The following is a 56,074-nucleotide window of genomic DNA, read 5'->3' on the forward strand; positions in this document are numbered from 1 at the left end:
AAACCGTTGCCTTACCGCTTGGCTACGCCCCAATCCTGAAGGCCGGATACACGTTGTAAATTGCCATGTCGTCAACGCAGACGCACGGCCCGGACCGGCCGCCCGACCTTATAGGGTGCCGGCAACGCCGACGCAATATGCTTCGATCATGTGCGAACGCACCTCGCGGCTGCAGATTGCCGCCTGAGCATTCTTCTTCTGCCGTCCGCCTTGAGATGTCCTTTCCAATGTCGTCTTTTGGTCCGAGAAGCGCCTAAACGGGATGGCATTTGCCCCGACAAATCAATATCACGTCTGGCGCAAGAGATATCGGGAGGCCGTAAATGGCGAAATGGGTCTTTGCATTTGGTGGAGGATCGGCGGAGGGCGGCGCAGGCGACCGCAACCTGCTTGGCGGCAAGGGCGCCAACCTGGCCGAGATGTGCAGTCTCGGGCTCCCGGTGCCCCCCGGTTTTACCATCACCACCGAGCTGTGCACCCATTACTACGCCAACGATCGGACCTATCCCGAAGAACTCGAGGCCGAGGTCGACCGGGCGCTGGCAAAGGTCGGCGAGGTCACCGGCCGGCGCTTCGGCGATCCGGACAATTTGCTCCTCGTGTCCGTGCGCTCCGGCGCCCGCGCCTCCATGCCGGGCATGATGGATACCGTCCTCAATCTCGGCCTGAACGACGAGACGGTCGAGGCGCTGGCGCGCGATTCGGGCGACAGGCGCTTCGCCTATGACAGCTATCGCCGCTTCATTCAGATGTATTGCGACGTCGTGATGGGGCTCGATCACGAGAATTTCGAGGAGATCCTGGAAGACGGAAAGGCAGGGCTGGGCTACGAGTTCGACACCGATCTGAGCGCAGAGGACTGGTCGCGCATCGTCGATCTGTACAAGGCGAAAGTGCTCGAGGAGCTCGACACGCCGTTTCCGCAGGATCCGCGCGAACAGCTCTGGGGGGCCATCGGCGCGGTCTTTTCCTCCTGGATGAACCATCGCGCCATCACCTATCGCCGGCTGCACAACATCCCGGAAAGCTGGGGCACTGCGGTCAATGTGCAGGCGATGGTGTTCGGCAATATGGGCGATGATTCGGCGACCGGCGTCGCCTTCACGCGCAATCCGTCCACCGGCGAAAAGAAGCTGTACGGCGAATTCCTGGTCAACGCCCAGGGCGAGGATGTGGTGGCCGGCATCCGCACGCCGCAAAGCCTGACCGAGGAGGCGCGTGTCGCGGCCGGTTCGGACAAGCCGTCCCTGCAGAAGGTCCTTCCCGACGCTTTTGCCGATTTCGTGCGCATCGCCGATACGTTGGAGGGCCATTATCGCGACATGCAGGACCTCGAATTCACCATCGAGCGGGGCAAGTTGTGGATGCTGCAGACGCGCGCCGGCAAGCGCACCGCCAAGGCGGCGCTGAAGATTGCCGTCGAAATGGCCGAGGAAGGGCTGATCACGCGTGAGGAGGCGGTGGCGCGCATCGACCCCGCCTCGCTGGACCAGCTTCTGCATCCGACGATCGACCCGGAGGCTTCGCGCGACGTCATCGGCATCGGCCTGCCGGCCTCGCCGGGGGCGGCGACCGGCGAGATCGTCTTTTCCTCCGACGAGGCCGAGGAACTCAAGGCCCATGGCCGCAAGGTCATTCTCGTGCGCGTGGAGACGAGCCCGGAGGATATTCACGGCATGCACGCGGCCGAAGGCATCCTGACCACGCGCGGCGGCATGACCAGCCACGCAGCCGTTGTCGCCCGTGGCATGGGCAAGCCCTGCGTCTCGGGCACGGGATCGCTGCGCGTCGATTACAAGAAACAGACGATGCAGGCGCTCGGTCGCACCTTCAACAAGGGCGACGTCATCACCATCGACGGCGCCAACGGCCAGGTGCTTGCCGGGGCCGTCGCCATGCTGCAGCCGGAACTTTCGGGCGATTTCGCCTCGATCATGGAATGGGCGGACGCAATCCGGCAGATGAAGGTGCGCACCAATGCCGAGACGCCGGCGGATGCGCGCATGGCGCGCTCCTTCGGGGCCGAGGGCATCGGTCTATGCCGCACCGAGCACATGTTCTTCGATGACGACCGCATTGTTGCGGTGCGCGAGATGATCCTGGCCGACACCGAGGAGGGGCGCCGCGCCGCGCTGGCCAAGCTCCTGCCGATGCAGCGCTCGGATTTCGTCGAACTGTTCGAGATCATGGCGGGCATGCCCGTAACGATCCGGCTGCTCGATCCGCCGCTGCACGAATTCCTGCCCAAGGGCGAGGAGGAAATCGCCGAGGTGGCCGCTGCAATGGGCGTGCCCGCCGATACGCTGCGCCAACGCACCGAATCGCTCCACGAGCTCAATCCGATGCTCGGCCATCGCGGCTGCCGGCTGGCCATTTCCTATCCCGAGATCGCCGAAATGCAGGCGCGTGCGATCTTCGAGGCGGCGGTGGAGGCCGGCCAGCGCACCGGACGCCCCGCGGAGCCGGAGATCATGGTGCCGCTGGTCGGCGTGATCGAGGAGTTCGAGTTCGTCAAGGCGCGCATCGACCAGGTGGCCAAGGCCGTGATGGAAGAAAGCGGTGTGGAGATCGCCTATCTGTGCGGCACGATGATCGAGTTGCCGCGCGCCGCCCTCAGGGCAGGCGACATTGCCGCATCGGCCGCCTTTTTCTCCTTTGGCACCAACGACCTGACCCAGACGGCCTTCGGCATTTCGCGCGATGACGCGGCTCTTTTCCTGGAGGCCTATCGGCAAAAGGGCATCATCGAGCAGGATCCCTTCGTCACGCTGGATATCGACGGCGTCGGCGAACTGGTGCGCATTGGTGTGGAGCGCGGGCGCCAGGCGCGCCCCGACATCAAGCTCGGCATATGCGGCGAGCATGGCGGCGATCCGGCCTCGATCGGCTTTTGCGCCGAACTGGGGCTGGACTACGTGTCCTGCTCACCCTTCCGCGTGCCGATCGCCCGGCTGGCCGCCGCCCAGGCCGCTGTCGCCAAGGGCTGAGTGACGCCGGGCGTCACCCATGGGCATGGTCGTGCGCCGGGGCGCAGCAGTCGCAGGCATCCGGCGCCGCCTGTTCGGGAGCTGTTTGCAGCGACGCTCCGGCGCGGTATTCGCCGATCCCCTGGCGCAGGATCTGGAACGCCGAAGACAGGAACAGCACGGCCATGAAGGCGGCGACCGCGATGTCGGGCCAGCCCGTCGCAGTGCCCCACACGCCGAGAGCGGCGGCCATGACCAGCACATTGCCGATCGCGTCGTTGCGCGAGCACAGCCAGACCGAGCGCACATTGGCGTCGCCGTCCTTGTAGCGCACGAGCAAAAGCACGCTCAAAAGGTTTGCCGCCAGGGCCAGGAAGCCGATGGCGCCCATGATTTCGGCCTGCGGCACCCCGAGCACGAAAACGCGGTAGACGGTCGAGCCGAAAACCCATGACCCCATGAGCGCCAGGCTGATCCCCTTGGCCAGCGCCGCCGTCGCGCGCGTCTTGAGCGAGGCGCCGATGACGGCGAGCGAGATCGCGTAGGTCAGCGCATCGGCAAAGAAATCGAGCGCGTCGGCCTTCAGGGCCTGGCTCCCGGCCAGTTGGCCGGCGCTCATCCGGTGCTCCTTGATCGTGACGTGATGCGACCCTACAATCTATAGCGACTAGAGCTTCAAGAGGTTTTTCGCCCCATGTATTCGATCGGAGAAATGGCGCGGCGCTCGGGCGTGAAAGTGCCGACGATCCGCTATTACGAGCAGATGGGACTGCTCGCTGCGCCCGGCCGCACCGACGGAAACCAGCGCCGCTACGGCGAGGACGAGCTCGAGCGGCTGGTCTTCGTTCGGCACGCACGCGATCTCGGCATTGCGATCGACGCGATCCGCGAATTGCTGGAGTTGAGCGGCCATCCCGACCGCCCTTGCCGCGATGCCGACCGCATCGCCGCCGAGCATCTGCAGGCCGTGCGCGAAAAGATCGCCCGGCTGCAGCGGCTGGAGGCCGAATTGGACCGCATCGCCACGCATTGCGAAGGCGACACGGTGAAGGACTGCTACGTGATCCAGGCGCTCGGCCGGCACGATCTGTGTGAAAACGAGCATTGAGCCTGACGCGACGAACTTCGTCGGCTTACCCCACAAAATCAATTCGCGTGGGGTAAATCAGCCCGGCACCGTCTCCACCGTCACGCGGTCGGGGTAGAACGCCGCGTGGTCCTTGATCGCCAGCATTTCGTCGAACGGCGCCTCATAGGCCCACATGGCATTTTCGCCCGTCTCGCCAATCGCGAGCACAGTCCAATAGGAGGCGTCGCCCTTGTAGGGGCAGTGCGTGGAGTGGGCGGTCCTTTCCAGGTGCTCAAACAGGACGTCGTCGAAGGGAATGTAGAGAACCGGCGGATAGGGCGGTTCACTCAGCTTCATGGCGCGGGTGCTGCGGGCGATCACCGTGCCGCCAGCGCGCACCGTCACCGTGCCGGTCACCGGTTCGAGCGTAATGACCTTGCCGGGATTGCGGGCATAGCCGGGAGAGGGGTTGGCGGTGGCAGTCATGCACATGCCTCCATCGTGACGCGATCCGGATCTTTGTAACACAATAGAGGGCCCGCCCGCGGCTTCAAGCTGCGCAAACCGCCAGGGCGCCGGAACCGGCCTCGCCACGCAGAGCCGCAATTCACCTCTCTCTAGTGGAACGAATTTGACATTCGATACTCACTCGATGTCGCCCCAGAAATCGAATGTCAAATTCGAAAGTTCCACTAGAATCATAGGCTTGCTAGTGGTTCTTTTGTTTCCAACATTTGCCCACAGGGCCGATGCAAATGGGATGCAAATGTTGGAAACGAACCACTAGATGCTTCAGTGCGTCGTCGCCTCGCTGCCGCCGGCGAGGCGTTCGAGAACGTTGCGATACGACATCGCGACATTCGCATAGGGCTTGAGCGCCGATTCTTCGGCCGTTTCGATGTGGAAGGAATCGCCGTCACTATGCAGCAAAACGAGGAGAAGCTGGCTTTCGGCCCCTTTGCCAGCCAGGATCGCCGCTATGCGCTGGCAATGCGGGATATCGGAGACGGGCATGAGGAAGAGCAGCGAGCCGCTCGACCGGGTCAAGGCGCGCCGCACGGATGCCTCGAAGCCGGATTGACGAATGTTTTCGGCATTGAGCGCGAGCTCGAACTCGATTGCCTCAAGCGGAACGGATCGCTTCTCCGATTCCGTAGTCTGGTGCGCGTGCATGACGACTCCTCGCCGCTAACGCCCCGCCCGAATAACACTTTCCTTACAGCATGGCAGGATTTAGGCAAGTCATCCCTTTGATGGAAACGGTAAATTTGCGTTCGAAGCGCATGCCGGTACTGGACATCGGGCGTCCGGCGGACACAATGTGTCAGCCGATAAACGGGAGGAACGACATGCTCGGACTGATGCAGCAATGGCCGCTGCTTTGTCACAAGATCCTGGACCACGCCGCGCGCCAGCACGGCGGTCGCGAGATCGTCTCGCGATCGGTGGAGGGGCCGATCGTCAGAACCACTTATGCACAGCTTCGCCACCGTGCACTGCGCGTCGCGCAACGTCTTGCACGCGACGGGTTCGAACGGGGCGACCGCATCGCCACGCTCGGCTGGAACACCGCGCGCCATATGGAGGCCTGGTACGGGGCAATGGGCATGGGCGGTGTCTACCATACGCTCAATCCGAGGCTTTTCCCCGATCAGATCGGCTGGATCATGAACCACGCCGAGGACAAATGTCTCTTCGTCGATCTCACCTTCATGCCGATCGTCGAGAAGATCGCGCCCAACGTGGCGTCGCTGCAAAAGATCATCGTCATGAGCGATGCGGCCCACATGCCGGACACGGCTCTGCCGAATGTCGTTGCCTACGAGGAATGGCTGGCCGAGGCGGACGGTGACTTCGAATGGTGCGCGCTCGAAGAAAACGAGGCGGCGGGCATGTGCTACACGTCGGGAACCACGGGGGAACCGAAAGGCGTCGTCTACAGCCATCGTTCCAACGTGCTCCACGCCATGATGGCCTGCATGCCCGATGCCATGGGACTGTCGTCGCGCGACGTCGTGCTGCCGGTCGTGCCCATGTTCCACGCCAATGCCTGGGGGCTTGCCCAGAGCGCCCCGATGGCCGGCGCCAAGCTGGTCATGCCCGGCGGCAAGATGGACGGCGCGTCGATCTACGAATTGCTGAACACGGAAAAGGTCAGCTTTACCGCCGCGGTGCCGACCGTGTGGCTCATGCTGCTGCAGCATCTGGAGGAGACCGGCAAGGCGCTGCCCTATCTGCAGCGCGTGGTGATCGGCGGCTCGGCCTGCCCGCGCGCCATGGCCGAGACGTTCGAGAAGAATTATGGCGTCGAGGTCATCCATGCCTGGGGCATGACGGAAATGTCGCCGCTCGGCTCGCTTGCCAGCTTCAAGCCGGACTATGCCGACCTGGAAGGCGAGGCGCGGTTCGACATCAAGCAAAAGCAGGGACATGCGCCGTTCGGCGTCGAGATGAAGGTCACCGACGACGAGAACCGCGAACTGCCCTGGGACGGCAAGACGTTCGGCCGGCTCAAGGTGCGCGGTCCGGCCGTGGCCGCAAGCTATTACGGCGGTGCCGGTGCAGAGCAGTTCGATGACGAAGGCTGGTTCGACACTGGCGACGTGGCGCATATCGATCCGCACGGCTACATGCAGATCACCGATCGCGCCAAGGACGTGATCAAGTCGGGCGGCGAGTGGATCTCGACCATCGACCTGGAAAATCTCGCCGTTGGCCATCCCGACATCGCCGAGGCGGCGGTCATCGGTGTTGCGCACCCGAAATGGGACGAACGGCCGCTTCTCGTTGTGGTCGCAAAGCCGGGCAAAGAGCCTCGCAAGGAGGAAATCCTGGAATACATGTCAGGCAAATGCGCCAAATGGTGGCTGCCCGACGATGTGGCCTTCGTCGAGGAGATTCCCCACACGGCCACCGGCAAGATCCAGAAGACGGCGCTGCGGGATCAGTTTCGCGACTACCGCTTGCCAATGGGGTGAGCGGGCTCGGAATGATGTGAGATTGGCCGGAAAGCAGGGTGGATGGCTTCGATCGTGGCGGCTCGGTTCATCAGGGGCACATCGCGCGCGGCGGTCTGGTCGGTGCGAACGGGCGCGTTCGCGCTGGTGCTGTTCGTTATCAGTGCCGCCGGGCATCGCTTCGGCCTGATCGAGACTCGGCCCTTCCTGGTGGTGCTGAGCATTGTCTGCCTGCTCGGCCTGGCGGCATTCTGCCTCGCGGCTGCCGGCTTCGTCCGCTTGTGGGAGACCGGCGACAGGGCAGGGCGCAACGCACTTGCCGGCGCTGTCATGGCAGCGCTCGTCCTGGCCCCTTTCGGCTACGGAGCCTGGCGCGTCGTGACCTTGCCGCGTATCAGCGATATCAGCACCGACAGCGTCGACCCGCCGGCGCTCGCCGGTCGGCCGGCATCGCCGGATCCGCGCCAGGCGCTGCTCGTCGCCGAGCATTATCCGCAGATCAACGGGCGGCGCTATTCCTTATCGTCCGACGCGGTTGCGCAGGCCGCCTTGCAGCTCATCGCCGAGAGGGGATGGGCGGTTGTTTCGCCCGATGGACCGCAGCCCTCGCGCGGCATTGTCCTCATCACCGTCGAGGCGCGCTCCGCTATCTTCGGCTTCCCGTCGGACGTGGCCCTGCGCATCTCCGACGAGGGCGAGACAAGCTATGTCGATATGCGCTCCGCCTCGCGCTACGGCGCCCACGATCTGGGTGAGAATGCCGCCCGGATCTCACGCTTTCTTGCCGACCTCGACGAGCGCGCAACGCAAATCCCGGTGCAGTGATGCCGGCTGGAGTTCAGGCCAGCGCGTAGCGGGCGTCGAGCGAAACCTCGCCTTCGGTCTTGACGACGCCACGCCCGACGAGATCCTCCAGATGCGCCAGCAGCGACAGGGCCGCCGCGCCGTGCAGGCGCGGGTCCGTGTCGCGATAGATCGCCGCCACCATTTCCGAGATCAGGCTGTCACCGCCCTTCAGACGCTCGATGACGGCACGTTCGCGCATCTTGCGATGCGTCTTCAGTCCGCGCACGAAAGCCTTCGGTTTGACGACCGGGCCGCCATGGCCGGGCAGGTAAAGGCGGTCGTCGCGTTCGAGCAGGCGTTCGAGCGATGTCATGTAGTCCGACATCGCCCCATCGGGCGGGGCGACGATGGACGTTGCCCAGGACATGACATGATCGGCCGAAAACAGGATGCCGGTTCCCTCGAGCGCGAATGCGGCATGGTTCGCCGTATGGCCGGGCGTGTGGACGGCGCGCAGCGACCAGTCATCGCCGTCGACCAGGTCGCCGTCGCCAAGCGCAATGTCGGGCACGAAATCGACATCGGCGCTGGCGTCGAGCGGGTTGGTTTCGCCGATCCGCAAGGGCCGTGCCGGACGGTGCGGGCCTTCGGCGCAGACGAGCGCGCCCGTCGCCGCCTTCAACCGCTGCGCCAGGGGGGAGTGGTCGCGATGGGTATGGCTGACCAGGATGTGGCTGACCGGGCGATCGCCGATCGCGGCCATGAGCGCGGCGAAATGCGCCTCATCCTCGGGCCCGGGGTCGATGACGGCAAGCGTGTCCCGGCCGACGATATAGGAATTGGTGCCGTGGAAGGTGAAGGCGCTCGGATTGTTGACCGTGATGCGCACCACCTTGTCGGCGGCGGGGACCGGCTCGCCATAGGCCGGCTCAAACCGCGTGTCGAACTCCAATGCCATGGGCACAATCCGATCCTTGGCTGTTGATGGCTGAAAACGAGTTGCCGCTTAGCACGGAAGCCAATATACGGGAACCCGATCCGGCGGTCGGCCGGAATGGCATCAGGAGGGTATTACATGGCTTCAGCAACGACGACGATGCGGCCGCTCGTTTCGCTCACTCTGCCGGAAAAGGGCGTTGCCCGCCTTGCCGTTCAGGGCGGGATGGTGGTCGCCGGCACGCTGCTCTTGACCCTGTCGGCAAAGACCAAGGTCGTGCTCGGCCCGGTCGATCTGTCGCTGCAGACATTGGCGATCTTTCTCATCGCGGCAGCCTTCGGCATGCGCATGGCCGTTGCCACGCTGCTTCTCTACATGGCGCAGGGCGCAGCCGGGCTGCCCGTTTTCCAGGGCACGCCGGAAAAGGGCCTCGGCCTGGTCTACATGGCCGGACCGACCGGCGGTTACCTGGCCGGTTTCGTCGTCGCCGCCGCGATCGCCGGATGGGCGGCCGACCGCGGCTGGGACCGCAACCCGTTCAAGTTCTTTGCCGCACTGCTGGTGGCCAGCGCGGCCATTCTCGGCTTCGGATTTGCCTGGCTGGCCGGTCTGATCGGTCCGGAAAAGGCCTGGCAGTTCGGCGTCGCGCCCTTCATCGTTTCGGACCTGATCAAGACGGCGCTCGCCGCCTCGCTGGTGCCGGCGATCTGGGGCTTGATCGGCGCCTGGAGAAAGAAGGACGCCTGAGGCCTAGTCCTCATGTATTGAATAAACCGATACGGCCGGCGGGCTCAGCCCGTCCGGCCGCATTGCCGTTTTTCAGGCCGATTGCCATGCGAGGAACTGCAACATGACGGTTTTGGTGACAGGCGGTGCCGGCTATATCGGCAGTCATATGGTGTGGATGCTGCACGATCACGGCGAGGACGTCGTCGTCATCGACCGGCTGAGCACTGGCTTCGACTGGGCCATACCGGGCGACGTCGAACTGGTGGTCGGCGATATCGGCGATCAGGCGCTGGTCGAGGAGACCATGAGGCGCCGCGGCGTCGACACCGTGATCCATTTCGCGGGATCGATCGTTGTGCCCGAATCGGTCGCCGATCCGCTCGGCTACTATTTCAACAACACCGTCAAATCGCGCGCCCTGATCGAAAGCGCCGTCCGCTGCGGCGTCGGGCAATTCATTTTCTCCTCCACCGCGGCGGTCTATGGCACCCCCGAGCAGACGCCGGTGGTCGAAAATGCGCGCCTGGCGCCTGAATCGCCCTATGGCCGCTCCAAGCTGATGACGGAAGAAATGCTGCGCGACGTGGCGGCCGCCAACGATGCTTTCCGTTACATGGCGCTGCGCTACTTCAACGTGGCCGGCGCCGACCCGCAAAGGCGCACCGGCCAGTCGACCAAGGGCGCGACCCATCTCATCAAGGTCGCCAGCGAGGTGGCGACGGGCAAGCGCCCCTATATGGAAATCTACGGCGACGACTATCCGACGCCCGACGGCACCTGCATCCGCGACTACATCCATGTCACCGATCTCGCGGATGCCCATTTCCAGGCACTGAAATGGCTGCGCGACGGCGGCGAGAGCCTCGTTCTCAACTGCGGCTACGGCAACGGCTTTTCGGTGCGCGAGGTGATCGACGCCGTGGAAGAGGTGGCCGGGACGAAGCTCGACGCCCGCATCGCTCCGCGCCGTCCGGGCGATCCGGTCGCCATTGTCGCCGACGCCGCGCAGGCACGCGAGCGCCTCGGTTGGGCGCCGCAGTACGACGATTTGCGCGAGATCGTTTCCCATGCGCTTGAATGGGAAAACGTCCTCGGCCGCCGCAACAACTGAGGCGATCGTCTCGTCTGCTGTCCTTACGGGGCAGCCGAAGACAGGCCGTTACTTGACGCCGGTCCGCGCCTGGCGCTCGCGCGTTGCCCCGCGCATGACGACGATGAGAAGCGCCGTTGCCCCCAGGCCGGCCGCCACCGCGATGAGATTGACGATAGGATTGCCTCTTGCCAGCGCGATGGCGGCGAGCGCGCCGAGGCAGAGCGATAGTAGCGCAACGCGGCTCGTGACCCAGTATACGCTCCGGCCGCTGCGCCGCGCCAACTGGTAGGCGTGGGCGGAATGCGCCTGCAGCACGTTTTCGCGGCGCGCCAGGCGCAACAGCAGGACCGACGTGCTGTCGGCCAGGAAGAACAGGAAGGGCAGCAGCGCGGCGAGCGGGTTGGCGCAGGCGAGCAGGATGACGACGATGCCTGTCAGATAGCCGGCGCCGAGACTGCCGCTGTCGCCGAGAAAGGTCCCGGCCGGCGGGCGATTTCGCGGCGCAAAGCCGATGACGGCGCCGGCAAGGGCGGCGGCAATGGCGGCGGTCGTCGTGTCGATCAGGCTCAGCATGCCGAGGATGGCGAGTACTGCGTGCGGCACGCCGATGCCGGCCACGACCATGAGGTCGAGCCCGTCCATGAAGTTCGTCAGGTTGATGAACCAGACGAGGACGAATGCCGCGATCGCGCGCTCGACAACGAGGGGCAGTACCCCTGGAAAAATGCGCGCCTCGGGTCCCAGCATGACGACGAACAGGATGGCTGCCGCGACTTGGCAAAGCAGGCGTGGGCCGACGGAGAGGTGCCAGCGGTCGTCGGCGTAGCCGACGGCGAGGAGCAACGCCGTGCCCGCCATTGCAGCCATGATCGGTCCCGGTTCCGTCACCCAGACGAGGCTGAGCGCCATGGCCGCCAGTGCGGCAGGCATCACCGCCAGCCCGCCGATCTGCCGCGCCGGCTGGGTGTGGTTGGACCGGCTGTTGATGCCCGCGGCCAGGAAGTCGGGCGGAAGAATTCTGGCCAGCAGGGCGAGCAGGGCCGCGCTTGCCGCCATGGCAATGACGAGGATGAGCAGGATGGCGATCGCTGACATGGAGACGTTCCTTCAGCCCTTCGCCGGCGGGGCCACCAGGAACCTGGCGATGGAGCGATGCGCTTTGGTCGTGGGAAGGCGTGAGGTCAAGTTCATGCGGGACGCTGCGTTTGAAATATCCGGCTGCCTATCATCGCGGTGGTGCCCCGGCAATCGCGCTTTGCGGCTCATCCCTGCGCCGCCGCGTTGCGCGCGATGCGCTCCAGTCCCGGACGGCTGTCTTCCACAGGGAGCCATCCGGTGGCGGTAAGCGCCGAGGGATCGGCAACGAGCGAGCCGGACAGCCGGCTCCAGATCGCGCCAAGCCCGGCCGTCTTCAATCCGGCCGCCAGCAGCGGGGCGGGCAGGGCGAACAAGCCGGGAGAACGGCCGAGCCCGCGCCTGAAGGCCGTCACGATATCGGCCGTCGACATCGGGGCGGCGTCGCTGACGACATAGGTCGCGCCGTCGGTCTGCGATGCGTCGAGGCTGTGTTCGATCGCGCGCGCGCAGGCATCGATGTCGAGCAGCGATCGCTTTGCCTTCAGTCCGCCGAGCGGCAGCGGCAGGGGCAGGCGCGCCAGCGCGAGGAGTGAGGCGAGGTTCCCCCTGGCACCCTCACCATAGACGAGGGTCGGCCGGAGAATCGTGTAGCGCCTTTCCTCACCATAGATCGCCGCGATGGCGTGCTCGGCGTCGAGCTTGGCGCGGCCGTACTCGTCGATCGGCCGGGGTGAAGTCTCGTTGCCGATGATGTGATCGCTCACGGGTCCGGTGACGGCGCGGATCGACGAAAGGAAGACGAGCTTTCCTTGCACGTTGGTCGCGCAGGCTTGCGCCAGGGCAGTCGTCAGATCGACGATGGCGCTCCGGTAGGCCTCCTTCGCCACGCCGCCCGTATGGGCGATGCCGGCGCAATGGACCACATGCTGCACCCCGGCAAGCAGCGGCTCCCAGCCTTGCGGGCCGTCTTCCGGCGCCGGCGTGGCCACCACATCGCCATAGTCTGCGGGCAGAGCCGAGGGATCGCGAGTCGTCAGCCGCAGGGTATGGCCGCTGCGATGAAAGTGGCGGGTGAGGCTGGTGCCGATGAAGCCGCTGGCGCCGGTAATGAGGATCATGCTGAAGAAGAGGTCCCGTCAATGCGTTGCGCAACACTAGATCGATATCGCCGGCAGGCAAGCCATACCAGGCGAAGAGAAGATTTCCACGGTGGCGTTGCTGCTTGGCAAAACCATCCTTCAGCAGCCTTGACGGCGACAAATTCGATGTTGGCGGTCCAATCGATAGCCGTTAGAACTGCGGCGCTCGTTGCCCTTGCGGGCCCGACGGTCGCGATCCCCAAATGCGGAACCACGAAAGAGCCGTAATGAACGCACCTTTGACGCATCTGCAGCGGCTGGAAGCCGAATCCATCCACATATTCCGCGAAGTTGCCGCGAGCTTCGAGAAGCCGGTGATGCTCTATTCGATCGGCAAGGACTCCTCCGTCATGCTGCACCTGGCGATGAAGGCGTTCTATCCGGCCAAGCCGCCTTTCCCGTTTCTGCATGTCGACACGACGTGGAAGTTCCGCGAGATGATCGCATTTCGCGACCGCATGGCGCGTGAGCTGGGTTTCGATCTGCTCGTTCATATCAACGAGGACGGGGTGCGCGAGGGCGTGGGACCGTTCAGCCACGGCTCCAACACGCATACCCATATCATGAAAACCGTGGCGCTCAGGCAGGCGCTGGACAAGTACGGCTTCGATGCGGCTTTCGGCGGTGCGCGGCGCGACGAGGAGAAATCGCGCGCCAAGGAGCGCGTGTTTTCCTTCCGCAATTCCCAGCACGGCTGGGACCCCAAGAACCAGCGCCCGGAGATGTGGAAGATCTACAACACCCGGGTCTCAAAGGGTGAATCGATCCGCGTCTTCCCACTGTCCAATTGGACCGAGCTCGACATCTGGCAGTACATTCTGCTCGAGAACATCCCGATCGTTCCGCTCTATTTCGCCGAGCGTCGGCCGGTCGTCGACCGCGACGGCATGCTGATCATGGTCGATGACGACAGGATGGAGTTGCGGCCGGACGAGACGGTCGAGGAGAAGTTGGTCCGTTTCCGCACCCTTGGTTGCTATCCGCTGACCGGTGCCATCGAATCGGAAGCCAATACGCTCGAGGGGATCGTGCAGGAAATGCTGATCGCCCGCACCTCGGAGCGCCAGGGCCGCTTGATCGACCGTGACGAAGCGGGTTCCATGGAAAAGAAGAAGCGCGAAGGGTATTTCTGATGCACCAGCCCGTAGCCAAGGAACAGGAAGCGCCCAGCGAACTGGCCGCATTCCTTGCCGAGCAGGAACAGAAGTCGCTCTTGCGTTTCTTGACCTGCGGCTCAGTGGACGACGGCAAGTCCACCCTGATCGGCCGTCTGCTCTACGATACGAAGCTGATTTTCGAAGACCAGCTTGCCACACTGGAATCGGATTCGCGCAAGCACGGCACGACCGGCGAAGACATCGACTTTGCCTTGCTTGTCGACGGATTGGAGGCGGAGCGCGAGCAGGGCATCACCATCGACGTCGCCTATCGCTTCTTCGCGACCTCGAATCGCAAGTTCATCGTTGCCGACACGCCCGGCCACGAGCAGTACACGCGCAACATGGCGACCGGCGCCTCGACGGCTGATCTGGCCGTCGTGCTGGTCGACGCGCGCCAGGGCGTGCTTCGCCAGACGCGGCGCCACACCTTCATCGCCTCGCTGCTCGGCATTCGCCACATCGTTCTTGCCGTCAACAAGATCGATCTGGTGGACCACAGCCAGGAGGTGTTCGAGCGCATCGTTGCCGACTACACCGCCTTCGCCAAAGACCTGGGCTTTGCGACCCTGGTGCCGATCCCGATGTCGGCACGTTACGGCGACAACGTCACGATGCGTTCGGACAACCTGCCCTGGTACAGGGGCGCGACGCTGCTCGAACATCTGGAGACCGTGGAACTCGACGCCGAAATGGGCGAAAAGCCCTTCCGCTTCCCGGTGCAATATGTCAGCCGGCCCAATCTGAACTTCCGCGGCTTCGCCGGCACTGTCGCCTCCGGTTCGATCGCCGCCGGCGACGAAATCGTGGTTGCCAAATCCGGCAAGGCCTCGCGGGTCAAGCGCATCGTCACGGGCGACGGTGATCTGACGCGGGCCGCTGCCGGCCAGGCGGTGACGATCGTGCTGGAAGACGAGGTTGATGTCTCGCGCGGCAACATGCTGGTGACGCCTGACGCACGGCCGCATGTCGCCGACCAGTTTATGGCCAATATCGTCTGGTTCGACGAAAACGCGATGATCCCCGGGCGGTCCTATATCCTGCGTACCGAGACGGATCAGGCCAATGCGACCGTGACCGAACTCAAGCACCGGGTCGACGTCAATACCTTCTCGCAGGAGGCTGCCAAGCATCTCGAACTGAACGAGGTGGGCCTGTGCAATCTGTCGACGCAGTCGCCGATCGCGTTTGACAATTACGGCGAGAACCGCGTCACCGGCGCCTTCGTCCTCATCGACCGGCTGACGAACAGCACCGTCGGCGCCGGCATGATCGTGCATCCGCTGCGCCGCGCCTCGAACGTGCATTGGCAGGCGCTCGACGTCGACAAGAAGGTGCGCGCCGATCTGAAGCACCAGAAGCCGGCCGTCCTCTGGTTCACCGGACTTTCCGGGTCGGGCAAGTCGACGATTGCCAATCTTCTGGAAAAGAAGCTGCATGCGGAAGGCCGCCACACCTATATCCTGGACGGCGACAATGTGCGCCACGGCCTCAACCGCGATCTCGGCTTCACCGACGACGACCGGGTGGAAAACATCCGCCGCGTCGGCGAGGTCGCCAAGCTGATGGTCGATGCCGGCCTCATCGTGCTGGTTTCCTTCATCTCGCCCTTCCGGGCCGAGCGGCGCATGGCGCGCGAACTGATGGAGGAGGGCGAGTTCATCGAGGTCTTCGTCGACACGCCTTTCGAGGAGTGCGCCAAGCGCGATCCCAAGGGGCTCTACGCCAAGGCGCTGAAGGGCGAGATCAAGAACTTCACCGGCGTCGACTCGCCCTACGAAGTGCCCGAGCGGGCCGACATTCATCTCGAGACGGGAGGCAGGAGCGCCGAGGAAATGGCCGACACGCTTGCCGCCTGGCTGCGCGAACGCGGCTATTGCTGAGCATGACGGCGCAACAGGGAGCCGGCGTCGACCATGGCGCCATGCTGGCAGAGTTCGAGCGGCTGGCGCTGGCCGCCGGCCGTGAAATCCTGGCCGTGCGCCAGGCAGGTTTTACGGCCGACACCAAGGCCGACAGTTCCCCGGTGACGGAGGCCGACAGGCGGGCCGAGACGATCATTCTTGACGGCCTGCGCGCGCGCTATCCGCAGATCGCCTGCGTGGCCGAAGAAGAGATGAGCGAGGGGCGCGTGCCGGCCGAGATCGGCGATGCGTTCTTTCTCGTCGATCCGCTCGACGGCACGAAGGAATTCGTCGGCGGCAAGTCCGATTTCACCGTCAACATCGCCTATGTCGTCGACGGAACGCCGGTCGTGGGTGCGGTCTATGCGCCGGCCAGGGGCGCGCTCTATGCCGGACGGCCGGGACATGCCGAGCAGGTTGCCGTGTCGGCCGCGGGCGATCCCGGCGGCAGGCACGCAATGTCGGTGTCGCCCTGCAATGACCCCGTACGCGTCGTTGCCAGCCGTTCGCATCGTACGCCCGAGACCGATTCCTTCATCGCCGAGTGCGGCGAGGCGGAGATCGTGTCGGTCGGCTCGTCGCTCAAATTCTGCCTTCTGGCGGCCGGCGAGGCCGACCTCTATCCGCGCTTCGGCCGCACCATGGAATGGGACACGGCGGCGGGCGATGCCGTGCTGAGGGCGGCCGGCGGGCGCACCTTGCTGCTCGACGGCGCGCCGTTTCGCTACGGCAAGCGCAACCAGGCCGACGATGTCGACTTCGCCAATCCCTACTTCATCGCGCTGGGCGGACTGAAGGACCTGCCGGCACGCCGGTAGATTGCGACGCGCCGTCATCGCCGAAGCAAGCGAGGAAGCGTGCAATGCCGTGGAAACTCGATGAGACGGTCGAAACGTCCGCCGGCGCCGTGGCGGCCGGCCGCGCCGGTGCCGGACCGGCGCTCGTGCTGGCCCATGGCTGGCCGTGGTCGTCCTTTTCCTGGCACCGCATCATCCCCGGCCTCGAGCAGCGGTATCGCGTCCACTGGTACGATATGCCCGGCTATGGCCGCTCGGCCAAGGATGCCGCGCAACGCACCGCGCTCGAGATACAGGGACAGGTGTTCGCCGAGATGCTGGCGCATTGGGGCCTCGAACGGCCGATCGTCGTGGCGCACGATTTCGGCGGCGCGACGACCTTGCGGGCGCATTTGCTGCATGGGTGCGATTACGCGCGCTATGTGTTGATGAACGTGGTGGCGATGCGCCCGTGGGGGTCGGACTTCTTCGATCATGTAGGCCGCCACGTGGACGCCTTTTCCGGCCTGCCGCCGCATATCCACAAGGCGGTGGTGGAAGCCTACATCCAGGGCGCGCTCGTCAACACGATTGCGCCTGACGATTTCAACAAGCTTGTCGAGCCCTGGCTGACGGCGGAGGGAAAGGACAGCTTCTACCGTCAATTCGCCCAGGCCGACGAGAAATACACCGCCGAGGTCGAGCCGCACTATGCCAGCGTGCGCTGCCCGACCCGGATATTGTGGGGTGAGGACGATCCCTGGATACCGCTCGAGCGGGGCCGGGCGCTCCATGCGGCGATGCCGCAGGCCTCGTTCGAGACGATGCCGGGCCTTGGCCACCTGCCGCAGTTGGAAGGTCCCGATGTTGTTCTGGACCGCCTTGACGCATTCCTTTCGCCCGCCGGCTGAAACGGGGTTGCCTGACGACGACGGCCGTGGCGCGGCCGCCCGGCCTACTCCAGTTCCCCCCGCCAGGGCGGGTTGGCGCCGGCGCGCGACACGGTGACGCCGGCCACCTTGGCGCCGAAGGCGAGGGCGGTCGACAAGTGCTTGGCATCGATTCTCGCCAGGGCTGACTTGTCGAGAAGGTTCTGCTCTTTGAGTGCCGCGAGAATGCCGGCGTTGAACGTGTCGCCGGCCCCAACCGTATCGACAAGCTTGACGATTTCGGCGGGGACCGAGACTTCGATGTCGCGCGTCATGGCAATTGCGCCTTGCGCCCCGCGTGTCACCAGGACGATGCGCGCCCCGTCGGCGAGATATTCGCGCGCGGCCGCCTCGATGTCGTCGCCGCCCTTGAGCCAGCGCAAGTCCTCGTCGGAAAACTTCACGATGTCCGACATGGCCGCCATGCGGCGGATGCGTGCCTTGTGGGCTTGCGCATCGGCGATGAAGCCGGGGCGGATATTGGGGTCGAGCATGATGATGCGATTTTCGTGCTCGCGCGCCATCAGTGTTTCGTAGGTCGAGCCGCAGGGCTCGGAAATCAGGCTGATGGCGCCGAAATGCAGCGCCTCGACGGTATCATCGAGTGCCGGCAGATCGCGTTCCTCGAGCATCCGCCCGGCGGTGTTCTCGTCGTAGAAGACGTAGCTCGCCTGGCCTTCCACGAGCCGCACGAAGGCGAGCGTGGTCGGCCTGTCGGCAAAGTGGACATGCGCCAGGCCGACACCACTGGCCTTGAGGGCATTGCGCAATATCTCGCCGAAATGGTCGTTCGACAGGCCGGAGAAAAAGCCGGTCTCGATGCCCAGGCGACCGAGCGCGATGGCCGTGTTGAAGACGGCGCCGCCGACATGGGGCAGGTAACATGTCTCGTCGTCTTCGCCATGATGTGGCAGCATGTCGATGAGCGCTTCCCCGCAGCACAGGATCATCGCGATTTCCTCTCTATGTCCGCTCCAGCGGCAAGCGTGCCGTAAAACCGCCGCACCTGGCGGCAAACTGCGCGTCACCTACAATGCGAATTGTGAGTTCGCACTTCATCGTTTCCGAGGGGCTCGGCGGGGCAGTGGCCCACTGTCACGCCGATTACCGATTTTTCGGGTTAAATTCCATTGGTCATTTTGCCGTGGCGGTCAGACGTTGAAGGCGATGACGGGCGGCAAGGCAAACCAGAAGCGCGCAGCGAGCAGGAGATCCATGATCAAGGAAATCACCACCCGTCCCTTTGACGATCAGAAGCCGGGCACGTCGGGCCTACGCAAGAAGGTGCCCGTCTTCCAGCAGCCGAGCTATGTCGAGAATTTCATCCAGTCGATCTTCGACAGCATCGAGGGGCGGGCAGGCCAGACCCTGATCATCGGCGGCGACGGGCGCTTCTTCAATCGCGAGGTGGTTCAAACGGCGATCAAGATGGCGACGGCGAACGGGTTCGGCCGGCTGCTTGTCGGACGCGGTGGTCTGCTTTCCACCCCCGCAGCCTCGAACCTCATTCGCAAGAGCGGCGCTATCGGCGGGCTCATCCTGTCGGCGAGCCACAATCCGGGCGGACCGAAGGAGGATTTCGGCATCAAGTTCAATGCCGCCAATGGCGGGCCGGCGCCCGAGCGTATCACCGACGCGATCTTCCGGCGCTCGCGCGAAATCAGCGCCTATCGCATTTGCGAGACCGACGACGTCGATCTCGAGACGACGGGGCATTTGACTCTCGGCGAAACGGCCATCGAGATCGTCGATCCGGTCGCCGACTATGCCGAACTGATGGAAAGCCTGTTCGATTTCGATGCCATCCGCGCGATGGTCGAGGGCGGCTTCCGCATGGTTTTCGACGCCATGCACGCCGTCACCGGGCCCTATGCGCGGGAGATCTTCGAAAACCGCCTGGGCGCGCCAGCCGGCACGGTGCTCAATGGCGAGCCGCTGGCCGATTTCGGCGGCCATCATCCCGATCCGAACCTCGTCCATGCCCGCGATCTTTATGAGTTGATGATGGGTCCGGACGCGCCGGATTTCGGCGCCGCCTCGGATGGCGACGGCGACCGCAATCTCATCATCGGCAAGGGCATCTATGTCGCGCCGTCGGATTCGCTGGCCGTGCTGGCGGCGAATGCGCATCTGGCGCCGGCCTATCGCGGCGGGCTGAAGGGCATAGCGCGCTCCATGCCGACGAGCGCGGCCGCCGACAGGGTGGCCGAACGGCTCGCCATCCCGTCGTTCGAAACGCCGACGGGCTGGAAATATTTCGGCAATCTGCTCGATGCCGACATGGCCACGATCTGCGGCGAGGAAAGCGCGGGGACGGGCTCCAATCACGTGCGCGAGAAGGACGGCATCTGGGCCGTTCTCCTGTGGCTCAACATCCTTGCCGCGCGGCGTGAGAGCGTGCGTGCGGTCGTCGAGGGCCATTGGGCCGAATATGGCCGCAACTACTATGCGCGCCACGATTACGAGGGGTTGGAGACGGCGGTGGCCGAACGTCTTGTCGGTGGCTTGCGCGAACGTCTTTCATCCCTGCCGGGCACGCGCGTCGGACCCTATGCGGTCACGGCGGCGGATGATTTCGCCTACAAGGATCCCGTCGACGGCTCGCTGAGCGAGCATCAGGGCATCCGCATCCTCTTCGAGGGCGGCTCGCGCATCGTCTTTCGCCTGTCGGGCACCGGCACGACCGGGGCGACCCTGCGGGTCTATCTGGAGCGCTATGAGGCCGATCGCGCACGCATCGGCCTGGAAACCGGCGACGCCCTGTCAGAACTGGTCGCTGCGGCCGACGAACTGGCCGCGATCAAGGCGCTGACCGGGCGCGACCGGCCGAGCGTCGTCACCTGACGCACTGACGCTTCGCCGGCGCGTCCGGCAGGTTACGGCGCCCGTCTGCTGGCGGGCGCCATCTATTCAGCGATGGTGGACCCGTTGCGGGAAGTCCAGGACGTTCCCTTTCGATTCGCTGTGCTCGGCCGTCGTTACGGCGTCGATCAGAAGATGAAGAGCCTCCCGGATACGCTGGCTCGTCTTATCGCTGCCTGACAACTGGTAATGCGCGCATTCCAGGAGTTCACGGGTCGCTGCGAAGTTGCTTTTCATGTGCGCCGATCCTGATACCGGCCCCCACGGTCTGATCCTGGCTCCAGAACTCTGACAAATCGCAAAAATTGTCGGTGCAATTTGAATCGAATCCCGTCGGCCCGCCTCGGCTGGACCTGCGGCTTGGATCGTCCTGCCCGGGCCTATGCCGTTTGTCGGACATGCACCGCCGAACGGCGGACCGGCACGGACCAAATCGACGATTGCGCGGCCGGGACGTTGGTTTAGAGTTTTCGAGGAAGGGGTTGCGGTGTCCTTGGCGTGGCAAGGATTCATGTGGCCGGAAGGCCCTCGGACGTGCAGTGGGGGAAAGAAATGCGGAAAGGGCGGAATGCCGAACCGAGATCAATTCTGGTCGGAGTGGCAGGATTTGAACCTGCGACCCCCTCGTCCCGAACGAGGTGCGCTACCAGGCTGCGCTACACTCCGCAATACCAGTCCGGCGGTCTATAGCGTTGCTGTTTCGATCCTGCAAGCGGTCAAATCCGCTCATGGCGAAACTTTCGCAAATTTCCCGTGTCCGGGACTTCCGTTTGCATTTCGACCGCAAGCCGCATCATAAGGATCATGCCGATGGACGTCCCCACCCAATGCCGGCCGGGACCGGACGCCTCGGGCATGAGGAAGCCTGATGAGCGGAAGGACCGCACAGTGACCAGAAAGCCCCGCGCCGAGATTGCGCCGAACAGCTTCGAATTCGAGACCGAGCCGCTGATAAAGCCGACCGGATTTCGCGAATATGATGCGCGCTGGTGGTTCGGCTATCCCGGCTCCGACAAGCAGCCGGAACTCAACCTGATCGGCGTCCAGGCGCTCGGCATGGGCCTTGGAACGCTGATCCGGCGGATGGGCGTCGGCCCCGATATCGTCACCGGACATGATTTCCGCTCCTATTCTCTGTCGATCAAGCTGGCGCTGGTCTCGGGCCTGATGGCGGTGGGCGCCCGGGTCAAGGATATCGGCCTGGCTCTCTCGCCCATGGCCTATTTCGCCCAATTCGCGCTCGACGTGCCCTCGGTCGCAATGGTGACGGCCTCGCACAACGAGAACGGCTGGACCGGCATCAAGATGGGCGCGGCGCGCCCGCTCACCTTCGGCCCTGACGAGATGAGCGCCTTGAAGCAAATCGTGCTCGAAGGAGACTTCGATCTCGGCGGCGGCGGCAACTATCAGTTCGTCGAGGATTTCCGTGCCCGCTATCTCGACGATCTCACCGCCGGTGTCGGGCTGAAGCGCAAGATCAAGGTGGTCGCGGCCTGCGGCAACGGCACGGCCGGCGCATTCGCGCCCGAAATGCTGGAGCGCATCGGCTGCGAGGTCGTGCCGCTCGACGCTGGGCTCGATCACAGCTTCCCGCGCTACAATCCCAATCCCGAAGACATGGCGATGCTGCACGCGATCCGCGACAAGGTGCTGGAGACGGGCGCCGATATCGGGCTCGGCTTCGACGGCGACGGCGACCGGTGTGGCGTGGTCGACAATGAGGGCCGCGAGATCTTCGCCGACAAGGTGGGCGTGATGCTGGCGCGCGACATGTCGGCCGAGCATCCCGGCGCCCGCTTCGTCGTCGACGTGAAGTCGACCGGCCTTTTCCTCACCGATCCGGTGCTGCAAGCCAATGGCGCCGAGACGGATTACTGGAAGACCGGCCACTCCTATCTCAAGCGGCGCGTCCAGGAACTGGATGCCCTGGCGGGTTTCGAGAAATCCGGCCATTTCTTCCTCAATCCGCCCTATGGCCGTGGCTATGACGACGGCCTTGTGACGGCGATCGCGGTTTGCCGCATGCTCGAGCGCAACCCGGAAAAGAGCATGGCCGATCTCTATCGCGACCTGCCGCTGACATACGGTTCGCCGACCATGTCGCCGCATTGCGACGACGAGGCGAAATACCGGGTCGTCGAGGAGATCGTGCGCACATTCGAAGCCATGGCGGGGCAGGGGGCACCGTTTGCCGGCCAGAAGATCATCGATCTGGTGACGGTCAACGGCGTGCGGGTGACAGTCGACGACGGCACATGGGGGCTGATCCGTGCGTCCTCGAACAAGCCGGAACTGGTCGTCGTGGTCGAGAGCCCGGTCTCCGAAGAACGCAAGCGCGCAATGTTCGACGCGCTCAACGCCGTGCTGGCCGGGCATGGGGAAGTCGGCGAATACAATCAGACCATATAGCGGCACACACTTTCGGGGCGGAACGCGTTTAGGATTTGAGACGGATGGATGCAATTCCTGATATTGTCGAGCCGAAGGATCGGAACGGAGCGGGAAGGGTCATGACACAGCGCATCGTCAGCTTCGTCATGAGCGGCGGCGTCGGATCGCGGCTGTGGCCGCTGTCGCGTGAAGACAACCCGAAGCAGTTCCACGACCTCGCCGGCGACGGTTCGATGCTGGTCAAGACGCTGCGCCGGCTGAAGGCCGGCGGCGAAGGGCAGTGGCCGGTCTATCTGATTGCCTCGGAGCGTCATTCCGAACGCGTGCGCGCCGATATCGGGCCGATCGATCTGGCCGGCGGGGTGCCGATCTTCGAGCCGGTCGGGCGCAACACGGCCGCCGCCGTCGCCGTCGCGGCACTGGAAACGCTCAAGAACCATGGCGACGAGCTGGTGCTGGTCGTGCCGTCCGACCATGAAATCTCGACCGACCGCGATTTCTGGCGCAGCGTCGAGGCCGGCGCGGACGCGGCTTCTGCCGGGCGCATCGTCGTTTTCGGCATCAAGCCGACGCATCCCGAAACCGGCTATGGCTATATCGAGGCCGAAACAGGCGCGGATGGCGAGGATGTGCGTCCCGTGCGGCGCTTCGTCGAAAAACCCGACCTGGCGACGGCCGAAGCGTATCTCAAGTCCGGCGACTTCTTCTGGAACACCGGCATTTTCCTCTTCCGCGCCGGCGCGATGCGCGAGGCTTTTCTCAAGCACCAGCCCGACATCTGGAAGAAGGCCGAAGCCGCCATCGAAGTCGCCACGCGCGATCTTTCGGGCACATACCTGCCGCCGGAACACTATCAGGACATCCAGTCGACCTCGGTCGACTATGCCATCATGGAGCATGTCGCCGACATCGCCATGGTGCCGGCCGGCTTTCGCTGGAACGATCTGGGATCGTGGCAGTCGCTGCTCGATGTGTCGGCGTCCGACGAGAACGGCAATGTCGTCGTCGGCGATGTGGTCGCCATCGATACCGAACATTCATACCTGAGAAGCCAGGGCCGGCTTCTTTCTGTCATCGGCATGAAGGATGTGGCGATCGTTGCGACGGCGGATGCCACCTTCGTCGCTCCGGTGGCCGAGAGCCAGAACGTCAAGAAGATCGTCGAGCAGCTCGAAAAGAGCGGGCGCCTGGAAACCAGGTTCACGCCGTCGCACGACCGCGTGCTGGCGACCGGCGCGCATCGCAGGCGGGTCGAGCACTGGCTGTTCGACGAGACGCTGCCGCTGTGGTCGAAGGCCGGTGTCGACGAGATGCATGGCGGCTTTTACGAGGCGCTGAGTTTTGATGCTCAGCCGCTGATGAAGCCGAAGCGCATGCGCACCATGGCGCGCCAGGTCTACGCTTTCGCCGTCGCCAAATCGCGCGGATGGAACGGCACGGCGGACCGGCTGATCGCTCACGGTATCGACTTCATGGCGCGCCACGGACGCACCGAGCGTGGCGGCTGGGTGCGCACCATGACCGTCGACGGCACGGTGCTCGATCCGGTCGAGGACGCCTATGACCACGCCTGCGTGCTGTTGGCGCTGGCCCATGCCCACAAGGCCGGCAATGGTGACGCGATGCGCCTGGGAGAAGAGACGTTCGCCTTTCTCGACGAGCATCTGGAGGACGAAAGGCTGACGGGCTTCCTGGAGACCTCCGAAGGCTCCGGCCTCAGGCGCTCCAATCCGCATATGCACCTGCTGGAGGCGTTTCTCGCCTGGCACGATGTGACCGGGGAGCGGGCCCATCTGAGGCGCGCCTCGCGCATCATCGACCTCTTCCGCAACTGCTTCTTCGATGCCGACAGCTGGACGCTCGGTGAATATTTCAACGACGACTGGACGCCCGCTAAGGGCGACCAGGGGGTGTGGACCGAGCCCGGACACCATTTCGAATGGGCCTCGCTGCTGGTCGATTTCGCTGCGAGAAGCGGCCAGAGCGACCTGATCCGCTTCGCCCGCAAGCTCTACGCCTCGGCTGTCGCCAACGGCCTCAACCGTGCGACCGAGCTTGCCTATGGCGCGGTGTCGCGCCAGGGCGTGCCGCTCGATCTCATTTCGCGCTCATGGCCCCAATGCGAGGTGATCAAGGCGGCGATCGCACTTGACGGCCAGGACGGGCCGGACCTGAAACCGGAGATCGAGGCGCGCGTCGGCCGGCTCTTCCGCTGGCATATCGACCCGGCGCCGACCGGCCTGTGGATCGACCGCATCGACGACAAGGGCCGCTCGGTGGCCGCCGACGTGCCGGCCAGCATCTTCTACCACATGGTCTGTGCGCTCATGCAGTATCTCGACGCGACGGAAGGGGCGGATCAATAGGGGCTGTCGACGTCGCCCGTCTCGACATAGACCGTCTTGAGCTGCGAGTAGTGGTCGAGCGCGGCGAGCGCGTTTTCCCGTCCCATGCCCGACTGCTTGACGCCGCCGAAGGGGACTTCGACCGGCGTCAGGTTATAGGCATTGATCCAGCAGGTGCCAGCCTGCAGCTCGGCGATCACGCGGTGCGCGCGCGGCAGGTCACGGGTGAACACGCCGGCCGCAAGCCCGAATTCGGTGTCGTTGGCGCGCGCGATCACCTCGTCCTCCCCGGAAAAGGGCAGAACGCTCATCACCGGGCCGAAAATCTCCTCGCGGGCGATACGCATGTCGTCCTTGACGTCGCTGAAGACGGTCGGCTCGACATAGTAGCCGCTTTCCATCCCTTGCAGGCGGGGAACGCCGCCGCCGTAGAGCAGCGTGGCGCCTTCCTGCTTGCCGATCTCGATATAGTCGAGCACCTTTTCGTGCTGTGCATTGTTGATCAGCGGGCCCATCTGGGTCTCCGGATCGAGCGGGTCGCCGATGCGGATCGTCTTGGTGCGCTCGACCAGCCGGTCGAGGAATCGTTGGCGAATGCCGTCCTGCACGAAGACGCGGGTGCCGTTGGAGCAGATCTGGCCGGTCGAATAGAAATTGGCCAGCATGGCGCCGCCGACGGCGTTCTCGATGTCGGCATCGTCGAAGACGATCAGCGGCGACTTGCCGCCCAACTCCATCGTGGCATGTTTCATCTGAGATCCGGCGAGCGCCAGGACCTTCTTGCCGGTCGGCACGGAGCCGGTCAGCGAAACCTTGGCGACGACCGGATGGCCGGTGAGCGCGGCACCGACATCGCCATATCCCTGGACGACGTTGAACAGCCCGTCGGGCAGGCCCGCCTCGGTGTAGATTTCGGCCAGCGCCAGCGCCGATAGCGGCGTGTTCTCCGACGCCTTGAAGACCATGGCGTTGCCCATCGCGAGGGCCGGGGCCGACTTCCAGCCGGCGATCTGGATCGGGTAGTTCCAGGCGCCGATGCCGACGCACACGCCAAGCGGCTCGCGCCGCGTATAGGCGAAGGGGCCGCCGAGATCGACATAATCGCCATGCACGGTCGCCACCGCGCCGCCGAAATATTCGAGTGCCTCGGCCGCCGAGGCCGGGTCGGCGACCAGCGTCTCCTGGATCGCCTTGCCCGTGTCGAGCGTCTCGAGCCGCGCCAGCTCATCATTGCGCTCGCGCAACAGGTCGGAAGCGCGCCTGAGAATGCGGCCGCGCTCCACCGGTCTCAGCCGCGCCCATGTGCCTTGCGCGGCGCGGGCGGCTTCGACGGCCAGTTCGACGATGTTTGGCGTGGCGGCATGCAGCCTGGCAATGACCTCGCCGGTCGCCGGATAGACGACCTCGAGCGGCGCACCGCCTTCGTCCTCGACGAAGCGACCGTTGATGTAGTGGGAGGCTTTGGGTTGGTCTTTCATAGATGCAGTCCTTAATCGCCGGAGGCTTGGAACGCCCCCTCCACCATGCTTCGCATGGTCCCCCTCCCCCGTAAACGGGGGAGGATCAAGCGGCGCACCTGGTTCCTCCCCTGCGAAGCGGGAGAGGGGAACCGCCGAAGGCGGTGGAGGGGGCGGATGGCAGGTTCACCGGTCGCTTTCGCGCCAGCGCGGATTGATCCACGGCTCCTGGTTCGACGGCGCGAGCGGCGTCTTTCCCAGTATGTGATCGGCCGCCTTCTCGCCGGTCATGATCGAGGGGCCGTTGAGATTGCCGTTGGTGATACGCGGGAAGATCGAGGAGTCGGCGACGCGCAGGCCCTCGATGCCGATCACGCGGCATTCGGGATCGACGACGCTCATCGGATCGCTTGCCTCGCCCATGCGGCATGTGCCGCAGGGATGATAGGCGCTTTCGGCATGATCGCGGATGAAGGCGTCGAGCGCCTCGTCACTCTCGACATCGCCGCCCGGCGACAGTTCCTTGCCGCGATAGTCGTCGAAAGCGGCCTGGCCGAAGATCTCGCGGGTCAGCCGGATGCAATGGCGGAAATCGGCCCAGTCGTCGGGATGCGACATGTAGTTGAAGCGGATGACGGGCTTTTCGGACGGGTCGGACGAGCGCAGTGTCACCGCGCCGCGCGATTTCGAGCGCATCGGCCCGACATGGGCCTGGAAGCCATGCGAGTTGGCCGCCGACTTGCCGTCATAGCGGATCGCGGCCGGCAGGAAATGATATTGTATGTCGGGATATTCGACGCCTGCCTTCGAGCGCACGAAGGCGGCTGCCTCGAAATGGTTTGTGGCGCCGAGCCCGGTCTTGAAGAGAAGCCATTCGAGGCCGATCAGGGCCTTGGAAATCGGGTTGAGCACCGAATAGAGCGTGATCGGCTTGGTGGCCTCCTGCTGGATGTAGAGTTCGAGATGATCCTGCAGGTTCTGGCCGACGCCCGGCCGGTCGGCGACGACCTCGATGCCGTGCTCGCGCAGATGCGCCGCCGGTCCGATCCCCGACAGCATCAGGAGTTTAGGCGAGTTGATCGAGGAGGCGGCCACGATCACCTCGCGGTGCGCCTTGACGACCTCGGCCGTCCCGCGCTTTTCGATCTCGACGCCGACGGCGCGCCCATTGTCGATCACGATCTTTCGGGCAAGACCGTTGACGAGCGTCACGTTCTTGCGCTTGAGCGCCGGGCGCAGATAGGCATTGGCCGTCGACCAACGCCGTCCGTTGTGAATGGTCTGCTCCATGGGCCCGAAGCCTTCCTGCTTGGAGCCGTTATAGTCCTGGGTGACTTCGAAGCCGGCCTCGCGGCCTGCCTCGGCGAAAGCCTTGTAGAGCGGGTTCTTCAGCGAGCCGCGCTGCACGTGCAGCGGGCCGTCCGTGCCGCGCCAGCCGGCCTCGCCGCCATGCGCGTGCTCCATGCGCTTGAAATAGGGCAGCACGTCGGCATAGCTCCAGCCGGACGCGCCGGATTCGGCCCAGTGGTCGAAGTCGCGCGCATGGCCGCGCACATAGACCATGCCGTTGATCGAGGAGGAGCCGCCCAGAACCTTGCCGCGCGGGGTGGCCAGCACGCGCCCGCCGAGATGCGGTTCGGGTTCGCTGGCGTAGCCCCAGTCGTAGCGGCTCATATTCATCGGAAAGGAGAGCGCCGACGGCATCTGGATGAAGGGGCCGATATCGGTACCGCCATATTCGATGACGATCACGCTGTGCTTTCCATCCTCGGAAAGCCGGTAGGCGAGGGCGGAGCCGGCGGAACCGGATCCGACGATGACATAATCGGCTTCAAGCATTTGTGACATGCCTCATAAATCGGCGCGCGGATTCATGCCGCGCACTCCGGTGTTATTCCCCGCGCGGGAAGCGCTTGTTTTCTTCCAGCACTTTCAGGTCCATGTGGTTGCGCATGTAGCGTTCCGAAGCCTGTTGCAGCGGCTGGAAATCCCAAGGGTAGTAGGCGCCGTTCCTGAGCGCCGGATAGACCACCCAACGCCGCGCCTGGCTTTCGCGCACCGCCGCGTCGAAGGCGCCCATGTCCCAGCGCCCGCGCATCATGGCGGTGAAGCGGGCGAGCGTGTCGGCATGGGCCGGGTCGGCGGCCAGATTTGTCAACTCGTTGGGATCGGAATCGAGATCGAAGAGCTGCGGCGGGTCGATCTCGCAATGGACGAACTTGTAGCGACCGTCGCGGATGGCGACGAGCGGTGCGTAGGATCCTTCTGCGGCATATTCCATCAGCACCGGCGCCGTTCGTGTTTCACCGTTCATCTGCGGCACGAGCGACTGCCCGTCCGTCCACGGCATGATGGCTGAAAGATCGATACCTGCGAGGTCGCACAGCGTCGGCAGGATATCGAGATTGGAGACGGGCGTATCGACGAGGCCGGACGCGATGCCCTTGCCGGCAACCATCAGCGGCACGCGCGCCGAACCTTCCAGGAAGCTCATCTTGAACCACAGGCCGCGCTCGCCGAGCATGTCGCCATGATCGGAGCAGAACAGGATGATCGTGTCGTCGAGCATGCGCGTGCGCTCGAGCGTGTCGATCAGCTCGCCCACCTTGTCGTCGAGATAGGAGATATTGGCGAAGTAGCCGCGCCGCGCCCGGCGGACATTCTCCGGCTTGATGTCGAAGGCGGTGTAGTCGTTTGCGAGATAGAGACGCTTTGAGTGCGGGTCCTGGTCTTCGAAGGCGACGGCCGGGATTTCGGGCTCCAGCGCCGGGCAATCCTCGTAGAGGTCCCAATATTTGCGCCGTGCAACATAGGGATCGTGCGGGTGGGTGAAGGATACGGTCAGACACCAGGGCCGGCTCTCGGCATCGTCAGACGCGCGCGCATGGTCATAGAGCTTCTGGACGGCGTGGAAGCAGACTTCGTCGTCATACTCCATCTGATTGGAAATCTCGGCCACGCCGGCGCCGGTGACCGAGCCGAGATTGTGATACCACCAGTCGATGCGCTCGCCGGGCTTGCGGTAGTCCGGGGTCCAGCCGAAATCGGCCGGATAGACGTCCGTGGTCAGGCGCTCCTCGAATCCGTGCAACTGGTCAGGGCCGACGAAATGCATCTTGCCCGACAGGCAGGTCGCGTAGCCGGCGGCGCGCAGATGATGGGCATAGGTTGGGATTGACGAGGCGAACTCGGCCGCGTTGTCGTAGACGTCGGTGCGCGAGGGCAATTGCCCGCTCATGAAGGAGGCGCGGCCCGGCGCGCAGAGCGGCGAGGCGGTATAGTTGTTGGCGAAACGGACCGATCGCGCGGCCAGCGCCTTCAGGTGCGGGGTGTGCAGAAAATCGGCCGGCCCGTCGGGAAACAGCGTGCCGTTGAGCTGGTCGACCATGATGATGAGGATGTTGGGACGTCTCGTCATTGCTGCTCCCCCGATTGCTTGAGTTTGGTTTCCAGATAATCCTCGACCAGTGCCACGGCGCTCGCGGGGTTGGGTGGGCCTTCCTTCAGCGCGCGGCGGATATAGAGCCCGTCGATGAGGGCGGCGATGCCCTCGGCCGTGCGCACGGCCTCGCCGCGCGGCATAAGCTGCGTCAGCGCGCTCAAGAGGTTGGAGTGCAGCCGGTGCGCGTAGATGCGCAGAAGGCGCCGAAGCGCCGCCGATCGCTGCGCCTCGACATAGAAGGCGAGCCAGGCGGCAATGATCTCGGCGCGAAACTGCGCATCGGAAAAACTGACCGCGATGACGGCTGAAACGCGTGCCCTGGACGAGCCTGCCGCGGCCAGAGCCTTGCGGCAATCCGCACCGAGTTCGGTCAGGATATGGCGCATCGTGGCGTGCAGGAGATCGTCCTTGGCGCCGAAATAATGATGAGCCAGCGCCGAGGACACGCCCGCCAGGCGCGCGATCTCCGACATTGTGACGTCGAGCGAGCCGCGTTCGCCGATGGCGGCGATCGCGGCGTTGATGAGCGCCTTGCGGCGCAATGGCTCCATTCCGACCTTGGGCATGCTCTCGATATAATGTTGATTGATGCATCAATCAATAAAAATCGAAATCCCCACGCGGCCGATTTTTATGTGCCCGCGACCGGGCTGCCGGCATTTGCTGCGGCATCTTGCATTCCAATGGCCTTTAGATATGTTCATTCTTGAACAATATGTTGCCGCGGCCGGACTTTCCGCTAAAGTGGCTGGCTGCAGAACCCACGGAGGAAAATCATGTCCGCATCGATCGTCGGCTGGGCCCATTCGCCTTTCGGCAAGCTGGAAGAGGAGACGCTGGAAGGGCTGATCACGCGCGTGGCCGGCGACGCACTGGACCATGCAGGCATCGGCCCCGACGATGTCGACGAGATCGTGCTCGGGCATTTCAACGCCGGCTTCTCGCCGCAGGATTTCACCGCCAGCCTGGTGCTCCAGGCCGACGACCGGCTGCGCTTCAAGCCGGCAACGCGGGTGGAAAACGCCTGCGCCACCGGTTCGGCCGCCGTGCGCCAGGGTTTGCGCGCGATCGATGCCGGCGCCGCGCGGATCGTGCTCGTGGTCGGTGCGGAGCAGATGACGAAGACGCCGGGCCCGGAGATCGGCAAGAACCTCTTGAAGGCGTCCTACCTGCCGGAAGAGGGCGACACGCCGGGCGGTTTCGCCGGAGTTTTCGGCAAGATCGCCGGCGCCTATTTCCAGCGCTACGGCGATCAGTCCGACGCGTTGGCGCGGATTGCCGCAAAGAACCACAAGAACGGCGTGGACAATCCTTATGCCCAGATGCGCAAGGATCTGGGCTATGATTTCTGCCGCCAGGAAAGTGAAAAGAACCCCTACGTCGCCGGGCCGCTCAAGCGCACCGACTGCTCGCTCGTTTCCGACGGTGCGGCGGCAATCGTGCTTGCCGACACCGAAACCGCGCTGTCGATGCGCCGTGCCGTGGCCTTCCGCGCCAATGAGCATGTGCAGGACTTCCTGCCCATGTCGAAGCGCGACATCCTGCAATTCGAAGGCTGTGGCGAAGGCTGGAAGCGGGCGCTCGCCAAGGCGCGGCTCAAGATCGACGACTTGTCCTTCGTCGAGACGCATGACTGCTTCACGATCGCCGAACTGATCGAATATGAGGCGATGGGACTGGCCAAACCCGGCGAGGGCGCCAAGATCGCGCTCGAAGGGCAGACCGAGAAGACCGGGCGTCTGCCGGTCAATCCGTCGGGCGGGCTGAAGGCCAAGGGCCATCCGATCGGTGCAACGGGGGTGTCGATGCATGCCCTGACAGCCATGCAACTGACAGGTGAGGCCGGCGGCATCCAGGTGCCGGAGGCGACGCTTGGCGGCATCTTCAACATGGGCGGCGCCGCGGTCGCCAACTATGTTTCGATCCTCGAACGGATCAAATGAGACAGGCGGCAGTCGTCACGGGCGGCGCATCGGGCATCGGACTGGCCGTTGCCGAGCGCCTGCTCGACGACGGCTGGCCGGTTGCGCTGCTCGATGCCAATGAGGATGCCCTGACCGTGGCCGAGGACATGCTGGCGGGCGAGGACGCCATATTCCTGTCCATGGACGTGACCGACGAGGACGAGGTGGCGACGGCCTTCGACGCGGTGGTCGACCGGGTCGGCCTGATCGGCGGTCTGGTGAACTCGGCCGGCGTGGCACGCGACGTCGCGGCCATGGAGACCAGCGCCGAACTGTTCCGCTATGTGCTCGATGTCAATCTCGTCGGCTCCTTCATCTGCGCCAGAGCAGCCGTAGAGCGGCGCAGCGATACGCTGTCGATCGTCAATATCGGCTCCGTCTCGGGGTTGCGCGCCAATGCCGGACGGGTAGCCTATGGCGCGGCCAAGGCCGGCGTGAAGCTGATGTCGGAAGTCATGGCGGTTGAACTCGGACACCAAAATGTGCGGGTCAACTGCGTCGCGCCGGGAGCCATCGAAACGCCGATGGTGGCACGGCTCCATGACGAAGAGGACCGGCGGCAATGGACACAGCGCACGCCGCTGCACCGCTATGGAAAACCGGACGACGTGGCGGCGATGGTCGCCTTTCTGCTTTCGCCGGAGGCGGCCTATGTCAACGGCCAGACGGTCGCCGTGGACGGCGGATTCCTGGCCGCCGGCATCATGCGTCCGGATTGAGACGCCAAGCGGTGGAGACTTTGCCCGGTGCGCCATTATCTTCAAATGAACGCGGCTCGATGCTTGCAGATGCAGGAAAGCGTCCGCATTGCGATCGTCGCGGGTGAACAGATCCGGAGGGATGCCGAGAATGCTACTGGCAATTGAGCAGGGCAACACCAACAGCATGTTTGCCGTCCATGACGGGACAAACTGGATTGCCCAGTGGCGCAGCGCGACCGAACCCAACCGCACCGCCGACGAATATGCCGTGTGGCTGGCGCAGCTTGTCGCCATGGTCGGCCTCGAGCTGGGTGAACTCGATGCCTGCATCGTCTCTAGCGTCGTGCCGCAATCAGTCTTCAACCTGCGCAACCTCTCGCGGCGCTATCTGGGTGTGGAGCCGCTGATCATCGGGGAGAATGTCGACCTCGCCATTCCCGTGCGCGTCTCCAAGCCGTCCGAGGTGGGTGCCGACCGCATCGTCAACGCCATTGGCGCGCATATCTGCTATCCCGGGCCGCTTATCGTGGTCGACAGCGGAACCGCGACGACGATCGATGTGGTCGCCGCCGACGGCGGTTTCGAGGGTGGGGCCATCGCTCCCGGCATCCATCTGTCCGTCGAGGCGCTGCATTCGGCGGCGGCGAAACTGCCGCGCGTGGCGCTGAAGAAGCCGGATCGGGTCGTCGGCAACGATACGGTCAGCGCGATGCAATCGGGTGTCTTCTGGGGCTACATCGCATTGGTCGAGGGCATGATCACGCGCATCAAGGCCGAGCGTCAGGAAGACATGACGGTCGTCGCGACGGGCGGCATTGCGGCGCTCTTTCACGATGCGACGGACGTGATTCACCATTTCGATCCGGACGTCACGATCCGCGGGCTTCTGGAGCTCTATCGGAGAAACAGCGGCAGTCGCCCATAGGCGGGGATCTTGAGCGCCGGCCTGGCGAAGTCGATGCCGGCAACCAGGCCGAACAGGTGGATCTCGAAGCCCGAGCGTGCGCCCGCGGCAAATCCCATCAATCCGCCCAATGTGGCGTGGATGTCGCGCCAATCGGGGGCCAGATCGACTGCGGCAAAACCGGGCGCGAAATCGCGCCCGGTTGCATTGGAGGGTGCGACGACGTCGATTTCGGGCACCTGGCGCAACACATGGGCGACGAAGCTGTTCGAGTTCGGTCCCGGCCAGATGTAATAATCGCCGCGCCTCGAATAGGGATAGGAGGCGATCGCCGCCTCGATCCGGGGAATGAGGGCCGCGGCCGCATCGCCTTCCAGGGCATGCACGATCTCGGGCGTGTTGGAATACCAGCGGGCGTCGGGGGTGTAGGCATTGCGCCTGACGGGGCTGCCCCATCCGACCTTGTCGTAGCGTTCATAGGGGCAGTTGCAGGCCCGTTTGAAGACGATCCAGCTATGGACGGATATGGCGCCCTTCATGCCGCCGGTCCGCGCTGCCATCAGGTAGACGGCGGCGTCCGGGTGGGCTGCAGCAGGCGGCAGCACGCCGCTGGCCGACCAGTCGGCGGTGCTCCAGGAGGAGGGCCGCTCCAGCATGCCCCACCACGCCGCCGTCGCCAGGGTGGGCAAAATGAAGACGATCGCGACGAACAGCGCCAGAATTTTGAGCGCGCGGCGCAGTGAAAAGCCTTTGCGTTGCATGGCCCAACCGAATAGTTGCTGGTCGATGAACGGCAATGCAATTTTCGGTGATGGAATGGAAAATCCTGTTCTCGTCGAAGTCCTGCGCGGCGATATCGTGGAAAGCCGCCATCGCGGTGCTGTGGCGGTGATCGATGCCGAGGGATCTGTCGTCGCGGCGCTTGGCGACATCGAGCGTCCGGTCTTGCCGCGTTCTGCGGTCAAGGCGATCCAGGCCCTGCCGCTGGTGGAAAGCGGGGCGGCGGATGCCTTTGGCTTCGGCGACAAGGAGCTTGCGCTGGCCTGTGCGTCGCATTCCGGCGAGCCCGAGCACGCCACACTCGCTGCGGCGATGCTGGCGCGGGCGGGTCTTGGCGGCGAGGCGCTGGAATGCGGGTCGCACTGGCCGCTCGGCGAGACCGCCACGCTTGAGCTCGCAAGGGCGGGGAAGACGCCGACACCGCTGCACAACAATTGCTCGGGAAAACATGCCGGCTTCATATGCGCCTGCTGCCACATGGAACTCGACCATCGCGGCTATGTGGAGGCCGCTCATCCCTACCAGATGATGATCCGCGATGCGATGGAGGTCGTCACAGGTGCGCCGCACGGGGCCGAAAACCATGCCATCGACGGCTGCTCGATCCCGACCTATTCCGTGCCCTTGCGGGCGCTGGCGCAGGGTTTCGCGCGCATGGCGACGGGGCACGGGTTCGGGCCGGTGCGTGCCAGCGCGGCGCACCGGCTGTTCGGCGCATGCATGGCCGAGCCTTTTTACGTCGCCGGATCGGACCGTGCCGATACGAAGATCATGCAGGCGGGCGGCGGCCGCGTCTTCGTCAAGACCGGGGCGGAGGGCGTATACTGCGCGGCTTTGCCGGCGCTCGGCCTCGGCATCGCGCTCAAATGCGACGATGGCGCGACACGGGCTTCGGAGGTGATGGTGGCAAAGGTGCTGGCGGATCTCATTCGCCGGTCGCAGCCGGACTTGTCATCGCGGCTCGATGGACTGACGCATGCGGCCGTCGTCAGCCGAAAAGGCGTGAATGTGGGCTCCATCCGTGTCACCAAGAGCCTCGCCGTGCCCGGTGCTGGCTGAAGCGTCGACCCATAGTGGTAGGCACGGCAGGGCCGACATCATTTCAGATAGCCGGCATGCGGCTTGCCGGAGGCACGTCGGCGGATTAGCATCGCTCGATGAGCAGGGCTTTCACACGCGAAGACGACAGCGACGGCGGGCTGAACGACATCGGCGAACGGCCGGTCAGCCGTCACCGCAATCTCGTGACGCGCGAGGGGCTGCAGAAGATCGACGCCGAACTGGCCACGTTACATGAACGGCTTGCCAGGGCGGAAGCGGCGAGTGACCGCCAGGACATCGCCCTGGTCGCGCGCGACCTTCGCTACTGGACGGCGCGCCGGGAAACGGCGGAAGTGTCGGTGCCCGAGGCCGGCAGCACGGTCGTGCGTTTCGGCATGACGGTGACGATCGAGAACGAGGACGGCAAGCGCAACGTCTGGAAGATCGTCGGCGAGGACGAGGCCGATGCCGCGCACGGCATGATCTCGCATGTCTCGCCGATGGCCCAGGCGCTGTTCGGCAAGGCCGTTGGCGACCTGGTGACCGTCGGCGACCACGAATGGGAAATCGTGGAACTGAAGGCTGGTGCGTGAGCGCCTGGCGCTAGCGCGCGTTCGCTTCAAACGGAAACGTTTGAAGCAAAGATATGCGCGCCAGATCAATATGTTGGAGCATGTACCTTTCGCTCAAACGATTCCGCTTGAGCGGGACATGCTCTATCCTATTCGATGGGCACCGCGAAATCACGGAAGAAGGCGGCCGCGCCTTCTTCGTCGATCTCGCCTGCGGCGACTCCCATCACGAAGCTGTAAAGGGTTCCGTCGTCGGCAGTCAGTTCATAGCCATTGAGGATGAGAAACGCGCCGGCGGCAACGATTGCCGTCCGCTTGTTGCCGTCAACAAAGGCATGATTGCGGGCAAGGCCGAACAGATAGGCGGCGGCAAGATCCTGCACTTCAGGTTCACCATAAGCGGCCTTGTTCTCCGCACGGGCAAGCGCTGATTCCAGTGCGTTGTCGTCGCGGATTCCAGACGCGCCGCCGTGTCGACGCAATTGTTCGCCGTGCATCGCCTCGACGGCGCTTCGCGATAGAAACCGCCAGCTCATTCGGCCAGCTTCTGCAGAGCGACCTTGTACTTGTCCATGACCTTGCGCGCCGCTTCCATCTGGCTTTCAAAACTGTCGTCCTTGACTTTGAGGCCAATGGTGTCCGGAGCGTCCACAAGCTCCAGCGTGTCGCCTGCCTTGAGGTTGTGCCGCTCCAGCACCTCTTTCGGGATGATGATGCCTTCGGAATTGCCGATCTTGCGAACCGTGACGTTCATGCTCGCCTCCTTGATGTTATAACTTGAGGTATAACATGCAACGGCGTGGCCGGCAAGGAATCGTGCTGAGGCGGCGGCGCAGGAACCTCGACCGGTTGCGGCGTCAACCCGCAAGCAGCCGGTCGACGAGGTCCTCGGCGGCCTCCGGTATCACCGTGCCGGGTGGGAATATGGCGGTCGCCCCGGCCTTGAGGACGGCATTGAAATCATCGGGCGGAATAACCCCGCCGGCAACGATCATGATATCGCCTCGGCCAAGCTTCTCGAGCGCCTCGTTGAGTTCGGGCACGAGGGTGAGGTGCCCGGCGGCAAGAGAGGAGGCACCGACGACGTGCACGTCGTTCTCGGCGGCGAGTTTTGCGATTTCCTCCGGCGTCTGGAACATGGCCCCGACGGTCACGTCGAAGCCGAGATCGGCAAAGGCGGTGGCGATCACCTTCTGGCCGCGGTCGTGGCCGTCCTGGCCCATCTTGGCGATCAGAATGCGCGGCGCGCCGCCGGTCTTCTTGCGGAAGGCATCGACCTTTTCCTGGACGCGCGCGACAGCGGGCACATCGCCCAGCTCCTTGCGGTAGACGCCCTTGATCGTCTGCACGGAGGCGACGTGCCGGCCGAACACCTTTTCCATCGCCAGCGACATCTCGCCGACCGTGGCGCCGGCACGCGCCGCATTGACGCAGAATTCGAGCAGATTGGCGTTGCCGCGTGCTGCCTCGGTGAGCGCTGAAAGCGCGCTCTCGACGGCGTTGACGTCGCGGGTTCCCTTGAGCTGCTGCAGCTTGGCGAGCTGGCGCGCGCGCACCTCGGCATTGTCGACCTTGAGGACGTCGACTTCCAGATCCTGCTCGGGTCTGAACGCATTGACGCCGACAAGGGTCTGTTGGCCGGAATCGATGCGCGCCTGCGTTCGTGCCGCGGCCTCCTCGATGTGCATCTTCGGAATGCCCTTTTCGATGGCGGCGGCCATGCCGCCATACGATTCCACCTCCTCGATATGCTGCAATGCGCGCGCGGCGAGGTCGTGCGTCAGGCGTTCGACATAGGCCGAGCCGCCCCACGGGTCGATCGTGCGCGTGGTGCCGGACTCGGTTTGCAGAATGATCTGCGTGTTGCGCGCGATGCGGGCCGAATGGTCGGTCGGCAGGGCCAGCGCCTCGTCGAAGGCGTTGGTGTGCAGCGATTGCGTGTGCCCCTGGGTTGCGGCCATCGCCTCGATCATGGTGCGCACGATGTTGTTGTAGGGATCCTGCGCGGTCAGCGACCAGCCCGAGGTCTGGCAATGGGCGCGCAGCGACAGCGAGCGTTCCTTCTTCGGCGCAAAATTGCGCTCCATCAGGAGAGCCCACAGGAGCCGACCGGCGCGCAACTTGGCGACTTCCATGAAGAAGTTCATGCCGGCATTCCAGAAGAAGGACAGCCGCGGCGCGAAGCTGTCGACGTCGAGGCCTGCGGCGATCCCGGCGCGCACATAATCGATGCCGTCGGCGATCGTGTAGGCGAGCTCGAGATCGACCGTCGCCCCGGCCTCCTGGATATGGTAGCCGGAGATCGAGATCGAATTGAACTTCGGCATGCGCTGCGACGTGTAGGCGAAGATGTCGGAGATGATCCGCATCGACGGCTTGGGCGGATAGATATAGGTGTTGCGGACCATGAACTCCTTCAGAATGTCGTTCTGAATGGTCCCGGCGAGATCGGCCTCGGCCACACCCTGTTCCTCGCCGGCCACGATGTAGAGCGCCATGATCGGCAATACCGCGCCGTTCATGGTCATCGACACGGTCATCTTGTCGAGCGGGATGCCGTCGAAGAGCTGACGCATGTCGAGAATGGAATCGATCGCCACGCCGGCCATGCCGACATCGCCCGCGACCCGCGGATGGTCGCTGTCATAGCCGCGATGAGTGGCAAGGTCGAACGCCACAGACAAGCCCTTCTGACCGGCGGCGAGGTTGCGCCGGTAAAAGGCGTTCGATTCCTCGGCCGTCGAGAACCCCGCATATTGCCGGATCGTCCATGGCTGCTGGACATACATGGTCGGATAGGGGCCGCGCAGAAAGGGCGCAATGCCGGGATAGCTGTCCAGGAAAGGCAGGTCGGCGAGGTCCGCCTCACTGTAGGAACGCTTGACGCGGATGCCTTCGGGCGTTGCCCAGTCGCGGGCCTCGTTCGCCAGATCGTCACTGTCGGGCGACTGCCAGGCAAGCTTGTTGAAATCCGGGATCATGCGTCACCACCGGCCAATTCGTCGTCGCGCATGGCGGCCAATTGCTCGCAGAACATGACGCCATCCTGGGGTATCGGTCGGCGGGGCGCGGCAAGGCTCGCGACCGTACGCTCCGTTTCGGCAGGATATACCGTCGTGCCGACAATGCTGCGCCGGCCGTTGCGCAGCGCTTCAGCCCGTTCGTCGCGTGCGCTGCGGACGCGTTGCTGGAATTTGCCCTCGGCTAGGCTGTACAGAATGCCGCCCTCGGCCTCGATGACCTGGAATTCGCGCCATGCCGCGCGGCACAGCGCGTCGGTCAACTCTTCGACGCCGCCTGCTCCGGCCGCCGGGTCGCCGACGAAGTCGATATGGCTCTCCTGAGCCAGGACGAGGTGCGTGTTGCGGGCGATGCGCCGCGCGAATGCGTCGGGCAGGCCGTGGGCATAGGTGTGCGGCAGGACCGATATCGCGTCCGCGCCGCCACAGGCAGCGGCAAACACCGCGATGGTGGAGCGCAGGATGTTGGTCTCGGGATCCTTCTCGGCCAGCATGCGCCACGAGGTCTCGGCGTGAATGCGTGCCGGCGACGGCTCGATGGAGCAGGCTTCCTGAACGCGCGTCCAAAGCCGCCTCAGCGCGCGCAGCTTGGCCATGGTCAGGAACTGGTCCTGGGTGGCCGCCGTCGCGAAGCCGATATGCGGCGCGGCGTAGATGAGCGGCTGCCTGGCCATTTCGAACATGCGCAGATGCGAGGCGGCCGAGGCGATCATGAAGCCCAGTTCCTGCGCCTCGGTGGCGCCGGCATTGTGGCAGACCCGCCCGTCGGCCTCCAGAAGAACGCCGGGAACGCCGAGCGCGAAGAAATGCGCCAGTGATTGCGGCATCGAGGCCAGCAGCGCCTCGATCGACATGCGCAGCCGCCCGGTGCCGGCAAAAAGCGCCGCCGGATCGATGCCGAACGACAATGTCAACCGCCCCGGATCGGCCCGCCGCTCGGTCAGATGGGCGACCAGCCATTCGAGCGACAAGCGGCTCGTCGGATGCGTATCGATGCGCAGATGCAGCTTGTTGAGCGGCAGGTCCTTCAGCACCTGCGCCACGGCGTCCTGTGTCGCCGGCAGGCCGAAGCCGAATGCGTTGGGCGCGCCTTCGAAGACGAGCGACAGCCCCGTGGCGCCGTTGGCGATGTCGTCGGCCGCCTGGAGGCTGGCGCGCGCCAGGTCGGGGTCGTCGACGCGCTGCACCGAGTGCCACATGGAACCGGGCTGGGCGCGGTGCTGCGGCCGGGGATCGTGGAGACGTTCGTAGAGCGGATCGATGCGGATGCCGTCGTCGCTGTAGGAAACCAGCGCCTCGTCAAAAGACGTTCCCTTGAGCGCCTTCGTCGCCAGTGCCAGCCATTCCTCGCGGCTTGGCGCCGGGAATCGAGAGCTATCGATCAGATTGCTTTCCATCATCTGTCCGCAGTGAAAGGAGCATGCCCACCAGTCATGACTTTAAGGCCGTTGTCCGTGCGCGGCAACATGACTGCCGGGCAGGCCCGCCCTTTCCGGCGCGCGCCGACGGGAGTGTTGCAGCCAAACCTCAGACGGGCCGGACCGTACGGTCCGCAGCTCTCCGCCGTTCGACATGGTTTCATTTCGCTTCTCCCGCGGCAATCCCGGCTACCATCGGATACAGTCTGGCGGCGGGCCCGGCAACTGGCCTTTGGTCCAATCGATGCAACACCGTTGTGAGACACGGATGCGGCGATTATAGGTTGACCCAGGATGTGGACGCCTGCGGGCTGCCGCGACAATGGATTGGAGGGTGACATATGGGGGGTGACGACAGCCTCTTCCTCGGAGCAAGCCGCACGCCTGACGACGCTTACCAGAGGCCCGAGGAACTGCTTTACAAATATGCCAATCGCCATGGCCTCGTCACCGGCGCCACCGGCACTGGCAAGACGGTGTCGCTGCAGGTGCTCGCCGAGGGGTTCTCCAAAGCCGGCGTCCCGGTCTTCTGTGCCGACATCAAGGGCGACCTCTCCGGCATCTCGATGGCCGGCGAGGCCAAGGATTTCCTGCTCAAACGTGCCGAGGCGGTGCGGCTCGATCCATACGAGTTCGAGCAGTTTCCAGTCATCTTCTGGGATCTTTTCGGCGAACAAGGCCACCCCGTTCGCACGACCATAACGCAGATGGGGCCGCTACTCCTGTCGCGGCTGATGAACCTGTCGGACGCCCAGGAAGGGGTGCTCAACATCGCCTTTCGCATCGCCGACGAGGAGGGGATGCTGCTGCTCAACATGAAGGACCTGCAGGCGATGCTGGTCAATCTGGCCGAACGTGCCGACGAGATTTCGGCGCGCTACGGCAATGTCTCCAAGCAGTCGGTCGGCGCCATCCAGCGCTCCCTCCTGGTGCTGGAGCAGCAGGGCGGCGATCATTTCTTCGGCGAGCCGTCGCTGCATATCAAGGACATCATGCGTACGACGAAGGACGGACGCGGCGCCATCAACGTGCTTGCCGCCGACAAGCTGATGATGAATCCGCGCCTCTACGCGACCTTCCTGTTGTGGCTTCTGTCGGAACTGTTCGAGGTCCTGCCGGAGATCGGCGATCCGGAGCGGCCGAAGCTGGTCTTCTTCTTCGACGAGGCGCATCTCTTGTTCGACGAGGCGCCCAAGATCCTCATCGACCGCGTGGAGCAGGTGGTTCGCCTGATCCGCTCCAAGGGCGTCGGCGTCTATTTCGTGACGCAGAACCCGCTGGACGTGCCCGAGACCGTGCTGGCGCAATTGGGCAACCGGGTGCAGCACGCGCTGCGCGCCTATACCCCACCCGAGCAGAAGGCGGTCAAGACGGCAGCCGATACCTTCCGCCCCAACCCCGATTTCGACTGCGCCGATGCAATCACCCAGCTCGGTGTTGGCGAGGCGCTCGTGTCCACCCTCGAGGAAAAGGGTGTGCCGTCGATGGTCCAGCGCACGCTCATCAGGCCGCCGTCATCGCGTTTGGGCGCGATCACCGAGGCCGAGCGTCAGGAAATCATGAAAATCAGTCCCGTCGCCGGACGGTATGACGAGGCCGTCGACCGGGAGTCCGCGTTCGAGATCCTGCGCAAGCGGACCGAAGACGCGGCGCAGGCACACCAGGAAGCCACACAGGAGCAGCCGGCGGGCGAGCGCTCGCGCTGGACCCTGCCGGATTTCGACGAGGATTACGAGAAGCGCATGGGCCGCACGACAAGCCGGTCCAGGACGACGTCCAGCCGCTCGCGGAGCTCCGGCCGCCAGTCGGTCACCGAGGCGACCATCAAATCCGTGGCCCGATCGATGGGCACGTCGCTCGGCCGGGCGATCGTGCGCGGTATCCTGGGCAGCCTGAAACGGTGAAGCGGACCGGAGCGGGCGGCTTCTTGTGCCGCCCGCCTGCCAATCTTCAGTAGACGACGATGGGCGTCTTGTTGGGAACGCGGCTGTAGAGGTCGATGACGTCCTGATTGACCATCCGTACGCAACCGGAGGACACCGATTTGCCGATGGTCCACCATTCGGGAGAGCCGTGGACACGGTAGAGCGTGTCCTTGCCGTCCTGGAAGATGTAGAGTGCGCGGGCGCCAAGAGGGTTTTTCAGGCCGGGCGCCATGCCGCCATTGCGCACGCTGTATTTCTCCAGATCAGGCGAGCGCGCGATCATCTCGTCCGGCGGCGTCCATGTCGGCCAGGGCCGCTTCCACTGGATGAGGGCGCGGCCCGACCATTCGAAGCCGGCGCGTCCCAGGCCCACGCCATAGCGAATGGCCTGGCCGGATTCGCGCACGAGGTAGAGGTAGTGATTGGACGTGTCGACGACGACCGAGCCCGGCCGCTCGCCGGTCGGGTCGGTCACGATCTGGCGCAGAAACTGTTCCTCGATCTTTTGCACCGGCACCGGCGGTATCTCGAAGCCGCCATCGGCAACCGGGCCGTACATTGTCCTGTACCCGGCCATCGATTCATCGATGTGCAGATCGGACGGCGTTTTCGTTCCCGACGCGGGCCCCGACGGCTCGCCCAGCGTGGTGCAGGATGCCAGCGATGCGGAGGCCGCGCCGGCAATGGACGCTCGAAGAAAGGCGCGCCGGTCGAGGCGCGCGTGAAAAGCAGAACTGGTGGACATTCTAACCTGTAACCCAAGACATTGAACCCGATGCGCCGCCGAGATGCCGGGAGCGCCCCCTCCCGCAGGATGCGATAGGCGTTTCCAATTCTGGCTGCAGGGTGATGAAAGAATGGCAAAGGCGTGACTGCGCCGCCCTGTGACATTCACGCAACAGCGGCGCCCACCGCGGCTGCGCGTCAGGAGGCCTTCAGAATACCGTTGAGGGAGGGCAGGATGAGCCCGGGCGGGTAGTCGCGATACTCGTCCGGCTGGTCGGTGCGGTTGATCCAGACGGTGCGGAAGCCGAATTTCGTCGCCCCGGCAACGTCCCAGCGATTGGATGACTGGAACGAGACCGCATCGGGATAGAGTCGCCAGGCCGTGGTCACGAGGTCGTAGACGGCCGGATCGGTCTTGAACCTGCCGATCGCATCGACGGAAAAGATGTCGTCGAGCACGATGTCGAGGCCGGCCGACTTCGCTGCGGCCTCCAGCATGGCGGGCGAGCCGTTGGAAAGGATCGCCAGGCGTGCGCCATCGGCCTTGAGCGCCTTGAGGACGGCCGGAACCTCGGGATAGCAGTCGAGCTTCCAGTAGGCGTCGAGCAGGTCGGCGCGCAGGCTCCTGTCGGCCGAGGGGACCTTGTCGAAGGCGAAGTCGAGCGCCTGCACGGTCAATTCCCAGAAATCGAGATAGGCGCCCATCATCGACCGGGTCCAGGAATATTCGAGCTGCTTGGCGCGCCAGATCTCCGACAGCGCCTGTCCCTCGGGACCGATCCCGGCGGCGTGACGGCGCACGGCCGCATGCACGTCGAACAACGTGCCGTAAGCGTCGAATATGTATGCTGCGTGATGCATCGGCACCGAACCCCTTCGAGACGAGTTGATCGAAAGAGCGGGATGCGGTCAAGTGGTGCTCTGGCGTAAGAAATTTCGTTCCGCAGGCGATTGACGCATGCCGGCGAAAGTCTATCCATAGGCGCCCATCAATCAGGGATGCAGACAATGGCTGTGGACACATCGGCGGATTCGACCACCTGGACCTATCTCGACGGGGATTGGCACGAGGGCAATGTCGCGATCGTGGGGCCGCGCAGTCACGTCATGTGGCTCGGATCGAGCGTGTTCGACGGCGCGCGCTGGTTCGATGGCGTGGCGCCCGACCTCGACCGGCACAGCGCGCGGGTCAACGATTCCGCGATTGCGCTGGGGCTCAAGCCGACCATGAGCGTCGACGAGATCGTCGGTCTGACGCGTGACGGGCTGCAGAAGTTCGACGGCAAGACCGCCGTTTATATCCGGCCGATGTACTGGGCCGAGCACGGCGGCTATATGGGCGTTCCGGCCGATCCCGCCTCGACGCGTTTCTGCCTCTGCCTCTACGAGGCGCCGATGATCGCGCCGTCGGGCTTTTCGGTGAGCGTTTCCCCGTTCCGCCGACCGACGATCGAGACGATGCCGACCAATGCCAAGGCGGGCTGCCTTTACCCCAACAATGCGCGCGCCATCGTCGAAGCCAAGTCGCGCGGCTTCGACAATGCGCTTGTGCTCGACATGCTGGGCAACGTCGCCGAGACGGGCACGTCGAATATTTTCATGGTCAAGGACGGCGTTGTCTTCACCCCGTCACCCAACGGCACCTTCCTGTCGGGCATCACCCGGTCGCGCACCATCAGCCTGCTCAAGGACGCCGGCATCGAGACGGTGGAAAAGACGCTGAGCGTTCGCGACTTTCTTTATGCCGACGAAATCTTCTCGACAGGCAACCACTCCAAGGTGGTTCCCGTTATCCGCATCGAGGACCGCGAACTGCAGCCGGGACCGGTGGCCAGAAAGGCGCGCGACCTTTACCTGGAGTGGGCTCATTCGCTCGCCGCCTGACAAGGCGGGGGTTGAATGAAGGATCACAGGCATAGCCGGTGTTGCGGCGCTACGCCGAGCACCTATCTTGTGCGGTGTACCGCATTGATTTTCAACGAGGGAGAATGACCCGATGGCTTTTGAACTGCCCGACCTGCCGTATGATTACGAAGCGCTTCAGCCTTACATGTCCAAGGAGACGCTCGAATATCATCACGACAAGCACCACAAGGCCTATGTCGACAACGGCAACAAGCTCGCCGCCGAGGCCGGCATGGAAGGAAAGTCGCTCGAGGAGATCGTCAAGGAATCCTTCGGCAAGAACCCCGGGCTCTTCAACAATGCCGGCCAGCACTACAACCACATCCATTTCTGGAAATGGATGAAGAAGGGCGGCGGCGGCAAGAGCCTGCCCGGCAAGCTGCAGACGGCTGTCGACAGCGATCTCGGCGGCTATGACAAGTTCCGTGCCGATTTCATCAATGCGGGCACGACGCAGTTCGGCTCCGGCTGGGCGTGGCTGGCCGTCAAGAACGGCAAGCTGGAGGTCATGAAGACGCCGAACGGCGAGAATCCGCTCGTCCATGGCGCCTCGCCGATCCTCGGCGTCGATGTGTGGGAGCATTCCTATTACATCGACTACCGCAACGCGCGGCCGAAATATCTGGAAGCCTTCGTCGACAATCTCATCAACTGGGACCACGTCCTGGAGATGTACGAAGCGGCCACGGCCTGATCGTTTCCGGCGCGTCCGGGCGGTCCGGACGCGCCGCTACGTTGACAGTGCGTCAACGAAATTTACCGACCGCTCACGCAAGCGTGACCCCCACGTTACCAATAGACGTGCAAGATCAATTCCGTAGCCAACGGGCCTAGCGCCCCTAGCCAAGCTGCGGAGGACTTCATGAAATTGTTGCTGATACCGGCAGCGGTACTTGCCCTTTCTGCGAGCGCCGTGACGGCCGCCGACGATCCGATCGCCGTGCGCCAGGCGCTGATGCAGGCCAATGCCGGGGCTGCGGGTCTTTCCGGTGCGATGTTGAAGGGCGAGCTGGACTACAATCCGGCCGTGGCGAAGGCCGCGATTGCCACCTTCAACGCGGTTGCATCGTCCTATGGCCACTATTTTCCGGAGGGTTCGGAAGGCAACGGCGAAACCACCGCTTCGCCGAAGATCTGGGAGGACATGGCCGGTTTCCAGGAGGCGGTCGGCAAGTTCGAAACCGATGCTGCCGGCGCGGTGGAGGCTTCGGGAAAGGACGGTCCGGCCGATCTCGATACGTTCAAGGCCGCCGTCGGGCCGGTGCTCGGAAACTGCAAGAGTTGCCACGAATCGTTTCGCGTGCAGGATAACTAGGCGTTCCAAAAGGATTCGCTCATGCTACGCACGCTCGCCGCCGCCCTGGGAATCATAATGATCCTCGGCGGGGCGACGCTCTGGCTCCTCACGGCACCGCGCTCTCTCGATGCCGCGGTGCTGGCCGAAGCGCCGGATGGCGATGCGGCGCGCGGCGAGCGCGTATTCTGGACAGCCGGCTGCACCTCCTGTCATGCCAGGCCGAGAGCCGAGGGCGAGGCGGTGCTGGAACTGGCCGGCGGGCTGGAACTGAAGACGGCCTTCGGGACGTTCGTCGCGCCCAACATCTCCCAGCATGAGCGCGACGGCATCGGCGGCTGGAGTTTTGCCGACTTTGCCAATTCCATGCTGCGCGGCGTGTCGCCCGGAGGCAGTCATCTCTATCCCGCCTTCCCCTATGCCTCTTATGCGCGCATGGACCTGTCGGACGTGGCCGATCTCTATGCTTTCATGCGCACCCTGCCGGCGGTCGAGGGCCGCCCGGGCGGGCACAGCCTGGACTTTCCCTACAATATCCGCCGCGGCATCGGCGTGTGGAAATTATTGAACCTCCACCCGGAGCCGGTCGTCGCTCTGGCCGACGACGCGCCCGAGGCCGTGCGTCGCGGCCGCTATCTCGTGGAGGGGCCCGGCCATTGCGGCGAGTGCCACACGCCGCGCAACCGGCTGGGCGGCTCGATCCTGGCGCAATGGCTGGCTGGTGCCGTGGCCGCGGAAGGCGACGGGATCGTGCCCAACATCACCGGCGGCGAGGGCGGCATTGCCGACTGGTCGCACAACGACATCGCCTATTACCTCGAAAGCGGCTTTACGCCGGACTTCGATTCGGTCGGTGGCGCGATGGTGGCGGTGCAGAAGAACACCGCACGCCTGCCGGCAGAGGATCTGGCGGCGATCGCGGCCTATCTGAAGGCCGCGCCGCCGCATCCCAATGGCTATCCGGCGCGCCGGCCGGCTACGCAGTAGCGGCCATTTCCTCGCCGGGCGAACGCAATTTCGCACCGGCGAGGGCGGCCACCTTGATGGCGAAAGCATAGGAATAGGCGACCTCTTCGAGCCGCGAGAAGCGTCCCGACGCGCCGGCATGGCCCGCCGACATGTTGATCTTGAACAGGACGGGATGATCGCCGGCCTTGTGGTCGCGCAGCTTGGCGACCCATTTGGCGGGTTCCCAATAGGTCACGCGCGGATCGGTGAGCCCCGCCACGGCGAGGATCGGCGGATAGGCGAGCGCGGCGACATTGTCATAGGGCGAATAGGCCGCGATCGTTTCGTAATCCGACTTCGACTCGATCGGGTTGCCCCATTCCGGCCATTCGGGCGGGGTGAGCGGCAAAGAGGCGTCGAGCATCGTCGTGAGAACGTCGACGAACGGCACCTCGGCGATGATGCCGCCGAACGCTTCCGGAGCCATATTGGCCACGGCCCCCATGAGCATGCCGCCGGCCGATCCGCCCTGGGCGACGATGCGGTCGTGGCTGGTGAACTTTTCGGCGGCCAGGTGGCGCGCCACGGCGATGAAGTCGAGGAAGGTGTTCTGCTTGTGCTCGCGCTTGCCGTCATCGTACCAGGCATAGCCCTTGTCCTTGCCGCCGCGAATATGGGCGATCGCATAGACGAAGCCCCGGTCGGCCAACGACAGAATGTTGGTGTTGAAGGAGGCCGGGATGGAAATCCCGTAGGACCCGTAACCATAGAGCAGGCAGGGCGCTGAACCGTCGAGCACCGTGTCGCGATGATGGATGAGCGAAACGGGAACCAGTTCGCCGTCATGCGAGGGCACCATGAGCCGGCGCGTGACATAGTGCTCGGGATCGTGGCCCGACGGGACTTCCTGAGTCTTCAAGAGCGTGCGTTCGCGCGTGCGCATGTCGTAGTCGAAGACCTGTGCCGGCGTGGTCATCGAGGAATAGCTGAAGCGGAAGACGTCGGTGTCGAATTCGAGCGCGCCGCCGAGGCCCAGCGAATAGGCCTCTTCGTCGAAGAAGATGGCGTGCTCCTCACCGCTCGCCCGATCGCGCACGACGATGCGCGGCAGGCCATCCCTGCGTTCCAGGCGCACCAGAAAGTCCTTGAAGGCCATGATGGAGAGGATCAGCCGGCCGGGCTCGTGCGCGATCAACTCGGACCAGTTCTCCGGTCGCGGGTCGCCGGCCAGCGCCTTCATCACCTTGAAGTCCTTGGCGCCACCTTCATTGGTCAGGATGAAGAAGACATCGCCGCCATCTTCGAGATCATATTGCAGTCCCGTTTCACGCGGCCGCACGATCTTCGGCTCGGCCTGCGGATCGGCGGCCGGGATGAGGTGATATTCGGACGTCTCGTGGTCGTGGATCGCAACATAGATCCAGTTGTCGGTGCGGCTGCCGCCGACATCCATGAAGAAGCCGGCGTCCTTTTCCTCGAAAACCAACCGGTCGTCGGCCGGGTCGCTGGCCAGTCGGTGGTAGAAGATTTTCGAGGGGCGGTGATTGGCATCGAGCCGGGTATAGAAAAAGCCTTCATTGGCCGCATCCCATGCGCCGCCGCCGCCCGTGTCGGCGATCACCTCGCTGCGGTCGGCGCCACTGTCGAGATCGCGGATCTTGAGGCTGTAGAATTCCGAGCCCTTGTCGTCATAGGCCCAAAGCAGCTTGGTGTGATCGCTCGAATGGTCCGTTCCGCCGAGACGGAAATAGTCCTTGCCGTCGGCTTCGGCGTCGCCGTCGAGAATGATCTGCCGGTCGCCGCCCTCGCGCGGCGTGCGGAAATAGCGCGGCTGCTCGCCGCCCTTCTTGAACGAGGCACCGTAGGCGTAGGGCCCGTCCTTCATCGGCACGGAGGAATCGTCCTCCTTGATGCGGCCCTTCATCTCCGCAAACAGCGCCTTTTGCAGTGCGTCCGTGTCGGCCATCATCGCCGCCTGATAGGCGTTCTCGGCCTCCAGATGCGTCCTGATGTCGGCCGCCAGAACTTGCGGATCGCGGAACACGTCCTGCCAATTGTCGGCGCGCAGCCAGGCGTAGTCGTCGCGCCGCTCGATGCCGTGATGTGTGTCGGTGACGGGCCGCTCTTGCGGATGCGGGGCGGCTTTCTCGGGAAAGGAAAACGTCTTCGTCATGGGCTGAAAAGGTCCTGATAGGCTTGGAGACGGGCAATGGCGTGAGGCGCGAAGGTGGAGGCGGGCCGGGCGGCAGAATATCTGCCCGCCCGGCAAACCTGTTCTCAGTCGTTCGTCTTGTCTTTTTCGAAATCGAGCGCCGTGCCGTTCATGCAGTAGCGCAGGCCCGTCGGTTGCGGACCGTCGGGAAAGACGTGGCCCAGATGCGCATCGCAATCCGCACAGCGGGCTTCCGTGCGCGTCATGCCGAGGGATTGGTCCCGATGCTCGCTGACGGCTTCAGCGTTGACGGGCGAATGAAAGCTCGGCCATCCCGTACCCGAATCATATTTTGTCTCGGAGCGGAAAAGCGGCCGCCCGCAACTCACGCAGCGATACAGTCCATCTTCCTTGTTGTCCCAGTAGGGGCCGGTAAAGGCGCGCTCCGTACCGTGTTGTCGCGTCACCTGGTACTGTTGCGGCGTCAACTGCTCCTGCCATTCCTTATCGGTCTTTGAAACCTTCAATCCGGGGCTCGTCGTCACGGCTGGTCTCCTTCGCATGTTCGCGTCGTTCATCGGCAATGTAGTGATCCGGCGTCAATCTTGCAGCCTCCGTCAACGGCAAAGAAATACACAAGAACCTGCGCATAAATGACGCGCCCTGCCGCATTTCCTTGCTCATGGATCGGCGAGCCGCTATGTCACCCCAGCTATATAATCAAACAATGGGTGGAATCAGGACGGCCGGATGGCGGACGCTTCGCAGTCACTGACCTTTCTTGTACTTTTCTTGCCGTTTCTGGCCGCTGCCGTCGCTCCTTTTCTGACACGGCTATTCCAGCACAATGCCGCCTGGCTGCTGGCCCTGGTGCCGGCCTTCATCTTCGTCCATTTCTGCGGATATTTGCCGGCGGTGGCCGATGGCGCGGCCGTGCAGGGCGGATATTCCTGGATCCCGGCGTTCGACGCGAATTTTTCCTGGTATCTCGACGGCCTGTCGCTGACCTTCGCGCTGCTCATTTCCGGCATCGGAACGCTGATCGTCCTCTATTCCGGGGGATATCTGAAGGACCACCCCCATCAGGGCCGGTTCTTCTCCTTCATCCTCATGTTCATGGGCGCCATGCAGGGGCTTGTGGTCTCCGATTCGTTCCTGATGCTGTTCGTGTTCTGGGAACTGACCTCGATCACCTCGTTCCTGCTTATCGGCTTCGATCATGCGCGCGAGGCGTCGCGGCGCGCGGCACTGCAGGCGCTGGTGGTCACCGGCGGCGGCGGCCTGGCGCTGCTGGCCGGGCTGGTGCTGATCTGGCACGTGACCGGCGCCACCGAGCTTTCGCAGCTTCTGGCCTCGCAGGACGTTTTGCGCGCGAGCCCTTTTTACCTGGGCGCGCTCCTGCTCGTCCTCGGCGGCGCGTTCACCAAGTCGGCCCAGTTTCCGTTCCATTTCTGGCTGCCAAACGCCATGGAAGCGCCGACGCCGGTTTCGGCCTATCTGCATTCGGCGACCATGGTGAAGGCCGGCGTCTATCTGGTCATGCGGCTGAACCCGGTGATGGGCGGGACCACAGCCTGGGAGACGATCCTGCCGGTCTTCGGCGGCACCACCTTGATCGTCGGCACATTGCTGGCGGTGCGCAAAACCGATCTCAAGCAAATGCTGGCCTATACGACGGTCGCGTCGCTGGGCCTTCTCGTGATGCTGACGGGCTTCGGCTCGGACAAGGCCGTGGAAGCCGCCGTACTCTATCTGGTGGCCCACTCCATGTTCAAGGGCGCGCTGTTCATGGTCGCCGGCCTGATCGACCACGAAAGCGGTTCGCGCGACATCACCGAGCTCGGCGGCTTGCGGCGGGCCATGCCGATCACCTTTGTGGCGGCGCTGCTTTCGGCGGCGTCGATGGGCGGCATCACGCCCTTTTTCGGCTTCCTGGCCAAGGAAGAGATCTATGCCGCGCTCGGATTTGCCGGGACGTGGAATTCGATCTTCACCATCGTGGCAATCGTCGGAAACGGACTGATGTTCGCGATCGGCTTTGCCGTGGCGCTGATCCCGTTCATCGGAGAAAAGGTTGAAACGCCAAAACATGCGCATGAAGGGCCGGTGCTCTTGTGGCTTGGCCCGGCAGTGCTTTCGCTGACGGCTCTCGTTGCGGCGCTCGCCTCATCGCTTTCGCATCACTACGTCTCGAGCCCCATGGCGAGCGCGGTCGCCGGCAGCGAGGTCCACGTCCATATCGGCGTCGTTCCGCATCTCGGCCTTCCCTTCACCCTGTCGCTCGTCACGATCGCGGTGGGTGTCGGCGCCTATCTCTTCCTGGCACGGGGAAGGGCGGCGATGGCCCGGTTTCTGGAGGCGATCGGATGGGGGCCGGACCGGGGTTTCGATCAGGCGATGCGCAGCCTCGTTCGGGTATCGGGCGGCGTCACCCGGGTCGTGCAGTGCGGCCGCATGGAAGTCTACATGACGGTGACCTTCATCGCCCTGGCCGCGGCCATTTTCGCGCCGATGGCGATTTACGGCGAATGGCCATCCCGACCGACCTTCCCGGTGCTGCCCTTCTACGAATGGGCCGTGTTCGCCATCGCGGTCATCGGGCTCGGCGCCGTCGTCTATGCCCAGGACCGGCTGACCGCGATCGTCTCGCTCGGCATTCAGGGTTTCGCCGTGGCGCTCCTGTTCATGCTGCTCGGCGCGCCGGATCTTTCCTTCACCCAGTTCATGGTCGAGACCTTGTCCGTGGTCATCCTGGCGCTTGCCATGACGCGGCTGCGCCTGACGCCGAGCGACCATCGCCCGACCGGGGAGATGCTGCTTGACGCGTCGGTCGCCGGCGCCTGCGGTCTCGGCCTGACGCTGCTGCTCCTGCGCGTCATCCAGGTGCCCTTCGACAGCACATTGTCCGATTTCTTCGACGAATATGCCTATGTGATCGCGCATGGCCGCAACATCGTGAACGTCATTATCGTCGATTTCCGCGGGCTGGACACGCTGGGCGAGATCGCCGTGGTGATGGTTGCCGGCCTGGCGATCCTGGCGCTGATCCGCATCAAGGCGCCCAAGCAGGCCGTGGCGAAGACGAAGAAGGCAGAGATGCACGCAGAGACGGTGGAGGGCTGAGATGCGCACGGTCATTTTCAGGACTGCGGCGCCTTATCTTGCCAGCCTGATGGTGCTGTTTTCCATTTTCGTCCTGCTGCGCGGGCATAATGAGCCGGGTGGAGGTTTCATCGGCGGACTTATCGCCGCCTCAGCGATTGCCATCTACGGCATCGCCTGCGGGGTCGCCTCGGTGCGCCGCGCGCTCTATTTCCATCCGATGGCGATTTCCGGCTTCGGCCTTCTGTTGGCAGCGCTTTCGGGCGTATTGTCCGTGTTTTTCGGCGTGCCCTTCCTGACCGGCCTGTGGGCGACGCCGCACCTGTTCGGCGTCGAACTGGACCTATCGACGGTGATGTTCTTCGATATCGGCGTCTATTTCGTCGTCGTCGGAGCGATCACCTCGATCGGCCTGGCACTTGAAGAGAGGGAGCGCGGCTGATGGAAAGCGCTCTGAGTGTACTGGTCGGACTGTTTTTCGCCGTTTCGATCTACATGATGCTGTCCAAGCACACGATCCGTATCGTGCTCGGCGTCACCATTTTCGGCAATGCGGTCAATCTGACGATCTTCACCGCCGGACGGGTGCTGCGGGAAGTGCCGCCCATCATACCCGAGGACGTGGTGACGCCGCAGACGCTCGTCGCCAATCCGCTGCCGCAGGCGCTGATCCTGACGGCGATCGTGATTTCGTTTTCCTTCTTCTGCTTTCTGCTGGTTCTCGCCTACCGCGCTTATCAGGAACTCGGCACGGACGACACCGACGAGATGCGCGTGGCCGAGCCGAAGGGCGAAGGCCTGCCGCCGCTGGGATATTGAGGACGACGATGGCCGCCACCGAGAGCATGAACAGCATCGATACCAGCGCCGCAATGATTGCCGGGCCGACGCAGCTTGCCGATTGGCTCGTGCTCATGCCGGTGGTCATACCGATCGTGGCCGGGGCCGTGCTCCTGATGGCGCGCCATGAGGTGCGCCTGCATGCGATGATCGCAATCGGTGCCCTCGGGCTCGCATTCGCCGGGGCCGCAGGACTGCTCTACCGGGTCGTCACGGAAGGGACGCTCGTCATGACCATGGGGCGCTGGGTGCCGCCCTTCGGCATCTCCTTCAGTGCCGACGCGCTGGGCGCGACCTTCGCCACGGCGGCGACCTTCGTGGCGCTCGCCGGGGCGATCTTCGCCATCCGCGACATCGACGCAACCGGTCGGCGCTATGGATTCTACCCGTTCCTCCTGTTGATGATGGCGGGCGTCAACGGCGCCTTTCTGACCGGGGACATCTTCAATCTCTATGTATGGTTCGAGGTCTTCGTCATAGCCTCGTTCGGCCTGCTGATCCTGGGCTCGGAACAGCGCCAGCTCGACGGCGCGACGAAATATGCCATTTTGAACCTCGTCGCCACGACGATTTTCCTGGTTACGACGGGGATGCTCTACGGCACGTTCGGGACGCTGAACATGGCCGATATCGCGCGCAAGGCGCCGCAATTGCGCGAAAGCGGGCCGCTGATGACCATCGCTGCGCTTTATCTGCTTGCCTTCGGCATGAAGGCCGCAGCCTTTCCGCTCAATTTCTGGCTGCCCGCATCCTACCACACACCACGCATCGTCACCTCGGCCCTGTTCGGCGGACTTTTGACGAAGGTCGGCATCTATGCGCTGCTGCGGGTCTTCCTGACGCTGATGCCGGTCGAGCGTGGCGTGTTGTCCGAACTCATCGCGTGGCTGGCGGCGGCCACCATGATCCTGGGCATCATGGGCGCGCTGTCACAATCCGATGTCAGGCGTATCGCCGGCTTCGTCGTCATCTCCGGCATCGGCGTCATGCTGGCAGGACTGGCGCTGGGAAGTCCTGTCGGTGTCGCCGGGACGGTCCTCTACGCCGTTCATTCGATCCTGGTCATGACGGCGCTCTATTTGCTGGCCGGTCTGATGCACGAGGCGGGCGGCAGCTACTCGCTGCACGAGGTTTCGGGCCTTTACCGAAGCAATCCGTTCCTGGCGGCGATCGCGCTGGCTGTCGTGCTGGCCGCCTCGGGCCTGCCGCCGCTTTCCGGATTGTGGCCGAAGGTCATGCTCGTCAAGGCTTCCGTAGACGGCGGGGCGTGGTGGCTGGCATTCGCCATTCTTTTGAGCGGATTCCTGACCACGATCGCCCTCGGACGCGTCTTCATTCTGGCCTTCTGGCGCAATTCGCCGACAGCCGGGGACGACAGCGCCGATTTCGGTGGCGCCGGCAAGGCGCGTCCGGGCGGGTACATGGTCCTGGGCATGCTCGCCCTGCCGATGATCGCCATCGGGGTCTATCCCGATCCCTTCATGCAACTGGCCGATGTGGCCGCGGCCGGTCTGCTCGACCCGTCCGGCTATATACAGGCTGTGTTTCCGGGAGGCGGCGGCTGATGATCCTGCATCTGAACAACATACTGCTCGCCATTGCCTGGGTCGCCATCACGGGCAATGCATCATTGTCCAACCTCCTGTTCGGATTCCTGCTCGGCGCCGTGGCCCTCTACCTGATCCGCGAACAAGTCGGGACGCTGGGCTATTTCACCCGGGCGCGCCGCGTGATCGCGCTCGGCCTGTTGTTCATCTACGAACTCGTCCTTTCGGCATGGCGTGTCGCAGTGCTGGTCGTGCAGCCGCGCATGGATCTCAAGCCAGGTATTTTCGCCTACCCGCTCAAGGTCGACCGCGATTTCGAGATAACGCTGCTTGCCAATCTCATCACGCTGACGCCGGGAACCCTGTCGGTCGACGTCTCCGACGACAGAAAGGTGCTCTACGTCCACGCGCTGGACTGCTCCGACCCCGACCAGACCCGCCTTGACATCGCCGAGGGATTCGAGCGCAAGATATTGGAGGCTTTCCGATGATCACGAGCATCGATTTTCTGCAGGCGGCGGTGAATTTCGCTCTGGTTCTGGTCAGCATGTCGTTCCTGGTCACGGTCTATCGCGTCATCAAGGGTCCGACGCTGCCCGACCGGATCGTCGGCCTGGACATGCTGGTGGCCAGCGCGATCGGCTTTATTGCCATAATCGGCATCAAGACCGGCTATACGCTTTATGTCGACATCGCCATCGCTCTGGGTCTTGTCGGCTTTCTCGCGACTGTCGCCTTCGCGCGGTTCGTGATGAGCCGACGCGCATCCGAAACCGAGATCGCCTATGGGCGGAAGCCGGAGAGCCAGCCATGATGGCGGATCTGCAGAACATCATCGCCGGCCTGCTGATCGTCATCGGGGCCGCCTTCACGCTGGTCGCCTCCGTTGGGCTGTTGCGGCTGCCCGACATTTATACACGTACCCATGCCGCCTCCAAGGCCGGCACGCTGGGGTCGGGCGTGGCGCTTATCGCGCTTGCGGTTCTAACCGACGATGCCGCGACCGTGTCGCGGGCACTGGCCGGCGTTGTCTTCTTCCTCCTTACTGCTCCCATTTCGGCGCATCTCCTGGCCCGCGCCGCCTATGCGGCCGGCTATGAGATGTGGGAAGGCTCCGTGCACGACGACATGAAGTCCGCCCCGCCGCCACTTGAAGAGTGAAACGTCCTCGATTGTCTGCAACACCGCGGCGCGAGCAGTTCCAAGGCGGGAATAGTTG

Annotated in this window: 51 protein-coding genes and 2 tRNA genes (1 of these 53 cut by a window edge); 30 read left to right on the forward strand and 23 right to left on the reverse strand. The window is 64.2% G+C overall.

All coding sequences use genetic code 11. The features are described 5' to 3' along the window. Positions 1-32 (reverse strand) — tRNA-Gln (locus tag GM909_RS04475) (it extends 43 nt beyond the left edge of the window). A 291-nt stretch (positions 33-323) separates the two neighbouring features. Here GM909_RS04475 and ppdK point away from each other — a divergent pair. Beyond that, the gene (ppdK, locus tag GM909_RS04480; protein ID WP_157015012.1) at positions 324-2,987 is read left to right on the forward strand and encodes a pyruvate, phosphate dikinase; all 2,664 of its coding nucleotides are present in this window, start codon (positions 324-326) and stop codon (positions 2,985-2,987) included. Positions 2,988-3,000: 13 nt separating this feature from the next. Here ppdK and GM909_RS04485 read toward each other — a convergent pair whose 3' ends face one another. Further along, positions 3,001-3,624 carry a cation transporter gene (locus tag GM909_RS04485; RefSeq protein WP_407941249.1) on the reverse strand — a complete coding sequence of 208 codons (624 nt, stop codon included), beginning with the start codon at positions 3,622-3,624 and terminating at the stop codon, positions 3,001-3,003. Positions 3,625-3,660: 36 nt separating this feature from the next. Between GM909_RS04485 and GM909_RS04490 the strand changes: the two genes are divergently transcribed. Further along, complete coding sequence (locus GM909_RS04490; RefSeq protein WP_157015014.1) at positions 3,661-4,074, forward strand: MerR family transcriptional regulator; 414 nt, start codon at positions 3,661-3,663, stop codon at positions 4,072-4,074. A 57-nt stretch (positions 4,075-4,131) separates the two neighbouring features. Here GM909_RS04490 and GM909_RS04495 read toward each other — a convergent pair whose 3' ends face one another. Together GM909_RS04495 and GM909_RS04500 are read right to left on the reverse strand one after the other, a co-directional pair. Beyond that, entirely contained in the window at positions 4,132-4,521 is a 390-nt protein-coding gene (locus tag GM909_RS04495; RefSeq protein ID WP_157015015.1) for a DUF427 domain-containing protein, read from the reverse strand. 306 nt (positions 4,522-4,827) lie between these two features. Beyond that, positions 4,828-5,208 (reverse strand): hypothetical protein, encoded by a 381-nt coding sequence (locus GM909_RS04500; RefSeq protein WP_157015016.1) that lies wholly within the window; start codon positions 5,206-5,208, stop codon positions 4,828-4,830. Positions 5,209-5,384: 176 nt separating this feature from the next. Here GM909_RS04500 and GM909_RS04505 point away from each other — a divergent pair, with 176 nt between their 5' ends. Together GM909_RS04505 and GM909_RS04510 are read left to right on the forward strand one after the other, a co-directional pair. Then, on the forward strand, positions 5,385-7,013 hold the full coding sequence (locus tag GM909_RS04505; RefSeq protein WP_157015017.1) for a fatty-acid--CoA ligase: 1,629 nt from the start codon (positions 5,385-5,387) through the stop codon (positions 7,011-7,013). 42 nt (positions 7,014-7,055) lie between these two features. After that, positions 7,056-7,817 (forward strand): DUF1499 domain-containing protein, encoded by a 762-nt coding sequence (locus GM909_RS04510; RefSeq protein WP_157015018.1) that lies wholly within the window; start codon positions 7,056-7,058, stop codon positions 7,815-7,817. A 13-nt stretch (positions 7,818-7,830) separates the two neighbouring features. On the opposite strand, the gene GM909_RS04515 is transcribed toward GM909_RS04510, so the two are convergent. Next, positions 7,831-8,736, reverse strand: coding sequence for an MBL fold metallo-hydrolase (locus tag GM909_RS04515; RefSeq protein ID WP_157015019.1), 906 nt, complete (start codon positions 8,734-8,736; stop codon positions 7,831-7,833). Positions 8,737-8,853: 117 nt separating this feature from the next. On the opposite strand from GM909_RS04515, the gene GM909_RS04520 reads away from it, so the two are divergent. Further along, the gene (locus GM909_RS04520; RefSeq protein ID WP_157015020.1) at positions 8,854-9,462 is read left to right on the forward strand and encodes a biotin transporter BioY; all 609 of its coding nucleotides are present in this window, start codon (positions 8,854-8,856) and stop codon (positions 9,460-9,462) included. Between the two features lie 103 nt (positions 9,463-9,565). Then, positions 9,566-10,555 carry a UDP-glucose 4-epimerase GalE gene (gene galE, locus GM909_RS04525; RefSeq protein WP_157015021.1) on the forward strand — a complete coding sequence of 330 codons (990 nt, stop codon included), beginning with the start codon at positions 9,566-9,568 and terminating at the stop codon, positions 10,553-10,555. Between the two features lie 48 nt (positions 10,556-10,603). Here the strand turns inward: galE and GM909_RS04530 are convergent, their stop codons facing one another. Both GM909_RS04530 and GM909_RS04535 read right to left on the reverse strand, forming a co-directional pair. Then, complete coding sequence (locus GM909_RS04530) at positions 10,604-11,632, reverse strand: MraY family glycosyltransferase (RefSeq protein ID WP_157015022.1); 1,029 nt, start codon at positions 11,630-11,632, stop codon at positions 10,604-10,606. Between the two features lie 167 nt (positions 11,633-11,799). Beyond that, positions 11,800-12,732, reverse strand: a complete 933-nt coding sequence (locus GM909_RS04535) for an NAD-dependent epimerase/dehydratase family protein (protein ID WP_157015023.1) — start codon at positions 12,730-12,732, stop codon at positions 11,800-11,802. A gap of 248 nt (positions 12,733-12,980) precedes the next feature. Here GM909_RS04535 and cysD point away from each other — a divergent pair, with 248 nt between their 5' ends. Genes cysD through GM909_RS04555 form a run of 4 tightly spaced genes read left to right on the forward strand, consistent with a single transcriptional unit; the run spans position 12,981 to position 17,501 of the window. After that, positions 12,981-13,886, forward strand: a complete 906-nt coding sequence (gene cysD / locus GM909_RS04540; RefSeq protein ID WP_157015024.1) for a sulfate adenylyltransferase subunit CysD — start codon at positions 12,981-12,983, stop codon at positions 13,884-13,886. Further along, the gene (cysN, locus tag GM909_RS04545) at positions 13,886-15,793 is read left to right on the forward strand and encodes a sulfate adenylyltransferase subunit CysN (protein WP_157015025.1); all 1,908 of its coding nucleotides are present in this window, start codon (positions 13,886-13,888) and stop codon (positions 15,791-15,793) included. The genes cysD and cysN overlap by 1 nt, the downstream gene beginning before the upstream one ends. Positions 15,794-15,795: 2 nt before the next feature. Further along, complete coding sequence (gene cysQ, locus GM909_RS04550) at positions 15,796-16,632, forward strand: 3'(2'),5'-bisphosphate nucleotidase CysQ (protein ID WP_235911648.1); 837 nt, start codon at positions 15,796-15,798, stop codon at positions 16,630-16,632. Positions 16,633-16,676: 44 nt separating this feature from the next. Then, positions 16,677-17,501, forward strand: coding sequence for an alpha/beta fold hydrolase (locus GM909_RS04555; protein WP_157015026.1), 825 nt, complete (start codon positions 16,677-16,679; stop codon positions 17,499-17,501). Positions 17,502-17,545: 44 nt separating this feature from the next. Here GM909_RS04555 and GM909_RS04560 read toward each other — a convergent pair whose 3' ends face one another. Beyond that, a complete protein-coding gene (locus GM909_RS04560) occupies positions 17,546-18,469 on the reverse strand; it encodes a carbohydrate kinase family protein (RefSeq protein ID WP_157015027.1) in 924 nt (307 codons plus the stop codon). 265 nt (positions 18,470-18,734) lie between these two features. On the opposite strand from GM909_RS04560, the gene GM909_RS04565 reads away from it, so the two are divergent. Then, entirely contained in the window at positions 18,735-20,363 is a 1,629-nt protein-coding gene (locus GM909_RS04565; RefSeq protein WP_157015028.1) for an alpha-D-glucose phosphate-specific phosphoglucomutase, read from the forward strand. A gap of 66 nt (positions 20,364-20,429) precedes the next feature. On the opposite strand, the gene GM909_RS04570 is transcribed toward GM909_RS04565, so the two are convergent. Then, positions 20,430-20,618 carry a hypothetical protein gene (locus GM909_RS04570; protein ID WP_157015029.1) on the reverse strand — a complete coding sequence of 63 codons (189 nt, stop codon included), beginning with the start codon at positions 20,616-20,618 and terminating at the stop codon, positions 20,430-20,432. 352 nt (positions 20,619-20,970) lie between these two features. Beyond that, positions 20,971-21,047 (reverse strand) — tRNA-Pro (locus GM909_RS04575). A 189-nt stretch (positions 21,048-21,236) separates the two neighbouring features. Here GM909_RS04575 and GM909_RS04580 point away from each other — a divergent pair. Beyond that, complete coding sequence (locus tag GM909_RS04580) at positions 21,237-22,790, forward strand: phosphomannomutase/phosphoglucomutase (protein ID WP_157015030.1); 1,554 nt, start codon at positions 21,237-21,239, stop codon at positions 22,788-22,790. A 101-nt stretch (positions 22,791-22,891) separates the two neighbouring features. Further along, the gene (locus GM909_RS04585) at positions 22,892-25,138 is read left to right on the forward strand and encodes a mannose-1-phosphate guanylyltransferase/mannose-6-phosphate isomerase (RefSeq protein ID WP_157015031.1); all 2,247 of its coding nucleotides are present in this window, start codon (positions 22,892-22,894) and stop codon (positions 25,136-25,138) included. On the opposite strand, the gene betB is transcribed toward GM909_RS04585, so the two are convergent. The 4 genes from betB to betI form a co-directional block, all read right to left on the reverse strand. Further along, positions 25,132-26,595 (reverse strand): betaine-aldehyde dehydrogenase, encoded by a 1,464-nt coding sequence (gene betB, locus GM909_RS04590; RefSeq protein ID WP_157015032.1) that lies wholly within the window; start codon positions 26,593-26,595, stop codon positions 25,132-25,134. The two genes, GM909_RS04585 and betB, sit on opposite strands and share 7 nt — an antisense overlap. A 165-nt stretch (positions 26,596-26,760) precedes the next feature. Next, positions 26,761-28,413: a choline dehydrogenase gene (gene betA, locus GM909_RS04595; protein ID WP_157015033.1), complete on the reverse strand. Its 1,653-nt coding sequence runs from the start codon at positions 28,411-28,413 to the stop codon at positions 26,761-26,763. A 52-nt stretch (positions 28,414-28,465) separates the two neighbouring features. After that, a complete protein-coding gene (gene betC, locus GM909_RS04600) occupies positions 28,466-29,992 on the reverse strand; it encodes a choline-sulfatase (RefSeq protein ID WP_157015034.1) in 1,527 nt (508 codons plus the stop codon). After that, positions 29,989-30,582 carry a transcriptional regulator BetI gene (betI, locus tag GM909_RS04605; RefSeq protein ID WP_157015035.1) on the reverse strand — a complete coding sequence of 198 codons (594 nt, stop codon included), beginning with the start codon at positions 30,580-30,582 and terminating at the stop codon, positions 29,989-29,991. Before betI ends, betC begins: the two co-directional genes overlap by 4 nt. A 210-nt stretch (positions 30,583-30,792) precedes the next feature. On the opposite strand from betI, the gene GM909_RS04610 reads away from it, so the two are divergent. The 3 genes from GM909_RS04610 (at position 30,793) to GM909_RS04620 (ending at position 33,606) form a co-directional block, all read left to right on the forward strand. Then, on the forward strand, positions 30,793-31,959 hold the full coding sequence (locus tag GM909_RS04610; RefSeq protein ID WP_157015036.1) for an acetyl-CoA acetyltransferase: 1,167 nt from the start codon (positions 30,793-30,795) through the stop codon (positions 31,957-31,959). Next, on the forward strand, positions 31,956-32,699 hold the full coding sequence (locus GM909_RS04615; RefSeq protein ID WP_157015037.1) for an SDR family NAD(P)-dependent oxidoreductase: 744 nt from the start codon (positions 31,956-31,958) through the stop codon (positions 32,697-32,699). Before GM909_RS04610 ends, GM909_RS04615 begins: the two co-directional genes overlap by 4 nt. A 130-nt stretch (positions 32,700-32,829) precedes the next feature. Then, positions 32,830-33,606 (forward strand): type III pantothenate kinase, encoded by a 777-nt coding sequence (locus GM909_RS04620; protein ID WP_157015038.1) that lies wholly within the window; start codon positions 32,830-32,832, stop codon positions 33,604-33,606. Here the strand turns inward: GM909_RS04620 and GM909_RS04625 are convergent. Continuing rightward, the gene (locus tag GM909_RS04625; RefSeq protein WP_157015039.1) at positions 33,576-34,346 is read right to left on the reverse strand and encodes a DUF3750 domain-containing protein; all 771 of its coding nucleotides are present in this window, start codon (positions 34,344-34,346) and stop codon (positions 33,576-33,578) included. The genes GM909_RS04620 and GM909_RS04625 overlap by 31 nt on opposite strands. 55 nt (positions 34,347-34,401) lie before the next feature. Here GM909_RS04625 and GM909_RS04630 point away from each other — a divergent pair, with 55 nt between their 5' ends. Together GM909_RS04630 and greA are read left to right on the forward strand one after the other, a co-directional pair. Continuing rightward, positions 34,402-35,424, forward strand: a complete 1,023-nt coding sequence (locus tag GM909_RS04630) for an asparaginase (protein ID WP_157015040.1) — start codon at positions 34,402-34,404, stop codon at positions 35,422-35,424. 98 nt (positions 35,425-35,522) lie between these two features. Then, a complete protein-coding gene (greA, locus tag GM909_RS04635) occupies positions 35,523-35,999 on the forward strand; it encodes a transcription elongation factor GreA (RefSeq protein ID WP_157015041.1) in 477 nt (158 codons plus the stop codon). A gap of 128 nt (positions 36,000-36,127) precedes the next feature. Here greA and GM909_RS04640 read toward each other — a convergent pair whose 3' ends face one another. From GM909_RS04640 to GM909_RS04655, 4 genes are all read right to left on the reverse strand, one after another. Beyond that, entirely contained in the window at positions 36,128-36,514 is a 387-nt protein-coding gene (locus tag GM909_RS04640; RefSeq protein ID WP_157015042.1) for a type II toxin-antitoxin system death-on-curing family toxin, read from the reverse strand. Then, positions 36,511-36,732: an AbrB/MazE/SpoVT family DNA-binding domain-containing protein gene (locus tag GM909_RS04645; protein ID WP_157015043.1), complete on the reverse strand. Its 222-nt coding sequence runs from the start codon at positions 36,730-36,732 to the stop codon at positions 36,511-36,513. The genes GM909_RS04640 and GM909_RS04645 overlap by 4 nt, the downstream gene beginning before the upstream one ends. A gap of 103 nt (positions 36,733-36,835) precedes the next feature. Further along, positions 36,836-38,959 (reverse strand): methylmalonyl-CoA mutase, encoded by a 2,124-nt coding sequence (gene scpA / locus GM909_RS04650; protein WP_157015044.1) that lies wholly within the window; start codon positions 38,957-38,959, stop codon positions 36,836-36,838. Next, a complete protein-coding gene (locus tag GM909_RS04655; RefSeq protein WP_157015045.1) occupies positions 38,956-40,395 on the reverse strand; it encodes a methylmalonyl-CoA mutase family protein in 1,440 nt (479 codons plus the stop codon). Before GM909_RS04655 ends, scpA begins: the two co-directional genes overlap by 4 nt. Positions 40,396-40,757: 362 nt before the next feature. On the opposite strand from GM909_RS04655, the gene GM909_RS04660 reads away from it, so the two are divergent. After that, complete coding sequence (locus tag GM909_RS04660; protein ID WP_157015046.1) at positions 40,758-42,320, forward strand: helicase HerA-like C-terminal domain-containing protein; 1,563 nt, start codon at positions 40,758-40,760, stop codon at positions 42,318-42,320. A 46-nt stretch (positions 42,321-42,366) separates the two neighbouring features. Here GM909_RS04660 and GM909_RS04665 read toward each other — a convergent pair whose 3' ends face one another. Together GM909_RS04665 and GM909_RS04670 are read right to left on the reverse strand one after the other, a co-directional pair. Further along, entirely contained in the window at positions 42,367-43,086 is a 720-nt protein-coding gene (locus tag GM909_RS04665) for a L,D-transpeptidase (protein WP_157015047.1), read from the reverse strand. A 179-nt stretch (positions 43,087-43,265) separates the two neighbouring features. Beyond that, the gene (locus GM909_RS04670) at positions 43,266-43,928 is read right to left on the reverse strand and encodes a haloacid dehalogenase type II (protein ID WP_157015048.1); all 663 of its coding nucleotides are present in this window, start codon (positions 43,926-43,928) and stop codon (positions 43,266-43,268) included. A 147-nt stretch (positions 43,929-44,075) separates the two neighbouring features. On the opposite strand from GM909_RS04670, the gene GM909_RS04675 reads away from it, so the two are divergent. The 4 genes from GM909_RS04675 to GM909_RS04690 all read left to right on the forward strand — a co-directional run bounded on the left by GM909_RS04675 (position 44,076) and on the right by GM909_RS04690 (position 47,253). Further along, positions 44,076-44,951: a branched-chain amino acid aminotransferase gene (locus tag GM909_RS04675; protein WP_198174130.1), complete on the forward strand. Its 876-nt coding sequence runs from the start codon at positions 44,076-44,078 to the stop codon at positions 44,949-44,951. A gap of 112 nt (positions 44,952-45,063) precedes the next feature. Then, complete coding sequence (locus GM909_RS04680) at positions 45,064-45,666, forward strand: superoxide dismutase (protein WP_157015050.1); 603 nt, start codon at positions 45,064-45,066, stop codon at positions 45,664-45,666. Between the two features lie 168 nt (positions 45,667-45,834). Then, complete coding sequence (locus tag GM909_RS04685; protein ID WP_157015051.1) at positions 45,835-46,287, forward strand: c-type cytochrome; 453 nt, start codon at positions 45,835-45,837, stop codon at positions 46,285-46,287. Positions 46,288-46,308: 21 nt separating this feature from the next. Beyond that, complete coding sequence (locus tag GM909_RS04690) at positions 46,309-47,253, forward strand: cytochrome c (protein WP_157015052.1); 945 nt, start codon at positions 46,309-46,311, stop codon at positions 47,251-47,253. Here GM909_RS04690 and GM909_RS04695 read toward each other — a convergent pair. Together GM909_RS04695 and msrB are read right to left on the reverse strand one after the other, a co-directional pair. Further along, on the reverse strand, positions 47,243-49,387 hold the full coding sequence (locus tag GM909_RS04695; protein ID WP_157015053.1) for a S9 family peptidase: 2,145 nt from the start codon (positions 49,385-49,387) through the stop codon (positions 47,243-47,245). The two genes, GM909_RS04690 and GM909_RS04695, sit on opposite strands and share 11 nt — an antisense overlap. Before the next feature lie 104 nt (positions 49,388-49,491). Beyond that, entirely contained in the window at positions 49,492-49,911 is a 420-nt protein-coding gene (msrB, locus tag GM909_RS04700; RefSeq protein WP_235911652.1) for a peptide-methionine (R)-S-oxide reductase MsrB, read from the reverse strand. 205 nt (positions 49,912-50,116) lie between these two features. Between msrB and GM909_RS04705 the strand changes: the two genes are divergently transcribed. The 7 genes from GM909_RS04705 to mnhG are packed head-to-tail and all read left to right on the forward strand — an operon-like array spanning position 50,117 to position 56,016. Continuing rightward, positions 50,117-52,489, forward strand: a complete 2,373-nt coding sequence (locus tag GM909_RS04705) for a putative monovalent cation/H+ antiporter subunit A (RefSeq protein ID WP_157015055.1) — start codon at positions 50,117-50,119, stop codon at positions 52,487-52,489. A 1-nt stretch (position 52,490) separates the two neighbouring features. After that, positions 52,491-52,910 carry a Na+/H+ antiporter subunit B gene (locus tag GM909_RS04710; protein ID WP_157015056.1) on the forward strand — a complete coding sequence of 140 codons (420 nt, stop codon included), beginning with the start codon at positions 52,491-52,493 and terminating at the stop codon, positions 52,908-52,910. Continuing rightward, positions 52,910-53,287, forward strand: a complete 378-nt coding sequence (locus GM909_RS04715; protein WP_157015057.1) for a Na+/H+ antiporter subunit C — start codon at positions 52,910-52,912, stop codon at positions 53,285-53,287. The genes GM909_RS04710 and GM909_RS04715 overlap by 1 nt, the downstream gene beginning before the upstream one ends. Before the next feature lie 8 nt (positions 53,288-53,295). Further along, entirely contained in the window at positions 53,296-54,873 is a 1,578-nt protein-coding gene (locus tag GM909_RS04720; RefSeq protein ID WP_157015058.1) for a Na+/H+ antiporter subunit D, read from the forward strand. Further along, positions 54,873-55,346 (forward strand): Na+/H+ antiporter subunit E, encoded by a 474-nt coding sequence (locus tag GM909_RS04725; protein WP_157015059.1) that lies wholly within the window; start codon positions 54,873-54,875, stop codon positions 55,344-55,346. The genes GM909_RS04720 and GM909_RS04725 overlap by 1 nt, the downstream gene beginning before the upstream one ends. Next, positions 55,343-55,669: a cation:proton antiporter gene (locus GM909_RS04730; protein WP_157015060.1), complete on the forward strand. Its 327-nt coding sequence runs from the start codon at positions 55,343-55,345 to the stop codon at positions 55,667-55,669. The genes GM909_RS04725 and GM909_RS04730 overlap by 4 nt, the downstream gene beginning before the upstream one ends. Further along, positions 55,669-56,016 carry a monovalent cation/H(+) antiporter subunit G gene (gene mnhG, locus GM909_RS04735; RefSeq protein WP_407941250.1) on the forward strand — a complete coding sequence of 116 codons (348 nt, stop codon included), beginning with the start codon at positions 55,669-55,671 and terminating at the stop codon, positions 56,014-56,016. Before GM909_RS04730 ends, mnhG begins: the two co-directional genes overlap by 1 nt. Positions 56,017-56,074: the final 58 nt, after the last annotated feature.

The sequence above is a fragment of the Mesorhizobium xinjiangense genome, from assembly GCF_009749525.1.
Classification (GTDB): domain Bacteria; phylum Pseudomonadota; class Alphaproteobacteria; order Rhizobiales; family Rhizobiaceae; genus Mangrovimarina; species Mangrovimarina xinjiangensis.

Excerpts from the sequence above, each read along its gene's own strand:
- GM909_RS04640 (WP_157015042.1), bottom strand. The coding sequence starts at position 36,514 with ATGAGCTGGCGGTTTCTATCGCGAAGCGCCGTCGAGGCGATGCACGGC.
- GM909_RS04555 (WP_157015026.1), top strand. The coding sequence starts at position 16,677 with ATGCCGTGGAAACTCGATGAGACGGTCGAAACGTCCGCCGGCGCCGTG.
- GM909_RS04720 (WP_157015058.1), top strand. The coding sequence starts at position 53,296 with ATGGCCGCCACCGAGAGCATGAACAGCATCGATACCAGCGCCGCAATG.
- GM909_RS04565 (WP_157015028.1), top strand. The coding sequence starts at position 18,735 with ATGATCAAGGAAATCACCACCCGTCCCTTTGACGATCAGAAGCCGGGC.
- GM909_RS04495 (WP_157015015.1), bottom strand. The coding sequence starts at position 4,521 with ATGACTGCCACCGCCAACCCCTCTCCCGGCTATGCCCGCAATCCCGGC.
- betC (WP_157015034.1), bottom strand. The coding sequence starts at position 29,992 with ATGACGAGACGTCCCAACATCCTCATCATCATGGTCGACCAGCTCAAC.
- betA (WP_157015033.1), bottom strand. The coding sequence starts at position 28,413 with ATGCTTGAAGCCGATTATGTCATCGTCGGATCCGGTTCCGCCGGCTCC.
- GM909_RS04695 (WP_157015053.1), bottom strand. The coding sequence starts at position 49,387 with ATGACGAAGACGTTTTCCTTTCCCGAGAAAGCCGCCCCGCATCCGCAA.
- GM909_RS04625 (WP_157015039.1), bottom strand. The coding sequence starts at position 34,346 with ATGCAACGCAAAGGCTTTTCACTGCGCCGCGCGCTCAAAATTCTGGCG.
- galE (WP_157015021.1), top strand. The coding sequence starts at position 9,566 with ATGACGGTTTTGGTGACAGGCGGTGCCGGCTATATCGGCAGTCATATG.
- GM909_RS04690 (WP_157015052.1), top strand. The coding sequence starts at position 46,309 with ATGCTACGCACGCTCGCCGCCGCCCTGGGAATCATAATGATCCTCGGC.
- GM909_RS04515 (WP_157015019.1), bottom strand. The coding sequence starts at position 8,736 with ATGGCATTGGAGTTCGACACGCGGTTTGAGCCGGCCTATGGCGAGCCG.
- cysD (WP_157015024.1), top strand. The coding sequence starts at position 12,981 with ATGAACGCACCTTTGACGCATCTGCAGCGGCTGGAAGCCGAATCCATC.
- scpA (WP_157015044.1), bottom strand. The coding sequence starts at position 38,959 with ATGATCCCGGATTTCAACAAGCTTGCCTGGCAGTCGCCCGACAGTGAC.
- GM909_RS04620 (WP_157015038.1), top strand. The coding sequence starts at position 32,830 with ATGCTACTGGCAATTGAGCAGGGCAACACCAACAGCATGTTTGCCGTC.
- GM909_RS04660 (WP_157015046.1), top strand. The coding sequence starts at position 40,758 with ATGGGGGGTGACGACAGCCTCTTCCTCGGAGCAAGCCGCACGCCTGAC.
- GM909_RS04730 (WP_157015060.1), top strand. The coding sequence starts at position 55,343 with ATGATCACGAGCATCGATTTTCTGCAGGCGGCGGTGAATTTCGCTCTG.
- GM909_RS04665 (WP_157015047.1), bottom strand. The coding sequence starts at position 43,086 with ATGTCCACCAGTTCTGCTTTTCACGCGCGCCTCGACCGGCGCGCCTTT.
- GM909_RS04505 (WP_157015017.1), top strand. The coding sequence starts at position 5,385 with ATGCTCGGACTGATGCAGCAATGGCCGCTGCTTTGTCACAAGATCCTG.
- mnhG (WP_407941250.1), top strand. The coding sequence starts at position 55,669 with ATGGCGGATCTGCAGAACATCATCGCCGGCCTGCTGATCGTCATCGGG.
- GM909_RS04675 (WP_198174130.1), top strand. The coding sequence starts at position 44,076 with ATGGCTGTGGACACATCGGCGGATTCGACCACCTGGACCTATCTCGAC.
- GM909_RS04520 (WP_157015020.1), top strand. The coding sequence starts at position 8,854 with ATGGCTTCAGCAACGACGACGATGCGGCCGCTCGTTTCGCTCACTCTG.
- ppdK (WP_157015012.1), top strand. The coding sequence starts at position 324 with ATGGCGAAATGGGTCTTTGCATTTGGTGGAGGATCGGCGGAGGGCGGC.
- GM909_RS04680 (WP_157015050.1), top strand. The coding sequence starts at position 45,064 with ATGGCTTTTGAACTGCCCGACCTGCCGTATGATTACGAAGCGCTTCAG.
- GM909_RS04500 (WP_157015016.1), bottom strand. The coding sequence starts at position 5,208 with ATGCACGCGCACCAGACTACGGAATCGGAGAAGCGATCCGTTCCGCTT.
- GM909_RS04715 (WP_157015057.1), top strand. The coding sequence starts at position 52,910 with ATGGAAAGCGCTCTGAGTGTACTGGTCGGACTGTTTTTCGCCGTTTCG.
- GM909_RS04490 (WP_157015014.1), top strand. The coding sequence starts at position 3,661 with ATGTATTCGATCGGAGAAATGGCGCGGCGCTCGGGCGTGAAAGTGCCG.
- betB (WP_157015032.1), bottom strand. The coding sequence starts at position 26,595 with ATGAAAGACCAACCCAAAGCCTCCCACTACATCAACGGTCGCTTCGTC.
- cysQ (WP_235911648.1), top strand. The coding sequence starts at position 15,796 with ATGACGGCGCAACAGGGAGCCGGCGTCGACCATGGCGCCATGCTGGCA.
- GM909_RS04585 (WP_157015031.1), top strand. The coding sequence starts at position 22,892 with ATGACACAGCGCATCGTCAGCTTCGTCATGAGCGGCGGCGTCGGATCG.
- GM909_RS04670 (WP_157015048.1), bottom strand. The coding sequence starts at position 43,928 with ATGCATCACGCAGCATACATATTCGACGCTTACGGCACGTTGTTCGAC.
- GM909_RS04570 (WP_157015029.1), bottom strand. The coding sequence starts at position 20,618 with ATGAAAAGCAACTTCGCAGCGACCCGTGAACTCCTGGAATGCGCGCAT.
- GM909_RS04705 (WP_157015055.1), top strand. The coding sequence starts at position 50,117 with ATGGCGGACGCTTCGCAGTCACTGACCTTTCTTGTACTTTTCTTGCCG.
- GM909_RS04630 (WP_157015040.1), top strand. The coding sequence starts at position 34,402 with ATGGAAAATCCTGTTCTCGTCGAAGTCCTGCGCGGCGATATCGTGGAA.
- greA (WP_157015041.1), top strand. The coding sequence starts at position 35,523 with ATGAGCAGGGCTTTCACACGCGAAGACGACAGCGACGGCGGGCTGAAC.
- GM909_RS04655 (WP_157015045.1), bottom strand. The coding sequence starts at position 40,395 with ATGGAAAGCAATCTGATCGATAGCTCTCGATTCCCGGCGCCAAGCCGC.
- GM909_RS04560 (WP_157015027.1), bottom strand. The coding sequence starts at position 18,469 with ATGATCCTGTGCTGCGGGGAAGCGCTCATCGACATGCTGCCACATCAT.
- GM909_RS04510 (WP_157015018.1), top strand. The coding sequence starts at position 7,056 with ATGGCTTCGATCGTGGCGGCTCGGTTCATCAGGGGCACATCGCGCGCG.
- GM909_RS04645 (WP_157015043.1), bottom strand. The coding sequence starts at position 36,732 with ATGAACGTCACGGTTCGCAAGATCGGCAATTCCGAAGGCATCATCATC.
- cysN (WP_157015025.1), top strand. The coding sequence starts at position 13,886 with ATGCACCAGCCCGTAGCCAAGGAACAGGAAGCGCCCAGCGAACTGGCC.
- GM909_RS04535 (WP_157015023.1), bottom strand. The coding sequence starts at position 12,732 with ATGATCCTCATTACCGGCGCCAGCGGCTTCATCGGCACCAGCCTCACC.
- GM909_RS04530 (WP_157015022.1), bottom strand. The coding sequence starts at position 11,632 with ATGTCAGCGATCGCCATCCTGCTCATCCTCGTCATTGCCATGGCGGCA.
- betI (WP_157015035.1), bottom strand. The coding sequence starts at position 30,582 with ATGCCCAAGGTCGGAATGGAGCCATTGCGCCGCAAGGCGCTCATCAAC.
- GM909_RS04580 (WP_157015030.1), top strand. The coding sequence starts at position 21,237 with ATGAGGAAGCCTGATGAGCGGAAGGACCGCACAGTGACCAGAAAGCCC.
- GM909_RS04710 (WP_157015056.1), top strand. The coding sequence starts at position 52,491 with ATGCGCACGGTCATTTTCAGGACTGCGGCGCCTTATCTTGCCAGCCTG.
- GM909_RS04615 (WP_157015037.1), top strand. The coding sequence starts at position 31,956 with ATGAGACAGGCGGCAGTCGTCACGGGCGGCGCATCGGGCATCGGACTG.
- GM909_RS04725 (WP_157015059.1), top strand. The coding sequence starts at position 54,873 with ATGATCCTGCATCTGAACAACATACTGCTCGCCATTGCCTGGGTCGCC.
- GM909_RS04610 (WP_157015036.1), top strand. The coding sequence starts at position 30,793 with ATGTCCGCATCGATCGTCGGCTGGGCCCATTCGCCTTTCGGCAAGCTG.
- GM909_RS04685 (WP_157015051.1), top strand. The coding sequence starts at position 45,835 with ATGAAATTGTTGCTGATACCGGCAGCGGTACTTGCCCTTTCTGCGAGC.